The sequence below is a fragment of the Candidatus Bathyarchaeia archaeon genome, assembly GCA_035935655.1.
GTDB lineage: Archaea > Thermoproteota > Bathyarchaeia > 40CM-2-53-6 > 40CM-2-53-6 > 40CM-2-53-6.
Genome location: DASYWW010000062.1, coordinates 1 through 57,671 on the forward strand (window position 1 = coordinate 1; position 57,671 = coordinate 57,671).

Consider the following 57,671-nt stretch of genomic DNA (forward strand, 5'->3'; position numbering starts at 1 on the left):
CAAGGCGGATTTGGAGGTCGAATATCTGACTCCGAGTGCTCAGGCCTAAAAGGGACCATTAGCTCCCCAGCTACCGTGCGATTGGTATAAGGAAGATGGAGATAGTGTTTCAGAGCTGTCCAGAACATTCATTAGGAAACGTGACTGCTCAACGAACGAGAAACAGCCAATGCCCCGTAGAGTTTTCATCTCTACTGCTTACGAAGACGTCAACCAAGCTCGCGGATTCAAGCTTCTTCAATGGAACCCGAATGTTGATTTCGAGTTCGTAACCCGTGACCTGCTCAGTCCAGTAGACAGCCGGGACCCGCAGTACATCAAATCAAGTATCAGGGAACGATTGAATGGTACTTCGGTAACATCCGTTCTAATCGGGCAGACAACTCATCAAAGTACCTGGGTTCCTTGGGAAATCGAGGAGAGCGTTGTGAGGGGTAACGGAATAATAGGAATCCGACTCAAGGGTCAAGACGATGCGCCTATTCCGCAAGCATTGAAAGATGCCGGTGCAAAAGTAATCAACTGGGACCCTGATACATTCTCCGATGAGATAGAGAAGGCGGCTTTAATCGCAGGGAGGCCTGAACTTGGTCCAGCCCCCGCACGTTCGGTGAGCGCAAGTGGATGTAGGTAGTATTCAGAAAAGCCTCCTTGCCTTCCAGTAGGTATGCTCTCCGCTAATTCTACCTTCGACGTTGGAAACCAGCTTCTCAAGATTCTCCTGTGAGTCGGCTTCTCGTGCTACTGACTCGTAACCCGCGAGGTCGTGGGCTATCAAACCGTATGACTGCGAGAGTTCTCGGTAACTTTTCGCGTTCATCCAGGATATCCCGCTGGTTGCCAGAGTTGCGACAATACCTGCAGGGCTGAATGGAAACCCAGGAAACAACGTGAACAATAGCGCCATCACTCCGGACCCGCCCTGTAACACGAAAGTTGCCGCGAACCATTTGCTATAGGATTTGGAGTTTGAGACCGCCTTCTTCGAATACCAATCTTTCTGGTCCTGAATGCGGCCCATAACATAGAGGTCACGTCGCTCTCCAACAGACTTGTTGCGCTGGTCCAGCATGAATTGAGATATTTCAGTCCCTTGCACGGGCGTAGACCCAGCCACAAGCCTTGCATTCTGTTGCTCTTTGAGCATCTGCTGAACGTCCGCAACGAAATGCTCGATTACGGTGGACGTATCTGCAGAATCCTGATAGGGAGACACCTTCATCATGAATCTCCACATCTGGACCTTCACTGACTCCGCAACCGCTCTACTCACGAACCATCTTCTATCGTACCTCTGAATCTGGGCGAATAATTGAACGAAGGTCAGCACAATCAGAAAGGAAGCTGCAACAATGGAGACCGTTCTGAAGGCTGGAAACAACTGCCAATTGACTGCGCTTATCATAACGATAGAAAACAGAATAGCAACCTGAAGCTTGAGAAGACGAAAATGAGTACGTTGACTATTGGCTGATGCTTCCGACATCGCCCGATAGGTAGCCGGGTAGTTGGAACGCTCCATTTGTGTGAACTCGAAGGTCAGAGCTTACGTCTTGCCTCAACAGCCTTGATGCGGTTTAGATAGACTTCTTCCAGGTCTTGGTCGAACATGTTCGCAAACTTGAGAGCAAAGATTAGAATGTCAGGAATTCTGTCGGAAACAAGTTTGTCAATATCATATGTCTCTCCATGATGCATCTTCTCGCAGTAAGTACTGAACAAGCCGGCTATCTTGTTGAGATGAAACGCACAGTGCTCAATCTGCTTCGATTTCTCCCAGTTCATAACGTCCTTGTGGAATTTTCTATCGTGTTCCTGTTGAACTTGTTGAAGTTCACGCAGTTCCATATAGACGCAGTGACTGAAACGTAACCAAATAACCCTTCTGAGAACCATTCGTCTTGGCTCTCGTTCTTGACCCTAAGTTCGGTCAAGCCAATCGAATTTTCGGCCATTGCGATTCCAACGTCTCCCAGAACCTACGGAACTCTTCAACCTCTCTACGCGAGACGCTTGTCCCTTTCTCCCTGGTCTTTGCCCAGAATCTCGCTGACAATACCAATAAAACTCCGAGCTTGTCCATTTCTTCCAGTGAAAGCCAAAACTCGGGGTACGGGCGCACTTTTTTCCCTCTACGAAAGTAAGCCGACCTAAGATATCCCATAACGTTAGATGCTTCTGGATGGTCGAAGTCAACTCCTGCAATCAGCCTGGCTCTTCCCTTTCGATAGGGTCTCGAAACCCTGTATATCCAGACTCTTCTTGGTGCTCGTGTGAGTTTCATTTGGGCCAAGCTAATCCAGCACTGCTATTTGGGGAGAAGCTACGAATCGGCCTTACAGAGCCAAAGCTAGAAGTCCTTATCTTAACGACACTCGACCTTCGAAGTTGCTGTCAAATCTGGGAGATGGCGTAGATAATCGAGCTTGAGGAAGTCAAACCCGGCACGGTGATAAGTGGGCCAAAATGGCCTGAGCCTGTTGAAGTGAAGAAGATAGACAACGACGGCACTTACATTCACATCGTAGGCGCAACTACGACTACTGGCCAGCATATTGACCAGCTTATTCCAGTTAGCGAGCTCTCCGACATCCAAATCAGGACCATACGAACCGACTTCAGGAGCGAACCCTGGAAAGTCTTTCTGGCGCTTGAGACTAAGCGATACAGATTCGCTTCACTCTATGACCCTCTGTTGGCGATGAACGCGTCCAAGGTGGACCCACTACCGCATCAGATAGAAGCGGTCTATGGCTATGTGTTGAAGCTGCCTAGGATTCGCTTCCTAATTGCAGACGACCCTGGTGCTGGCAAGACAATCATGGCGGGCTTAATTATCAAGGAGCTGAAACTCCGGAAACTTGCAAAGAGAATCCTGATTGTTGTTCCGGGTCATCTGAAGGACCAGTGGAGGAGAGAACTAAAGGACAGATTCGAAGAGACCTTTGTTGTCATCGATAGAGGGCTGTTGGGAGCCCATTATGCCGAAAACGTGTGGGAAAGAGAGAACCAGATAATCACTTCAATGGATTTCGCCAAGAGAGACGAAATTCTGCCTTCGCTGTCTTCAGCACAGTTCGACCTCGTCGTCGTCGATGAAGCTCACAAGATGAGTGCCTATAGGTACGGGGACAAGACCGTGAAAACGAACAGGTACCGACTGGGCGAGGCACTTTCCAAGTTGTCCACCCCCCATCTCTTGTTTCTGACGGCTACTCCACACAGAGGCGACCCTGAAAACTTCCGATTGTTCATGGACTTGCTAGAGCCAGGCTTCTTTGCGACAACGGAGATGCTCCAAGAGTCGATTGAGAACGAAGACAATCCGCTGTTTATTCGGAGAATGAAGGAAGACCTCAAGGACTTTGAGGGCAAACCGCTCTTTCTTCCTCGATATGTGAAAACTGTACCCTTCAGACTTTCCGATGACGAAAAGACACTATACAATGAGTTGTCTCGGTATGTCAAGGAGCAATACAACAAAGCACTGAGGAGCGACAAGAGGAGGAATGTTGCTTTTGCACTTGTGATTCTTCAGAGACGTTTGGCCTCAAGCACATTCGCGATTCTGAAATCGCTGGAGCGGAGAAAGAAACGGTTGGAAGACCTACTCAAAGGTGCCGAGAAATCACAGCCCAAAGAGAACGTGTTCGACTTTGAAGAGGTGGAAGACCTTAGCGAGGAAGAGAGATGGCAGGAGGAGGAGCTCTGGGAAACGCTTAGTGTTGCAGAAAATAGGCAAGAACTCGAAGCAGAAATTAGAACCATCAGCGGCCTCATCGAGAAGGCTCGGTCAATCATTCAAAAGGAGTCAGAGGTCAAGGTAAATCAACTTAAACGGACGATGGAGGAGCTCAAACAGAAGTTTCCGAAGAAGAAAATTCTCATCTTTACAGAAGCAAAGGACACTCTGGAATATCTTGAGAAGAAGATACGGGCCTGGGGCTATTCTATCAACACTATACACGGGAGCATGAAACTGGAGGACAGGGTCGAAGCAGAGAAGATATTCAAGAACGAGACTCAGATAATGGTGGCAACGGAAGCTGCAGGCGAAGGAATCAATCTCCAATTCTGTCACCTGATGATAAATTACGACATTCCATGGAACCCCAATCGTCTAGAGCAAAGAATGGGCAGAATCCATCGATACGGACAGACCAAAGAGGTCTACGTCTTCAACCTTGTAGCAGAAGACACCCGAGAGGGTAAGGTGCTCGTCAGGCTGTTCGAGAAATTGAATGAAATCAGAAACGCGCTCAAGAGCGACAAAGTCTTCGATGTTATCAGCGAGGTTCTTTACGGCAAGAACTTGTCCCAACTAATGGTAGAAGCTGCCGCAAGCGCGAGAGACATCAACGAAATTCTGAAGGAAATTGACATAACAATAGACGAAGAATACATCTCCAGGGTCAAGGAGAATCTTGGAGAAAGCCTTGCAACGAGATACATTGACTACACGCGTCTAAAAGAAATGGCAGAGAAGGCCAGGGAAAACAGACTCATTCCAGAGTACACAGAATCGTTCTTCAAAAAAGCGTTTCTCAGGGCCGGCGGAAAGCTAAGGGAGCGCAAAGACGAGTATCTTGCAATAGAGTCATCACCGTATGAAATTAGGACAATCGCAGGCGAGGACAACTTCAAGAAACGATATGGGCCGCTGCTCAAAGCCTATCCTAAGATAACCTTCGACAAAGACATCGGATTCAGAAACCCGGACGTAGAGTTCGTTTCCTTCGGCCACCCACTGTTCGAGGCGGTTCTAGAGTGGGTTGACAGGGAGCTTTCTACCGAACTGAAGAAGGGTGCGGTCTTTACCGACCCTGAAGGGAACCTCGATGGTTACGTTCTGTTCTATGAAGGCGAGGTAAAAGATGGAACAGGTTCAATTGCGGGAAAGTCGCTCTTCGCCTACTACTTCGATTCGAGAACCGCAGAAATCAGAACGATATCTCCGACAATTATGTGGGACCTATCTGAGGGAAAAGACGGAGGGGTGCAAGGCGATGTCGATGACCTCAAGAAAAGAGTTCTCCAACAAGTCATTTCTGGTCTGAAGACCTACATGAGCAAATTGCAGACCGACCGAAACCGCCAGGCTCAAATCAAAGAGAAATATGGCGTCAAGTCTCTCGACCAGCTCGTTATCGGGCTCGACGGTGACCTAATTGGCCTTTACAACAGAAAGGACACAGGGGCCAACGTAGACCTGGCCATCAGGAACAAGGAAGAGCAGAAGAGAAAATACGAGAAGGGTAGAGAGGAGCTACAGGACATAATCAGTAAAGAAAGAAACCTCACCATGAGCATGCCCGTGTTTCTAGGAACTGTGAGAGTTAAGCCAGCGCTCCAGGTTGGTGAGGCCATGCAGCGGGACGAAGAGATAGAACGGTTAGGAATGGAGATTGCAATGAGGTACGAGAGAGAAGCTCATCGAGAGCCTGAGGACGTGTCGAAGGAAAACCTCGGATTCGACATCCGCTCAAAAGAACCAGAAGGAAAGACCCGCTACGTTGAGGTCAAGGCCAGAGCCGGTATAGGACCTGTCGCTCTGACGCAAAACGAGTGGTTCAAGGCACAACGCTTAGGCAACGACTATTATCTTTACGCTGTCTGGAATGCAGCCAAGGACCCTAACGCCAAGCCCAGAGTCGTACAAGACCCGGCCCGAAATCTCAAGGTGGAAGAGAAGATAGAAGTGGTGCGCTACATTATCCCAGCTTCAGAAATCGAACAGAAATCACGATAGAGCTCAAGACCGACGGTTTATCGAGGAAACGTTCCCGATAAAAGAAATTGGTGACGAGTCGGCCAGGGAAAAGAGTATTCGACACGGCCACATATCGACCCTTCATACATGGTGGGCTAGGCGTCCGCTAGCGGCATCGAGAGCAACGAATTTTGCGTCGCTAATCTCTGCGTCCGGAAATCCAGAAAGAAGGCAAAAAACAAAGGACTTGATAGTCGAACTCGGCAAGTGGGAAAACTCTCTCAACCAAACTCTCCTTGCTGAGGCCAGAAAGGCAATTTCTGAGGCTAACGGTGGCATGGTTCCAAAGGTTCTGGACCCATTTGCAGGAGGAGGCTCAATTCCACTGGAAGCCCTTCGTCTGGGGTGCGAAACATACGCCAGCGACTACAACCCTGTCGCTGCGCTGATTCTAAGATGCACACTTGAGTATCCGCAGAAATTCGGACATAGAGTATCGAAGACTGCCAAGGGTCTGATATCCGAACAGAAGGCGAACAGTCTTCTGAGCGACGTCAACAAATGGGGAAGTTGGATTCTAGAAGATACTAGGAAAGAACTCGAAAGATTCTATCCTAGGGAGAGAGATGGTTCAATCCCCGTCGGTTACGTCTGGGTCAGAACTATTCCTTGTCAGAACCCTTCATGTCACGCCCAGATTCCCCTGTTGCGGCAGTTCTGGCTAGCGAATAATTCGAGAAGGAAAATTTCTCTCTATCCTCACGTTTCTGGGAAGTTGGTCGAGTTTCGAATTATCGGAACTGGTTACTCCAATAAACCTGCGAATTTTGACCCTGAACATGGGACTGTTTCCAAGGCGGTCGTTACATGTCTGATTTGCAACTCCCGCATTGATGGTGACACTACCAGAAAGCTCTTCGAGAAACGCGAATCCGATGAGAGGATGGTTGCCGTAATACTCGCCAGCGAGGGTGCAGGAAGGAAGTTCCGAATAGCAAGCGATGAAGACAACCGGGTCTTTGAGAAAGCACACGGCTTTCTGAGTGAAAAATGCAAGCTGCTTGAAAAGGAGTGGGGAGTAGACCCGATTCCAGACGAGGCAACTCCCGAAGGGAAAGGAAGAGGTGCAGAGCGAGCATTCTCGATAAGAAACTACAACATGAACACTTGGGGCGACTTGTTCAATTATAGGCAGAAACTTGCACTGATATGCTTCGCAGAACGGGTCCGCCGCGCGCACTCGCATATGCTGGAACAAAGATACGACGCTGAATACGCCCTCGCAATAGCGACCTATCTAGCAGTCATTTTGGACAGGCTTGCTGACAAGAACTCAACCCTCGTTCTTTACAACTCAATTCGTGAAACTGTCGAACACGTGTTCGGGCGACAGACCCTCGGGATGATTTGGGATTATGTCGAAGTGAATCCGTTTACAGACGTTGGGTGGCTGAATATGCAGAAGTGGGTTGGAGAGGTAATCGACCATTGTTCGAACATTTTTCCACCCGAACTACAGCCTATTGTTCCACGGGTCAACCAAGCGTCCGCAACTTCCTTGTCATTCCCAGACGAATTCTTTGACGCAGTGTTCACGGACCCTCCCTATTATGACAATGTGCCGTACTCCTACCTTTCGGATTTCTTCTATGTCTGGCTGAAGCGAACCATAGGGCACCTCTATCCAGATTATTTCGCGACTCCCTTGGCACCTAAGAGACAAGAGATTGTTGTCTACTCAAACATCGAGGGAGGTTTCGAAGAGGGGAAGAAGTTCTTCGACCAGATGCTGGGAATATCATTCGCGGAGATAAACCGAGTTCTGAAACCGAAAGGTATCTCGGTTATCGTCTATGCTCACAAGTCCACTGCAGGGTGGGAGACCCTCGTCAATTCCCTCCTACGTTCTGGACTCGTCGTCACAGGAGCTTGGCCCATACATACTGAGCGACCGGGAAGATTGCGTTCTATGAAGAGCGCAGCTTTGGCATCATCTATCTACATGGTCGCTCGAAAACTGAGTAAGGAGCAAGTCGGATTTTACAAAGAAGTGAAGGATGCCCTACAGCGGCATCTTAACGAGAAACTTGACAGGCTTTGGAATGAAGGCATCTCGGGAGCAGACTTCTTTATCGCAGCCATAGGCTCAGCCATCGAGGTATTCGGTAAGTACGAAAGGATTATCGACGATGCCGGCAACGCCATCGAAGTGACTAGGCTTCTTGAAGATGTTCGCAGGATAGTAACTGACTATGCTGTAAAACAGGTTCTTCATGACGGAATCGTTGGAGAAATAAGCCCTCTCACGAGATTCTACGTTCTGTGGAGATGGGCATACGGAGAAGCCTCAATGGAGTACGATGACGCTGGGAAGTTGGCCCAAGGCATTGGAATAGACCTTGCAAGGGAATGGAACAAAGGCTTCATTCTGAAGGACAAAGAGTTCGTTTGTGTCTTAGGTCCGGAAGATAGAGAGACGGAAGAGCTCGGGCAATCCAAGGAACTAATTGACGTTTTGCACAGGGTTCTCATCCTCTGGAAAAATGGGAAAAACGAGGATGTCCTCAGTGTGCTGAAAGAGGCAGGGTTTGGTAGGGGAGACCATTTCTACAAAGTCGCAGACGCAATCTTGCACTCGCTCCCGGATAGCAGCAAAGAGAAGAAACTGTTGGAAGGATTTCTACAAGGCAGAAACAGAATTTCAGAAGACCTTAGAAGGCAAGCCGAACAGACGAAGCTGTTTGAATGAAGCCATTTCACACCATTGCAGTACCTCACCGAGACATTCTCGATGGCAAACTCACTATGGAGGTTTTCGCCGCAGACCTCTGGGAGACATACCAGGGTAGGGCACCAGAAGAATATCGTGACTCGACGACTTTCTTCAAAAAGACATACCTTACCCAGGGTTTGAAGAATCTGCTCGATGTGGTTGGAAAGCGACTACAAGGAGAGCGTGGAGACCCTGTCATTCAAATTCAGACACCGTTCGGAGGCGGCAAGACTCACGCGCTAATTGCAATGTTCCACCGAGCCAAGGAATGGAAGGCCAAGCCCGTCGTAATCGTCGGGACCGCCCTCAGTCCTCAAGAGACGATTTGGGGAACTATCGAGAAGCAACTTACCGGTAGTGTCAGAAAACTGTCGGGGAATGTGTCTCCAGGGCGCGAGGCTTTGAGAGAGGTACTTCAGAAAAACCAACCTGTGTTGATTCTAATGGACGAGGTCCTAGAATACACCACGAAGGCTGCTGGGGTTGCTGTCAAAGACACTACGTTGGGAGCTCAAACTATTGCGTTCATGCAAGAATTAACCGAGGTCGCGGGCACTCTTGACAAGGTCTGTGTGGTCATAACGCTGCCTTCCAGTCTGCTGGAACACTATGACGAAAAGGCCGAGCGACTCTTCCAGCAACTTCAGAAGGTCGCGGGTCGAGTTGAGAAAATATACACACCGGTTCAAGAGAACGAGATAAACAAGGTTATTCGAAGAAGATTATTTTCCGAGGTTAACGAGGCAAAAGCCAGGACAACTGTCTCAGAATTTGTGGATTATGCGGAGAAAGAAAGCGTACTCCCGGCTGGCAAAGAGCCGTCCGAGTATAGGGAAAGCTTCCTTGAATCCTTCCCATTCATGCCGGAGGTAGTGGAGGTGTTGTATCATCGCTGGGGAAGCTATCCAACATTTCAGAGGACTAGGGGCGTCCTCAGACTCCTCTCGCTCGTAATCTACTCGTTGAAGATGAGTGGGAGGCCCTACATTTCATTGGCAGATTTCGACCTCAATAATGAGGAGACCAAGCGAGAACTGATAAAACACATAGGTGCAGAGTTCGACAGCGTAATCGCCAAAGACATAACGAACAAGGACTCAGGCTCCAAAGTCATCGACAGAACCATCGGAACGTCCTTCCAGGGTCTAACACTCGGAACAAGAGCAGCAACAACGACTTTCCTCTACTCATTCTCTGGGGGCCCGGAGAAAGGAGCACACATTGGCGAAATCAAACGGGAAGCGACTACCACCGAGAATCCATCCAGCGTGGTGACTGAAGCCCTTGAGCAGCTAAAGGGTAAGCTCTTCTTTCTTCAGAGCCTGAATGACAAATACTTCTTCTCCAACCAACCCAACCTGAATCGCATACTGCTCACCAAGATGGAGAACATCAAGCCTGCAGAAGCCATTGATGCAGAAAGACATCTGATTGGGGAGCAGATTGACGGAAGAAAGCTCAAGGTCTGGCCATGGCCCGACAAACCGAAGGACATTCCGGACACAGAAGAGCTGAAGTTGGTAATAGCTCGTGACAAGGACCTTGCTTTCATGCAGAGAATCCTTGAAACTAAGGGAGACTCTCCAAGAATTCACAAGAACACAGTTTTCTTTCTCTGTCCTTCTGAAGCCGAGAAAGCATCGTTCCAAGAGTTGGTTAAACGAAAAATTGCGTACGACCAAATCTCAGCAGACACGACTCTTAGACTCACTGATGACCAGAGAAAAGAGATTAGGAAAAACCTGGAAAGGCTGAACGAAAACCTGAAGGATGCTGTGGGGCGAACCTACCGTCTAGTTTACGCACCGGCTAAGGACGGAGTGAAGGAAATTGACATTGGAATCCCTACTTATGGTGAGAACAAGAAAATCGATGAGGAAGTCTACGAGCAGCTGCTGGCAGAGGGAGAGTTACTTGAGAAAATCGCCCCGGTTATCATCAAGGAAAAATACCTGAAGGAACGAGACTTCGTAAATCTGCGTCAGTTGAGGGATGCCATGTCTAAGACGCCTGGAGAAAGGCGGGTGGTCAACTCTGGGGTCCTTGAAGATAGTATTCGGCAAGGCGTGAACCAGGGACTCTTTGGATTAGGAGAAGTAAAAGAGAGTGGGAATCTGGTCTGCCAGTTCTTCAAAGAAGACCCGGTCATATCTTTTGGGGAAACCGAGTCACTAATCAGAGACATCGTTTGCACTGCGCAAAGAGATGGCGCAGGCATAGAGCCCTCAGCTCCCACGGTCGAAGGGACTATTGACACTCTTGGAGGCACTGACCAGACTGGCGTTTCTTCGCCTGCAATCGGACGTATCATGAAGGATGTTGATTTAAGATTCAGAATACCACGAGGGAAGGTTTCTCAAGTCATGGGTGTAATGAACTACCTTCAAAGCAAGTTCCAAACTCTGGACTTGGAACTCAGAGCAAAAGATGGTTCACTTTCGGAGGAGGAATATTCTAGCAAGATAAGAGAAGCACTTCGGCAGTTGGGAATTCGTTTGGAAGCTAATCAAAAGGAATAGGAAGATAGCTTTGCTTGACCATCTTGGCGCTTTGAAACAGTGGGCCTCAGGTAAATTCCGGAATCTCTGGAAGCTTTGGAGTTGTCGACAGCCATCTCATAGCGGTTGAAAAGACAAAATCCAACACTTCAATGGCATCCTCCTTTGAGGGATTCCAGTTTTCTCTTCCATGAACGTTGTAGGTGCCACCTGCTGTGATAACAATCGTCGGTGTTTTCTCTTTGAATCTCAGATATCTCCTGTAATCCGCTCCGATGGAGAATACCAAGACTTGGTCCTCAAGGTTTTCGATTCGTCTTACCAACCTGTCCAATTCATCCACGTTAAATCTTGACGGGAACTTGTCGTAGCCGCCTCCCTTCTCAAATTCAATTCTCTCCTCTAGGAGGATTAAAGTCCGAAAGGCCTTTGCTGACGCGATGCAACTTTCCTCGTATTTGCCGGATGCAAGGCTCTGCTCAGCCTCTCGGATGAAAGCCTTCATTTCCTTATGAGGAATCATATCGCTTAGGAGAATTTCGTCCAAATCCTTAGCAAAAACGTCCCCAATTACGGCTCTCACGAAGCTTTCAGCTTGAATTGTCATCTTGCTCACGTCTTCGGCCGAAGGTGTAGTTCCTTGATGCTGCACGTCGTTCCTTAGGTCGTGAAGGTTCTGCACCTCTGTTCGTAACGGTGGGCCGTCCTTCGAGATGCCCTTGTCGGGGTCTCTGTATAGAGCAACTACCTCATCGAAAAGTCGCGGAAAGTCCATCCTTTGGTCGTATTTCTGGGCGTCGAGTTGGGGAATTTTGTAGGTGTATCCTCTTTGCGGGCTTGGATAGCGAGTTGCGGGTCCTAATGCAGATACAACTATTTCAGAAGAGTTTCGACGCTGAAGTCCAACTGAAGGATGGCTAGTATTCGGCTGATGTCAGTGACATCCCTCGATAATGAGACCGCGTTGTAGAAGACTTGTTTCGTCAAAACAAGCCTACGGCCTATTGCCTCATCCACAGGTCCTGGAACCTTTGTCATGCTCAATACTGGTTCACTCAATCGAGGCGCGACCAGGATAAATCCTCAACAGGTAATCCTTTTTCTAGGGACTGTTGCTTCTCTGGACAAGTCGCAAGGGGAAAATCTGAATAGGGACACGAAGGCACGCACTCTATCATGCCTCGTCTCGAAAGTAAACTGGATTCTTTAGCCGAGGGCGAAAAAAGAGAACTAATCCGAAGACTGCACACGAGGCAAGGCCAAAAATGCTACATCTGCGGTAGAGAAATCAACCTGACGATAGACAAGGTCGATATCGACCACATCAAGAAGCTCGGAGTGGGTCCCGACGAGGAACAAAACTGGGGCCTAACTCATGAATCTTGCAACAGGTCGAAGGGAGCCCGGGACCTCCAGTTAATGCAATACATCTACGATTTCAGGTTGCTAAAAGACGCCTACGTTAACGTTAACAAGGATTTCACCGTCGGCGATGCTTTGGAAAAGCTGCAACCCCAGAGACAAGAGGTTGTGGCAAGGATAGATGATAGTGCCATCAAACTATCCTATCGAGGCAAGGACGGCATCTCAGTAACCGAGAGCTTCAAGCTTTACACCGAAAACGGCGACCATGGGTTCACTTTTTTCACCGGCTTGATACCTTTTCAACTTCTGTATCATGATTCCTCCATCAATCCCAGGTCTCTGGTAGACTTGGAGCCAATGATTGAGGAGTTCTACGATGGATACCCTCAGTTACAGCCAAGTTTAGGTCATATGGAATTTAACTTCCCGGAAGGGAGAGGACGTGTTCTGCTATTCGACGGGCAACACAAAGCAGCGGCCCAACTATTCAACCGGAAGGAACGCCTCTTTGTCCGCGTTTTTGTTAACGCCGCACTTGACAAGCTGAAAGCGGCGAATTTCAGGGCGCACACAATTGTGGCACAGATTCATTTTCCAGACATGATAAGAGATAAGGTTGGTCATGATATCTTCAAACTTGGCTTCGACGCCTTCAAGTCATCTGCCACCCCAACGGACAGCGAAGAAAGATTCCTGTTCAGAACAGAAACGGGAGAAGATTACAGGGACTACCTCAAGAATTTCGTTAAGTACGCGGCCCTCTTCAGCGGAGGGCAGAGACACAAGATTCTAAATTACGTCGAGACAATCAGCGCCCGGTCGCGCAAGTTCCCGATTTCGTACGATACCCTTGAGAAAACGTTCCTTCGATTTCTCTACCTTCAATCAGCGGAAGAGCCCCTCAGCGTAAGCTCCGATTACCGGGAGCTCGAACGAAGAAATCTTTCGACTCTTATGGACATATTCGTTGAGGAGATTCTTGAAAACCGATACAAGTTTGAGAAAGGCGTCTATCGAATCGAAGAGCAACTGTCAAGCGACCCGAACCTTATTGAAAATAACCATTTAGCCGCATATCGGATATGCCGCCAGGCTGCGATGATAGTGTGGCTAACTCAGTTCAAGATGGCGGTCATACGACTGCTCAAGACGCGTAACAGGTACCTTACTAGGGAATGGGGTGACGAGAGACCTCTCTGGGCAGAGTTCAAGGAAGAGGATTGGAAGGCAGTTCGCAGAATGTTTGGGGTGGTCCGCGACCACCAAATTTGGATTGAGAAACACGACAAGAACATCATTCAAGCGATTGAGTCTACGAAGCAGAAGGATTGGAAGCAGATTCTTCTTGAGGGTCGTTTGCCCGACAGACCGGAGAAGTTGTTTCCACCTTTAGATGATAACACGATTTTCAATACAATATTCGAGTCGAGGTTCCGCTAAACAAGAGTTCCAGGTTAGATGGCAGCAAAGTGTAGGTTCTGTGGTCAGCGCGCCGCCATAGAGATACGAACGAGTGGTCCGCACAAAGGGGAATACTGCTCCAGCTGCGGACACTGGCTGAGATGGATTCCTAAGAAAGTAGCGAAGAAACGAGTGGGTAGCTAATTCAAACGACCGGAAGCCTTAGAAAAAAAGGTAGAGGATAAAACGACCCACAATTGAGCATAGTTCAGAAGACTTGTCAAGTCGCTTCTTGCGATAGAAAAGCAACACCACATCATATGCTTTACACTGATTATTTGAAAGCAGGTGAGAAGGACACCGTTCTATATCTCTGCGAGTGGCATCACAAACTGATTACCAAGACATCCTTCTTGAAAACAATGGAAATGATGTTTGAAGACACTTGGCATAACTATCGAAGATACTTGGACGAGAGAAGCAGAGAAAGGGAGAAGAGATGATTTAACTCTCGGCGCTCAAGCCTCGACTGCTCTCTGCTTGAACTGTTCAATATTACCATTTGCGATTCCGACTCTCAAACACAACCGACAAACGAGTATCGGCAATTCGTCTTCGGTCCACGAGTCAACCTGAACTAAGTAACCGACAGCCTTGCAGTAGAAACAGTGCGGTGGAATCTGGGGCATTACGTTTCACCGTGACTCAGTTTCTTGTGCAGTTTCAGGCTGTAAGCCAACTTCTTCTCTGAGAGAGCGGTTAGCTCCTTTCCGCACTGAGGACACTTTGTGGAGAACTGTGTTACCGTGATTTCCTTCTGTCCGACTTTCAAAGGATTCGCCAAATCGACTGTCGATTATCGAAGATAAAAGGTTCATGTTCCATCGAGCCTCAAGCCTTCAACGTTGTAAGTCAGAAGGTTTGACCAGTTCTGTTTCGACACGTCCCAGATTTTGTCTCGACCATAATTGCTCTGAAGATGTTTCAACGAGTTGTATCCCCACTCTGCAAACTCAGGCATTGAATAGAGTCTCGCGTAACAGAAGATTTCGTCACCGTTCGATTCACTAATAAAATACAAGTCACCGTTGAAGGTTTCTAGGACACGGATAATCTCTGTCTCTTTGATGAAAAGCTTCATGTCTCAATTCACTTCCTCCACTTGTCCAACTCAGAGAAGTCGGGTAGTGACTCCGAATGACTGAGAAAGAATCCGTGTGACGCAAAGAAGCGAGCAATCCTTTCTCGAAGAAGGAACAAAACAACGTCTACACTCAGAACCGCAATAAGAATCTGCCAGAATAGACCAATCATTTCTTGAACATCTTCTTGACTACTGAAGCGACCGCTCCAATTCCAACGATTACAAACGTCAAGACGTAGCGAATGTCGAATCCGAAAACAAACGGGAATATTGCGAACCGTTCGTCAAGTAGAAGCATGAATGCATTCAGAGCTAAGACTGAACTCGCTCCAATTGCAACAAGCTTCTCGGTTGACGACATTCTACATGTCCGCTTCTTGTTCGAGCCACTTCAGTCCGTCATCGAACGCTCTGAAGCTTGCAACGATTCCGCTTCCGACGAAGACAAGTCCATGCGCTACTTTGGTTAGCTTCGAAGGCTTGACCTGTCTACGAAGGTCTTTGACCTGTCTCTCAAGCTTCTGTCGTTCGAGTTCTTCCTGCAGTTCCTTCAGTTCTGCCTGAAGTTGAGCTTTAGACTTCAATCTTCCATCCTCGATAATAGAGTGTCCAGACTCGAATATAGGCATGCCGGAAACCTACGGTTGTAGGTCCAAGTTACAGCTTCGAGGGTCGACGCTCGATTATCGAGGCTTGTCCTTAATCAGCCTGTCTTCGAGTTGTGCCTGCCAGTATTCCTCTGTGATGAAGATTTTCCAACCCCTCTCTGAAGGTAGGACCGCTCGAAGGACTTGACGACTTGGAAACAGTGATGTCCTATCTCGTTGCACCGTTGTCCGGTCGCGTTCCAATGTGGGTGTTGCCCTTCGTTCTTGAAGTAGCGTAGCAACACTGCCAAGTCAGAATTTGGCTTGACGGGTATCTCCTCGGTGAACCACTTGCTCCGAACTTTGACATCTATCTTCCTGCCGTCTTCTGGGTCTTCAGCGTCGAACAGTAAGACGTGAGGTCGATTACGCTTCCACTTGTTGACTCTGCTCAAAACTAACTCTCCCAAGAATCCTTTGAATTTTCGTTCGATTTGCTGTCTCTCAGTGCTTCTTTCGACTGAAGTGTCATCAGTATCGAGTTGGTGAATTTCCTCTGCCTCTCTCCGAGCCTGCCTGACTTCCTCTTCGGTAGCACAATAGACATAGGTCGCCAACCGAAAATTACACCGATTCCGAGCACTCTGTAACTCGGTATCCTTTTCGACTTGTTGAACTACTGAGAATCAAAGTCTTACCGTGTGTGTGTTGGGGGAGTGTTCTATGTGTTGTAGTAGTGATTGTTACGAGCGCTCCTATGGAGTAGGACAAGTGCAAACGTACAACCTACCTAATCATTCCTCTACACGAACCCGATTATCGACACACACACACACGAAATTCTCAGTAATTCGTTCAATTGTGCGACCGACGTTCTGGATTTGTCGATTTTCCATTCTCGGAGTAGCCAATTAGTCAGGTAGACGTGGTAAGCTCTCCGTATGCAGTAGTACTTGCAGTGACACACGCGAAAATGATACCGCATTCTATGGTCCATGAGAGTAGGGGTCTTTTTCGAATTATTCCTTCACAATGGGTGTCTATTCGTCGATTGGTCGCCAGATTGAAGGATAAATGTCTCCGACTGCCCTACAAATTGAGAGTAGTTCACGCTCGCAAGAATCACCGTTCACGCTCGCGATTTCACTTTTTGTAGCGAGGTTTCGTGAGAGTCGGAGTCTCGAACGGAAAGAAGGTTCGACTTAGTCCTCAGGGAACGATTAGTGAACAATAGCGGATTAGAGGTCAATCTGCTATAATTCGCTCACGCTCTGATTATTGGGTTGTAGAGCAATGACAATGGAAGACACTGTGGACGAATACAATCTGAAGGCTACGAAGAACGGTTACAGAACTTACTCCGTTGAAGAGATTCAGCAACTCCTCGACTCAAGAAAGGCTATCATGTGTAATTTCTGTGGCATTCTGATTCTTAGGGGCAATTCTTCACTTCAGAACAATCTTTCACGTCACCAATTGGACAACATCAAGTGTCTCCGTTCACAATTGCAACTCTACGGAGTTGATTCGAGAGAACGGGAAGTTGTTGCGAAAATCTTGGCACAATCTCCCGAAGAAGGAGTAGTTAGCTGATGCCGCTAAGAGATAATCGACCGAACTGGTCAGAGCGACCGTTGTCGGGTTACAAGAAGTTCTACCAACCATTGACGTTTGAAGAGGTCAAACGTTTGCTCGGAATAATTATTGGTTCGAGATTGCTAACTGCAATTACTTACGTTGACAGTCGTGGACAAATTCACGTCTTGAAACGTGCGTCACTTAACGGCATTCTAACTTCACCGATTCACAACTTCAAATCGTCAATGCTGAAGGCAGTCGAAGATGCAATCAATTCTTCTAACTGTGCTCGTGTAGAAGACTTGACGTTTGCGGGAGCGATTGGAGCAGTTCAAAAGGAAACGAAGACCGCTACGACTCCGTTCTTCTGGGAAGCGAATCGACGTGTTGCTTTGATTGACGAATACCAACCCGACGAACACGGACAACTATCTCAAGGCTTTCTCAAAGTGATGGAGTGGGAGCCTTTCTCTCGACAAACCGCTTACGAAGTTCTACAGAAGAAGAATTCACATGGTCAACTTGGGACTTACTTCCGTGTCAAGAAGGGAAAGATTGAGATTCTGTCGAAGAGCGTCTTCATTATCGCAACAATGGACTCTCCGCAATTTATTACTCGCTCGAAGCGTGGTCAAGCACTCGGTGACCGTTGTCTAATCATGCGTTACGAGGTCACTAACGAAGAATCTGATTCGATTCTTGGATTCGCTGAGAAAGAATCCGACGTTACTATTCCAATTGTGACTCCGAAGGAGTCTGAAGTGCACATTTCGAAGGAAGAGAGTCAGCGAATCTTTGACATCTACAAGACTCTCTACGGAGAGATTCAGAATCCGAGAATGTTCGAGGACATGGTTCGTGCTTACGCTGTTCTCGGTTATCTCGACACGAATGTATGTGGCTTGATTGCTAAGGCGAAGAAACCACTTTGGAGAAGACCGAAAGAGAACGAGAGCGTAGAAAAGAAGTCTACCGTTCTCGAATCAGCCGACGAAGTTGAAGAGGATTCTACTTCTGACTTGCAGATTGTTGAGATGAAAGGCAGAGATGATGCGGGAGTGGGAGTAGGGCAATGACATTTGGAGATACTATTGGACTTCCCAACGAAACTCCCGAGGAAAAAGCACTGAGGAAGAAGTATCATTTCAAGAAAGGGCGTTACGTTTCTTTCAAGTGTCCAATTTGCAAGCGTTACAACTTTACGAAGAATTGTGCTCGAATCACGGAGATTCCATTGGGTTTCAAGTGTCCACGCTGTGATTCTGACTTCTATCTGCAATTTGTCGGCGAAGACATTGTTCTTGGTTACGTCAGTTCGGTAATGACTAAGACCAAGATTGTCTCAGAGAAGCACGAAGATATTCTGACTCTTGAGGAAAGAATCAGAGAAGCGGAGAAGGGGTTCGAGGAATGACGGGTGTTGTAGGTGGCTCAAAGTTTTCGAGAATCTATCATACACGGGAATCGAGACAGCGAGAACTTGACGGTTGGTCACTTGAAGAAGCGCACGAGTATTTCAGACCATCCGCGGGTCCATACGAGGATTCTTCTGTTGACTCCGTTTTCGATAAGATTCACGATTGGGGTCGTGAGCACGGTGGTTGGACAAGTCATAAAGCGTTGAAAGAGCTTCGGGAGCATACTGTATACACTCTGTCTGACGAGCAGAGGGATGAAATCGTCAGAGATGTCAACCTGACGCTTGAGCGAGAACTTGCCGTTAAGAAAACAACTCTCAAGAAGACGGGACAAGTTGTGTATCGTGACTCTCGCTCGGGTAGGTTTAGACGACTTTTTCCTATGACTCGGAAAGAGCAAGACACTATTGATAGGTTGGAGAGAGAATCGGAATCGGCTCGTGTAGCCCAAAGTTCAACACGAGGTTCTCCGAAAAAGTAGATTTTGAGAGACGTAACTTCTTGGAAACGCATTTACAAACCATTTCGGTTTAATCTGATAACGATTGTTCCTCTAAGCAAAGAAGACTATCGGGACGCTCCCGTGTGGGAGTCTTTTGCCGACGGAAGCAACATTGCGGCTAACTATGACGGTATGCGTCACATCTTCGCGGATATTGATACTCTTCGACCTAACCGTCGAATGCGTAGAATTCTGAAGCGAACTTTGTCATGGAGAACTCCCAAAGGGTTCTGTGCCGTTTTCTCGGGACCACTTGAGAAACGATTCTATGACGCAATCTACGCCGTGCGCTGTGCGGACTTAGTGAAGGATAAGAAGGGAAAATGGCTCTGGGGCGAAATTGACCGAGACGATTTGCGCTTCGGTCTTCGACTTCGGAAGAAATTGATTGCGCTCGGTCTTACTGACCAGTTGGCTTTGCATGGAATTTTCAAAGACCTCGACAACTTGACCTACGTTCTCATTCCACCTTCTATTACTTGTAAATTCAATGGTTGGAAAGGTCAACATGTCAGAAAGCACACGTCACAAATTTCTTACTGTAATCAGTCACCGAATTCTGACCATAGACACGTCTTAGTCGCTCGACGCTTCTACAACTACACAGCGGACTTGATGTCGGTAAATGAATTTCTGAGATTAGTGTTGCGCTAATGTCAACTTCAGAGCTTCCTTTGGGTTGGTTCGAAAAGGTTATGCAGATTGCTCGGGAGAAAGGCACGCCGCTTAGTTCTCGCTCGCAAATCGGCAAAGTTGTTGCTCAAACACTGCCCGCGAGTCGTTGTGTTCGCAAGATTCTGATTGACAAAGTGCTTGAAACTTTAGGGCGAGAGCGAGTGTAGGATATGGCTCCAAGACTCCCAACTAACAACGGTTCTTACACCGACAACAATCTGAACTTCATCTATGGTTGTCGAAAAGTTGACGCTGAAGGTGGTTGTAAGCACTGCTACATCTCTCGATTTTGGGAGCACTACAAAGACCAAATGCATGAAGTCGGAGCCACCACAGCTTTCGACGGGAAATTCATAGAGTTCAATGAAGAGTTGCGACTAAGTGATTGTGATTCTCAGCCCGACAACTCGGTTCACTTTGTCAATGGACTAAGCGATACTTTTGCAGAATTCGTTTCTGATGAACAGCGAAATCGTTGGTTCGGATATTTGAAGGATAGACCATTTTTCCAGTTTATGCTTTGCACGAAGCGCACTGGAATGATGTGGCTCTATTTTTCAAAGCACAAAGTTCCAGGGAACGTTTGGGTTGGAACATCAATATGCAGAAAGAAAGACTTGTTCCGTCTTCCAATACTCAAGAAGATAGATGCTAAGGTTCGTTGGATTTCTTTCGAACCACTACTCGAAGATTTAGGTGAAGTAGACTTGAGTGGTATCTCTTTCATTTGTCTTGGTGGTGAAACAGAACCGAGACACAATTATCGACCGTTTGATGTCGAATGGGGAAAATCTATGCTTCTGAATGCTCGACGCTCTGGCACGAAGTTTTGGTATGATGGTGGCAACGGAACCAACGATTCGAGAAATGGAGCGTTATATTCTGAGCACTATCCAGATAGCGGAGTGCTACCGCAGGAGCGTTTCGAAGACTATCCCCGATATGTCGGTGATTCTGTGGCTCTTCGAAGAACACTTCACAAAGCGTTCAGTTTCCTACGAGACAATCCAACACAGCAAACTCTCGTAGGTTTGAGTGATTGAGTCTTTCTATCTTTCCTGAAAAAGACGAAAATGAAGAAGAAGTCTCGATACGGGAACAGTTCAATCCAGATTATCGCATTGCTAAAGCAATCGACCGGTCGAATCTTGTCAAACGTGCGAAAGAAAATCTTGAGAACATGATTGAGCACTACTATCGACAGATAGAGAAAGCCAAAGAAAATTCTTCGCTCGGTTTCAGTCAGACAACTTACGAAATGGACCAATCACGAGTTGCAATCTGGTTCTACAGAAACGTTGAGGATTGGATTCGATTGATGGTTGGTTGGGACGCGGCAGCTTTTTGGAGTCACATGATTTTTCGTGGTGTCTTCGAAGAGATGCAAAGTCTTGGTTTTCGACCAATGCGACCTTCTGACTGGTGGACACCGAAACAGAAAAGGCAATTCAGAAAGAAAAAGTTGGGTCTCTTGAGTGATATTGCGAATGCGAATCCTGATTGGTTGAAACCTGAAGAGAAATTGGAAATGATGTCACTCGTTCTCGCTCAAAAAAGGGACAAAAGGTCTGACTGGACCTATTTCTTCTACGGTTTTCGGGATTACTTCGGTCGTCGGGAATGGACCATCCGATACTCGCACAATTGGGCTTTTCAGTGGCTCTATGCGGGCGACGAGGAGTGGAGACAGGCATTCGGTGAAGTTCTTGCAGAATACACGGAACTTGCATGCATGGTAATCATTTCTGACTTGGAGACAGGCGTCTTCGAGCAGAACATGGAAGGTCTTGACATGGAAAACGAGATTCGTGCTTCGTTAATTTACAATCGTGTGAAGACAGAGATGAGGAACATTGACGCAAGAAGAATCATGGCGGGGGAGGAAACTCTGTTCAATCTACCGATTTTCGGAATCTGATGTCAGAACTCGAACCTGAAATCGAACTCGAAGTCGAGATGGACGAACCACTTGACCTTACCAAGAACGTTGACCTGCAAATCAGGTTCGGTCGCTTTTTCGGTCCGAGTGGTCGAGGAAAAACTCTGTTCATGGTTGGAGAAATCTATGCGGCTTGCATCGCATACGGAGCAAACCTCATCATAACAAATCTCAAACTCTTCAATCCACCCAAAGGTGTCGAAGTGTTTCAGAGCGGTGACATTCGAGTAATCATGGAGCGAATGGAACTTGCTTTCGAACGTGGTGAAGTCTTCGTTGTAGGAATTGACGAACTCGACAAGTCGGTGAACTCTCGTGCAAGCAAATCAAACTTCAACTTGTGGGTTGTGCGTCTTGCAGGAGATGCGAGAAAATCTGGTTGTCGAGCACTTTACTACTCCGCACAACCGAGAAAAGGCGTCGATTCGCTAATCAGAGCCAACGATTCGTTCGTAATTCTGCCTCGACATCTTTGTGACATTAACGATTGTCCTATGGCTTACTTGTGGCGTGACCCTGAAGCGTTCGAGAACGACTTCTTGCGGGGTGAAGAAAACTATCGTGACGCAATCACCTACGCTTCAATGTTCAAACTCGACTTCTTGCGGACTGGCTACGATACGAAACAGAAAATTATCTTGGCTCTCGACCCTACAATTCCTGAATCTGATGCTCCAGGACTAACGAAGAAGTTCTTGGACTGGTGTGCGGAGAAGAAAGTCGAACTTCCTGGTGAATCTTCTACTAACGTCATGAAGTTCATGTCACGCTGGAACTCTGCAACGTTTCTAATTCCTTACAGCAAGAAAGGACTCGACGTTATCTATACTGAACTGCTCCGTCTCGGAGCATTGAAGTTCGAAGCACCTGAAACTCCCGAGCCTAAAGCGGTTTCTAATCCACAGAAAACTCTTCTGAAATGTGTGAAGTGTGGTAACGAATGGCGTTCTCGCGTTGCAACTCCGAAGAAGTGTCCTCAGTGCCAATCAGCGAAGTGGAATGACTCTTTGGGAGAGCAGAAATGAGCAGTCCATTCAAGAAAGAAACTACTTGGCGAACTAATCGTCGAACTAAGAAACCCTTTCCAAATCCACTCGGGAGTGATTTAGACCGTGGTGCTTCGAGACAGGAAAAAGTTGATGCTCCTACAGAAAGTTCTGCTTCTTCCTACTCCGATTTTTTCTTCTGTGAAGTGTGCGAGCAAAATAAATCTGGTTCACACTACACTGTTTCGGGACATCTTTGCTGTCGAGAATGTATGTCCGACTACAAATCGGGCAGAATGCAAGCCGAAGCAGATTACGCACGAGCGCAAGAACTAATGACGTATTCAACTTCTTCGACGGGAGATTCAGAGCACACCCACATGGGAATTTGTTCTGTTTGCAATGCTCCACACCAACGAAATCTTTGCAGTGACGGACATAATGCCTGCTATAGTTGTCGTCCACCTGGTTGTAGGTTCAGAAGATGAACACGTGGGAATGTCCTCGTTGTTCCGTTGTGATTGAATTCCTTGGTAAGGACTACTCGAAGATTCAACAACACGTGTCTTCGCACTCTTCAGAAGCAGAACTTGAAGCACGAAAGCAAGAGTTCGACCTGAAATATTTCGGCAAAACGCTTAGTTAAGATGAATCCAACTGACTGCAATCTCGTTGAGTGGCTTAATGCTGAAGTGCGAGACTATCTTGCTTCAAAGTCCGAAGACTTGGACCACTTAGGGATTTACACACTTCCTGTCTTTTGGTGTGAAGACGAACGTGGTTACTTTGAACACTTTTCTACGCTTCCACGAATCGACTATCAACGACTCAAACGGTTGGAGCGTCGGCAACGAATGTTTCAGTTTGCTGTCTCAGTCTACTTTGTTGCGCTTGCAATCATCATTTGCGTTACAGGAAAAATCTAAAGTTTGCAACGAGATTCTCAACCAAAACACTATCAACAATGTGACCGTTCAAGCTGTTATCACTGCTCTGTTTGTGATGAGCCTCTTCTTCACTGCTCTAACAAGGGTATCGAGATAGCAAGCACTTGTGTCAACTTGTCTTGTAAAAACTTTGGAATCCGTGAAGACTTCGGACTTTGTTTCTTTAGAGATTTCTGGGAAGAGACAATGAAGGTTTGACAGCTAAAGATTTGACTGACTTTACTACGATTGGTTCTCCCTCGCACTGACTCTTATTTCTCGGTCTGAACTTACTCTTCGTCTGACTCCTCGACATCTTCGCCTTCTCTGTAACGTCTTGCACGGTCAGAGAGGTCGTGCGTCTTCTCGTGACGCTCCAGGACTTCTTTGTTCTTAGTTGTGAAATCGCAACCAAGATACTCGAACTTACAGTAAAGTGTCGGATTCCCGCGTCGAAAGCGTGAATCAGATTCGAGACACTCTTCGCAAAGTTTCAAAGGCGTTCCTGTGTAATAATTGTAACCGTTCTTCAACTCCGCAAACTTCTTACAGTTAGCGCATTGCTCTTCGATTTGCGGAACTTCTATCTCTCTATCTTTGTCTTGGTAGCGTCTCTCTCCGCTCTCTCCCGCATACGGATTCCGAATTCTTGGATAACTGTCTCTCGAACCTTTCGTTCTACCTGGACCACGAGGTCTTCCGTTCTCAATCAGAAACCAGAAGTTACCGAACCATGATACTGTTACGATTTTCTTGTGGTGTCTATGATATCGTTTCTTCCACTGCTCTCGTCGGTAAGCTTTCCACTTCTCGTATTCTTGTTTCGCAACGACTTGAAGTTTCCAAAATACAGGGTCAGCGAGACGTTTCTTCCCAACTTCTTCGAAGAACAACTTCGGATTGCTGACACCATTCCAACCTTCGACTTCGAAGAGTTCATTCCAATACTTGAAGCGATTCCAAAAGCGATTGTGTTTGTCCCACTTTCCCTGCAGAGGGTTGAAGCTTTTGAATGGGTCACGGGTGAAGTCCTTCGGACTAACGTCATGGGTTCCTTCTCTTCCGAGATACAAACCAGAAACCCATGCGCTCTGTTTCTCGACGTTGCGAAAGAGATAGGCTAACTCTTCGAGTTGAACGAACTCCCAGAACTCAAGTGCTGGAACAATTGTCTTGGGAGAAGTTCGAAATGCCACAAGTTTCTTCTGGAGTTCTCGGTATCTTGTGATGAGAGCCAGAATCTTTGCTTTCTCTGTCTCGTAATCGACCGCTCCTTTTCGAAGTTTCTTCTTGAGTTCTGCTAAGATAGCCTGAGTTCGAAGGTCGAGAACTTCTTCTATCGGCTGAACAGCTTGAAGGTCTTCCTGAGTTGCAACTTTAGCAATCTGTGCTGTCATTGTTCCTCGCTTTCCGAATTGTCGGACTTGTCTTCGAGTAGTTTGTCGATTTCTTGCCTCGTTAGTTCAGCAATCTTCCCTTTCATTCCTGTGCGAGCCAAACTTTTCAGTAGTTCAGGTGTCAGCAGTCCGTTCGCTTCAAGAATCGTAAGCAGTAACTCGTTCTGTTTTCTTGCGATAGGGTCTACAACTTCTTTCACAACTTCGACTTTCGGTTCACCACGCTTCGTAATCAGATTCAGTCTCGGTCGAAGTTTTCGGAATAGTTCTCGGATACCGTTCTCTCCGTCGGCAGTCCACGGAGACTTGTCATACTTGAGAGGGTCTACAGTGTGACCGAGACAGAACTCTCCATAGTTTCTTTCTCTCTCTTTCAGTTCGAGATTTCCGAGCAACGTTTGAAGTGTGTCTCTTCCCATTTCGTGAATCCGTAATCTCTCAGGATTCTCGATTCCTGACTCTTTCCGCAAGTCACGAATCTGTTCCTGTGCTCTGTGGTCACTCATGGGCTTGCCTCGTGTAGTGACAAAGAGCGAATCGTCTTTCGTAAGCGGTCTTCCGAGTTGGCTCTCTCGCTCTTCTAACAGGTCAGCGAGAGCGTCGATTTGGTCGTCCACAAGCATAGTGTAGAATTTGACATTGCGCTTCTTTCGAATCAGGTAACTGTTCTTGTCTCCTTTCGGAATTCTGACAGGCTCGATTTCCTCTTTCCAACGAATCTCAGGTGTCCGAGACTTGAGAACTTCGTAGATACTGAACCACTTCCGATTTAGGTCGAGGAATTCACCTGCTCCAAGTCCTGACAGAATTGTCAGAACGAGTGCTTTGTCTCGTTTGCTCTTGGTAGAGTTCACGAGTTGCCGAATTTCGTCGTAATCTACCGTGGTAGTGTCGGATTCGGCAGGCTCTCCGTTCTCTTTCTCTTCGACAGTCTCGTAAGTGAACTTGTAGTTGCGAGCGTTCTGTCTTCCTATCTTTAGTTCGAGAAACGATTGAACAGCCGCAACGTAACCCCGACGTGTGCGAGAATCCCATTCAGAATGAGAAAGAACCCACTCTTCAACTTCCTTAGCCCAGGCGGTTTGAGTCTCGAAGTCTCGTTCACCCTGAGCCTTCTTGACCGAATCAACCCAATCCGAGAATGCTCCGAACTTCCTGCTCAGGACATCAGCCCAATATGTGCGGAGTGCTCCGAGATACTTCCGAGCGGTCCCTGTCTTCTTCTTGGTAAGTAGAACTTGGAGAACGGGATTGTCCTTAGTCCACTGTTGCACGTCTACTTTGACGTTCCCGTGTCCCGACGGGAATCTGTGTGCGGTCACTTTGGAACACTCCAAAGCGTCTCTCGCTTCGCTCTCCGTCTCAGTAACTCGTGGACAATCTTTTCGTGTCGGTGCTGCGGACTCGCTCCGACGTAGATTACTTTCTCGACTTTCGCTCGAAGACTCTTTGCAACTTCACTCGATGCGGTATCAAGGTAGCAATACCAACAGATTCCTTCGTAAGGCAGTAAGTCAACTGAACTCGTGACTTCTGCGCAAAGAGCGCAACGTTCACGAGGCATTAGGCAACACTCCCTAAGACCTGACCGACGAAGAACCCTGTAACCGCTCTGAGTCCGAGTGGTGAGAAGACTCGGAACACTACGTTTAGAAATCTCGTTGATTCCATAGGAAAAATGCTACAAGAACCCTTAATTCCACTGGAAGCCGGCTCGCAGAAAACCGGACCGATTCAGGACTTGTCACAGCAAGGATTAGATCTCATCTTCGAAAGGGTCCTTTCAGGAGGAGAAGTCTTTCGCGACAGAAATCTCCTCAGGCACGACTACATGCCCGCGACCCTTCCCCACAGGGAAGAACAGATCAAACGGCTAGGATCTGTACTCGCTCCCGCCCTAACAAAGGATCACGTGTCGAACCTGTTCGCCTACGGCAAGACTGGAACAGGAAAAACAATAGTCACTAGATTTGTCCTCGACCGGTTGCAACGCAAGGCTCGCGAACATGGGCGAGCTCTCGACACGTGCTACGTCAATTGCCGACTTGCCGGGACAAACTATAGGGTAATCGCTGATCTCTGCAGGTCTCTCGGCCGCGAGGTTCCATTTACCGGACTCGCCGTAGGCGAGCTCTTGGACCGGTTCAGAAGCGCGCTCCAGTCACGTGGCTCCGCCTTCCTTGTCGTCCTCGACGAGATAGACGCGCTCGTGAAGAGGAGCGAAGACGACAGCCTGCTCTATGAGCTGACAAGGATAAACGAGAAGCTGACAGATGGCTGGATCGGGCTCATAGGAATCTCCAACGATCTCCACTTCAAAGACTTCCTCGACCCGAGAGTCCTGAGCTCGCTTGGAGAGGAAGAGGTCGTCTTCAAACCATACTCATCAGACGAACTATTCGACATTCTAAAAGAGCGAGCCGAGCTCGCCTTCCGCTCCGGAATCCTAGATCAAGGAGCCCTGCGCCTGTGTGCAGCCCTGGCCGCAGGAGAACATGGTGACGCTCGTCGCGCGCTTGACCTGCTGAGGGTGGCCGCTGAGATTGCTGAGAGATCACGCGAGCTACGCGTCCTAGAGAATCATGTCCGTGAAGCACAACAGAAGGTCGAGCATGACCGCGTCACAGAAGCCCTGTCATCCCTCCCCCTCCACTCTAGAATCCTTCTAATCTCGGTCATGCAACTGGAGAATGCTAGGAAAGAGAGTTCTGTTACAGGTGACGTGTACGAGGTATATCGAGAAATATGCGCTGCCGGCTCCGTCGAACCTCTCACCCAGAGAAGAGTCAGTGGATTGCTCAACGAGCTGGATATTATGGGCGTCCTAAACGCGCGCGTAGTAAGCTTTGGCAGGTATGGTCGTACAAAGAAGATCCGGCTAGGCGTCGAAGCCCGGTCAGTAACTGCGTCCTTCAACCAAGACGAGATGGTTCGAGGACTCCTCAATTATGCTCCGCGAAGCGTCCTCAAACACCAAACCAGCCTCTAGATGCATTGGCATAGATGATGGCCCGTTTCCACCGGAAACGGATGACACGATCAGGTATGCTCCTCTCCTAGCCGTCTGGTTGAAAGGACCTCATCTACACCAATTCAGAGCCGGCTGGATTACAGTGGACGGACTGGATGCAACCAGAAAGGCTGAGCATCTCCTCAAAGGGTCCACGCATACTCCTGTCTTACTGTCCGGCGTAACATTCGGAGGGTTCAATCTCATCGACCCATGGAAGATCCAGAAACTATGCAAAGCACCAGTAATCGTGGTTGTCGGTTCTCGGCCTGATAACAGGGCTGTGAAGCGCGCCCTGACTCGACACTTTCCCGATTGGAAGCGGAGATGGGACTTGATCAGGTCACTCGGCCCAATACAAAGGGTCAGGGCGATGATCGGCGAGGGTCCATTGTTCTTTGAACGGTTCGGATGTTCAACTCGAGAGGCTAGATTGATCCTGAAGACCTCGGCGTTCGTTTCGCGAGTCCCTGAACCGTTGCGGGTTGCGGGAGTTCTTGCTAGAGGTCTGTTCTTTTCCGAACCCTCTGGCTAGCTACTAGGTTACAGGAGGCTTTAGTCGTCCCGTTGAGGTTGCTGTGGACAGTCAACGGAATAATTCATGGATTTTGGATTGGGAGAGTTTTGCATGACTGGAAAAAAGGCCGCCAGAGAGAACCAGTTGAATGATTATTTCCGCAGACGTTGTTGCAATTACGAGAACTTCACTTGTGACCGTGTCTGGGAATGCGCGTTGTGTGCACGTCAGTCCGTGAAAGTTGAGCCGCTAATGGACGAGATGGAGTCGACTACAGTGGCTTCTCGGAGGAGGTGAGTTGACTGGAGACTTTGAGACAGGAAGAGGTTGTACGGCTTGAAGAGGCTCTTCTGAAGAAGATGGAAGAGAGGCTCACTCCTCTGATGGAGCAGGCTGCACGAGACGCGGCGCGAACGGCAATGCAAAGACTGCGGCTGGACATGATGGCTCACATCAGTAGACATGAGGAAACTATACAGAGGCTAGCGAAAGAGGCACTAGCCGCAAATCACGTTCCAAGATAGCTGCCTGTTTCCTACCCTCATACCGGATGGATGCAAGTCTGCCTAGTCGTTACTAGGTGCGCCTCAGCGGTTCTATGCCATTCGGTGGGAGAAGATCTGGTTCTTTCTAGGCGTTCTTGCATGTTGGGCAAAGCGGAATCTTGTTGACAATTCCCTTTGTCACAACGCAGTCTGTGCAAAGGTGCTTGCGGCAGGAACTGCAAGTTCTCTCATGCGCAGAGCAAACTGTCCCACCACAGACTTCGCATATCGCCTTGGACTTGAGGTCGCAAAGTGAACACTTCTGAGTATCATCCCAGATCATCTTTCCAGTAGCAGCCTGGATGATCTTGCGATAGGACTTACCCGCGGCAAGCATCTCCACGGTCACAATCGGAACATGCAGCAGTTGAACTCCGGTTACGGTTGCTTCGTCATGACCGCTGACCGCCTCCTTTGCCTTAGCTCGAATCATCTCCTCAGTTACCCCGGCAGGCGCAACTGTCACAGTGTTCTTCATTTCGAGTTCCGGAGGCAGTTTCGGCATGGATCCTGTTGATGGCTCTATCTCGAGGCAGTCGACAAAGAACCCTGTCGACGGGAGGTTTTCTACATGTCCCTCGAAGAGCAATGCGTCGCAGGCGCGACCATCAACCCCGTCAAACACGAGAACTCCAACGGCGAGTTTTTTCCGTCCATCATCAATCTGGAAGCTGGCAAAAAAATACGGTCGAAACTCAAGCCTCGGCATGGAAGAGAGCTTTAGGAACGTACCGTTTACCAGACCATGAGCCAAGATACGGGATGCGACAGCCCTCGCGACAGGTAGTGTCCCAGGGACCTTATGCCTCTCCGGTGCCTTGATGCTCTCAACTCTTTCCTTGAGTTTGGCTAGATCCCAAAGCTCGACGCCAAGCTTGCGAGCCATGAACTCCGCGTTCCCCGCGAACCCTTTTGGGGAAACGTAGATTCCGCTCTGAATGCCTAGACTCTTCAGGCGGGCCGCGAACTTCTCAACCTCTCGGCCATCGACCTGACTAGTGCCTTCCCAGCACTCAAATGCGACTTTCTGGATTTTCTTGCCTTTTTTTCTGGATGCGAGAATGTCTACAAAATAGCTTCGCGAATCCCCAGTCTGCGCATTCTTTTCAACCTCAAAACCCTCGACCCGACAGACGTCACAGACCATGTCCACTACAAAGTTGCCTGACTCGGCTCTTGCGTTCGTGGTCATGTGGGACCCGCGTGTATTCAATTTGAAGGTGCCAAAATTGTGGAATAAGCATGGTGTAACTATCACGGTCGTTGAGCGTGGGCAAGCAAGACTCAATAGCAATGGATACAAAACCGTATCCATGGGTAATCTGTACCCTCCAATGGATTGGCACGAAGGAACCCGCTCGGTTATCGACGAAACCCTTCGAGATCGAATACTACTCGCGCTGTTGCAACGCAGCAACCTCACTAAAGCGCAGTTCGAAACGCTTCTCGTAGACCAGTTGGGTCATGATATGGCGAATAAACGCCTAACAAGGAATGATATGGCTCAATTACGCCGAGATCAGAAGGGAATAAGCCGCGGATCCTTCAATAGAACCCTAAAGCAAGCGAGGGAAAATGTTGTGGAAGCAATTCACACTGTTCTTCTGCTCGGCTACTGCGGGATGACGGAGTCGCCAAGTATCGCTCCATTCTTGGAGGCCTCAGAACGTCTTAAGGGGCAGACCTCTCAGCTCCGAGAATCCGCCCAGAACGAACCAGAAGTCTATCAAAGAACCGTGGACTCCATAATTGAGGACCTCGAGCAAGCCTTCAAAGCACTTTTCGGAAGAAATCGTGACATGTGACGTCACGTGAGTGATTAGATTATCACACCTATCACATCTATCACTTACGAAGCGGGTGGGGCAGAATTTGTTCGAGGGGCAAGAGTAAGTGTAACCGGCCTCGTCATGTGCTTGACGTCATAATGCAACGGGGGAGTCACGTCTCCATCACTTGTGATAGAGCTATGGAGGTGTCCCACCTCACAATCGTTAGTGTTAAATGGGTTCGCTGAGCATACCGTGACGTCACACGTTCGACAGGTGTGATGTCACAAAGATGTTTGGCGTCGGGAAACGAGAGGAGAAAAGAACGGCCAAGAACTCGATTGAGAACCAGGATATTGCAAAGCTCTTCTTCGACACTTTTTCAGACAAACTCAGCTCTTTTGAATCACGCTTGAAGAACCTGGTCTTTGAAGTTGAAAGGCTCAGGGCTTCGGGCGATCAGTCCAAGCTATCCGATCTTGTATTGCTGGAGCGTCTGCAGAGAACGGAAGAGCGTCTCGGCGAATCACTAAGTTGGATCAAACAGCTCGCAGATGCAGTCCCTCGTCCTCCAACGCTGGATCCGGCGAAGAACGAAATGGTTGAAGATGAGCCTGAGCTGGTAAGATCCGACCAACAGGTGCCCGTGAATCAACCTGCGGCTCTCACTGACCCTTCAATGGTACAGCCCGGCTCTTTGAACTCGATAACAACGCCAACCGAGCTTCAAGTGCTTACCCTTCTCGCCAACGAGGGCCCTAAGTCCGCACCAGAGATAGGGAGGTTTGTAGGGCGTTCCAGGGAGCATACTGCTCGTTTGATGAAGAAACTCTTTGATGAGGGATACGTTCGGCGGGACCAGACTCGAATCCCGTTTCGATACTCCACCGTAGAACGTGTCAAGCAGAGTTTCACGAGGTCTGAAGGGAAGAATCAGGGGCAAGAGATTGTTTCTGCAAATCAAGCTTGACACGGTACGCCAAACCTAACTTTTCCTGTTCTCTCTCAAGAACTCCCCTATCTGCTAGTCTCATTAGATACGTGGATACTGTGCTCAATGGGATCTTTTCCCTGAAAGTGGCTTCAAACGCCTTTCTCGCTTCACGTGAGCTGAAGCTTCTGCCTTTCAGCTGGGATACTATCGCGCTGGTTAATCGGTCGAATTTTCGCGGGGAGAGCCCCAGGGTTGTCGCAGATGATTGCGGGGTTCCGGACATCAACTCGACGAGATCCAATATTCTGCCCACTTTCTCCCTCGTTACGGGACCGTCAATGGCGATCGAGTGTCGGGCCCCGTCAGTGTCGTAGAATTCTACCTTCAATCGCCGTGGTCTCATGCTTGTTTCCTCAGCAAACCGTTGAGTTCACAGTTCGCTGTTCACATGTAGAAAAGGCTCACGCATCATCCTCCATGTTAGGAGTAGACTTGGCGTCCAATCGATCCTGACATGTTCCATAGGTTCCAGTGGAAATGAAGGGGTCCTAGAACGAATTCACAGGTAGTGAAGCGATTATGGGGGCAAGAGCGGGAAACAATCGCAGTATGAGCCTTTGTTTTGGCCGAGAATTGCCCCCATCTAGGGGATGTGAAGGAGGCTCAAGAACTTGAGGTACTTGGAGTGCCGGCAGGTTTGTCGGGTTCCGTTTGCGCGCTTGCGGGTGGCAGAGTGTTTTGCGGCTCTGCTGGCGTGTTAACCCAGGGCTCCGTTCTCTTCTTTCGATGTCTCGTGACTAGTTTCATTGTTTCAATGATTGGGGTGAGGAGAAGAGGGAGAAGCAAGAGATACGAGTAGGGTTGAAGATCATTGAACGTTCTTGTGAACTGCGTCCAGGGACCACTTGATGATGAGATCAAGGGTTTGTCTGTGACAACTGTGTATCGGATTTGTGTTCCGTTTGGTGCTTGCCAAACAAATTCTGCGGATGCCGGTGATAGAACATACGTTCCACTGCTTTCCGTTGTTGCTGTATAGCTGAGAGATTGTGTTTGGCCTGGAGTGAGGCTGGCGAACCGGCTGGTTTGCAAGCCACTAGGCGAGAGCTGGAGCGTCTTCTGATACGCAGATGGTGCTTGATCATCGGTCACATTGAGATTTGTGACGGTGACATTGTCGAAGTTCTGGATCATAGCGACGACGTTATGGCTAGTCCCCAGAGGTCCACTAGATGGATTCGCGGTTTTCTGTAGGGTTATGTTCGGGGCGAACGGATACGTGAAGTTCGCCACAAAGTCTGCCCTCGCTGTAGCGGTGGCGTTGTACATGTATGTCGAAGTGAAATTATTGTAGATTGGATTGGAAGGCGGTATCTGGCCGAGCGGGCTGTAGAGAACCGTTCCTCGCTGAAATGAAATGGAGACGATGGAGGCGTTTGAATTGGTATCGCCAGCGATTCCGGTCTGGAATCCAAGGAGTGATTTCAAGCTCAGATAGTGTTGTCCGGCTTTGTAGAATACTCTTGGAAACTGGGAGTTTAGGAGGAAGCTGAAGGCTCGGGTTGGTGTCTTGTTGAGAGCTGTTGGGAGGCTTATCGTCGCGAGGCCTAACGCTGCGAGGTAATGTAGGTTTTGGAAGGTCGCTGGGTTGATGAGTGTAGAGAAGCTTGAGCTGGGTAGAATTCCGAGGACTCGTGTTAACGCGTCGTTGTTTGTGAGTTCGGGGGTTGGTGCGTAGATTGTGACGGTGCCTTGGCCCGAAGGTATAGCAAGGGCTTTGGTGAAGGAGACGCTCAGGGCGCGGAAGAACTGGGCTGCGACATTATCTGACTCTCCGCGAGGGTCTCCCGTGTAATAGGTGATCAGTGCAGGCTGAGAGAATAGTCCAAGGATGAAGCTTGGAATTCCCAGGCTGGAGCCTGTGTCGAGGGATTGTGAGTAGTTGTTGTCGATTATGAAGATTGAGAAGTTGTTCCCTGCGTAATTGTTGTCGAGAACGAGGCCTTTGCTTGAAAGATCGAGGTTTATCATTCGTAGGCTGGCGCTGGGGGCGCCTAACATGTCCATTCCGATCGCCAGGTTCTGTTGGTATGGTCCGCCTGGTGGAGCTTGTATGATTGTTGAGGGCCGCGTTGTGTCTGGAATTGGGATGAAGAGGAGGATTGTGAGTATGAGTAGGAGGATTCCCTTCTTTGGGATGTTGGGATTGCCTGTGCCCGGTTGCAGGACGGTTTTCTTTGTCTTTATCATTCTCCAGAATGTCTTGAGGATGAACGCATCTCCTTGCCAGAAGAGGGATGCTGCGCGACCTGATATCGTGGCTGTGGCGAAGACGAGGCCTGCGTTTCTCATCATTGTCAGTACGATGTCTTGAATGACCATCGGGCTTGTTGGGGATGAGCCTTGTAGGAGGATGGGGATGATGTCACCTGCTACGGGTCCTGTGGTGGCACTCATGATCGAGAAGCCCGGAGGTGGAGGAGGAATATTCGGGAGAGATGACAAGCTGACGTTTTGGTAGATTGCGAGAGCTGCGAGTCCTAGTGCTCCGAGGGTTGACAGGAACACTGTCATGCCCACTAGGAAGCCGCGTCTGATTTTTCCGCCGGCGATTAGCCCGCCTAGGAATCCTGCGAATGTCCAGAGGTAGAGTACTGGTGGATAGGTTAGCGGGTTGGTGAAGATGAGGAAGAGGGCTACGATCATAGTGTTGAAGTGAACACCGAAAACTGGGGAGAGCCAGTCGCTTACTTCTCTAAGGCCTGGTGATAGTTGCGTGTAGCCGATGTAGAGGACGAGGAGGTATGCCGCGATCCATCCGAGGTATCGGCCGAGAAACATTCCCTCGCTCGGATGTGGAAGGAGGTAGACTGTTTTCGGATCGTCGGGGGTTCGTTTGACCAAGACGTCGCCGATCCGGGTGTAGAGGTAGATGTAGAAGATTCCCGGGAGGAGTCCACCGATTATGAATCCTAGGATGGCGGTGGTGAATGTGGAGCTGCGGGCTTTTTCGAACTGTCTCTCCGCGATCTCTTCTCTTATCAGGCTGCCTTTGCGTGAGACGATGACGGAACCGATTGCAAGGACGATTAGGGCGACTGGAATTGTCTGGTGGGCTTGTATTCCTGGGACCCACGTGGGCAGGGTAGCTATGATTAGGGTGGTGAACAGTATTCCGAGGGCGCGGGCAATGCTGATGGAGACTTGGGCTATGGTGGCGGCCCGCCGAATCTCCTTCGGAGCGTCCTTCAAGGCCATGTAGGGCATAGGCTGGGCCACGCGTCCCTCATCTCGGAAAAACAGTTCTTGGAACTGGCGAAGAAAGGGGTTCTGATACCCTAGTTAGTCGTTCAGAAGCGCTGGCCAAGCAGGTTTTGGCACGGTTTCACGAAGGGCTGGGCACGGGAAAAATCGACCCCCCGGGGGCCTATGAAAAAGAATGCTTGGACAATAGTTAGCCGAAAAGAAAAGTTGGAGGAAAAAATCGTTAGCGGGAATGAAAATGCGCTATTTTGAGCTTGATGCTTCCTTCCATGTCGATCCGCAGTAGCGGCAGTCATGGTATCTGAAAGCAGCATTGGACTCGGGTCCGGTAAAGATGCATGGGCTTATGCTTCCGCATATTGGACAAGTATGGCTCAGGTCTACCGCCTCAATGTCGGCGTACTTGTTTCCAAGCGTCTGGTGCTCAGTGCATGGTCGATGCGTTGCTTGTAAATGGATGCCGGGTATGCGCCTATGAGACTGTCCTTGACGGTTCCGTTCTCGAAAAGCATGCTCGTCGGGATACTCATGATGTCATATTTCATGGACAGTTGCTGATTCTCGTCCACGTTGATCTTGACGAACTTGACTTTGCCTTCGTACTCTTGTGATAGTGCTTCAATTGTGGGGGCGATCATGTTGCAGGGCCCGCACCAGTCAGCATAGAAATCGACAAACACCGGAGTATCTGATTGGAGAACCGTGGAATCGAAATCGGTCTCGTTTACCTGAATGACCTTTCCCTTACCGGCTTCTTGTGTGTTCATACCCTTTGGATCCAGCTGTTGTAATATAAACGTATTGATGAATGTCTATATGTGTTTCATAGACAGGATCGGCGATTGAGAATCGCAATCGAACTCATAGATACATATCGACATGTTAATACGCACGCTCGCCCCTCAAATAGAGTAATGAAGCTCGCAACAGAGGAATTTGACAGGATCAGCAAAGCGCTGGCGGACCCCCAGCGACGCGAGATACTTCAGAAACTTGTCGCAAGACGGATGAATTGTTCAGATGTTCATGCGATGTTCAATGTTTCTCAGCCGACTGTGTCCCATCATCTCAAGGAGCTGGCCGTCGCGGGCATATTGGATAAGGAGAAGCAAGGTCAATTCTGCTTCTACCAGGTTAAGGCGGAGGTCTTGTCAGCTTACGTGACGGAGTTACAGAGACGGTTGGGCCTGGGAGCGATCGCGGTTGCTCCAAGGCTGAAGTAAGAGCGTACATAGACGTTCATCAATACGTTTATATGATTACTCCACACATAGCGGGGCATGTCGGAACATTCAGAGCATCACGAATCTTTACACCTGACAGTCGTGCAGGAATCAGGCAAGAATTACAATTCATTCCTCCGGAAGAGGAAGATCACAGATGAGAAGCGGTCGTTCTTTTCCTCATTGAGGAAATTTTTCACTGAAGAGTTAGAACCGAACAGGCAGCAGCATCCACACACTGCGGACGCTGCAGGGTTCAACTAAGAATCCAGACTCTATTGAGTGAACCGAGATGGAACAGGTAACAATTCAGAGGAGCGAAGACCCTCAACCTGGAGTCTCCAATCTCACTAGGTCTAGATCCCGACTAATTCTTGTATTGATTATAGCCGCAGGATTCCTAGACGTTATCGACTTCTCTATTGTCCAAGTGGCACTGCCCACGATACGGACGGAACTGATGATTTCTCTCGCAGAAAGCCAGTGGATCATAGGAGCGTACGGACTCACATTGGCCGGCTTCCTCTTGCTCAGCGGTAGAGCAGGCGACATCTACGGACAAAAGAAACTCTTCGTCTTTGGCGTCGGACTGTTTACAATTGCATCGTTTACTGGAGGATTAGCCCCATCCCTTCTCTCGCTGATCATATCTAGGGCTGTTCAAGGCGTAGGCGCTGCCATCTCCACCGCTACAGCCTTCGCGATTCTAGTAACAACCTTCTCTGAGGGAAGAGAAAGAAATCGCGCACTAGGCATTTTCGTCGCAGTATTATCTGCAGGCTTCGCCGCAGGATCTATCTCCGGAGGAGTCCTCACCGCCGCGTTCGGCTGGAGGTCCGTCCTTTTCGTCAACGTCCCTATTGGCATTGTCGCGGCTGTTCTCTCCCAGAAATTTCTAGTAAATCACCCCGGACGCGCAAAAGATAGGCATCTGGATCTTCCTGGCGCTCTGTCAGTAACGAGTGGGCTTGTCTTGCTTGTGTACGCGCTGACAAACGCTGCGACCGATGGCTTCGTGTCAGTTCAGACGATTCTGCCCCTCGGACTCTCTGCCCTAATACTGGCAGGGTTTCTAGCCATAGAGCATCGTTCCGAGTCGCCGCTCATGCCACTGGTTTTCCTCCGACGCGGCACCGTATTTACCGCGAACGTCCTAGCCCTGTTACTGACAGCAACTGCCGGAGGAGTAGTCTTCATACTGACCACCTTTCTTCAGCAAGTATCAGGCTACTCTGCACTAGATGCTGGCCTTGAATTTGTTCCTGCAGCAATGATCTTCTTCTTTGTGGGAGGCTGGGGCTCATCACGACTCGTAAACCGTTTCGGGTTGAAACCCGTCTTGGTAACTTCGATGGTTCTGATCACTTTGGGTTCTGCCCTGCTAACCCAGATCACGGTCAACAGTGGCTATGTCGGCATACTACCGGGCATGCTTATCTGGTCGCTTGGGGCCGCCATTGGATTTCCCGCACTGAACATCGCTGCGCTCGCAGGAACGAGGCCGGGAGAAGAAGGCCTTGCTTCCGGAATAATCGGTACTTCTCAACGCATAGGCTTTCCACTCGGACTCGCGATTCTGCTTACCATTGCAACTGTTACGGACCCCCCGCCGGTTGGACCCGCGAGCCAGCTAGGCATGTTGACAGGGGTCGTGACGGGATTCCAATACGCCTTCTTCGCCTCCACAATAATTAGCGGGATCGGACTCTTGATTGCCCTGCGCGTCAAGAACGTTAGGGTGAGAACTAATCTACCGATCGCGATCAGCTAACCAGAGTCAATTTGCATCGAACTGAGGTGCGCCAGTTCTAGCTTTGGTATAGAATATTGGAGACATAATCCACGAAGGAATTATCGCACAATCCTTCCGAGCTTTGATGAACGCCCATAAACAAAAACGAAAACTGGGTTTCAGCACGAATATGAGCCGGAGAAGCCGGCCATGTCAGATCTTTTCATCTTACTAGGAATAACAATATTGTGGGAAAGACTATGAACGAGCACGAGAGACGTTAGAATGAGCTTCGTTGTCCTCGCCCACGCGCTCTCTGAGCTTCATTGTAACAGCCGCGGGCTTGACCTATTTCATTCTGTTCGCATCGGTTCAGATAGTTACCGACTGGATTAGTGGCAACGTACCATTCTACGACTACATTCACATACCGTTCATGATTCTCTTCGCTCTCTCTATCTTGGCGACTTGGGCCAAGCCAAAGGTCGGCTACATCATGGGAGTGATATCTGGCGTTGTGGGTATTGCTGTGCTTTCTCCTTTTACCTTCGTTAAGGGTGTTTCAAGCCCAGCAGACTTTGGTCTCTTTTTCTATGCGATTACGATTTTTCCGATTATGCTGGCCGCAGCGTTGTATTCGCTGATGGCCTTCATGGATCTGAGAAAGTCGAGTAGGCCGATTTCTTTGAATCGTATGTACTTGCGACGACTCATCATCATCTTGATCCTCGGTTTCATGATTGGTGGCGTGACTGTTGGCTCATTGGCCGCGGGGACGGAAAACCCGCTTCTCGCGTCAGCAAGCAGTAATGCTGACATCACGATTCCTCGCGGAGCAGCGGTCCAGGGCAACACTGCCTACAGTCCAGGTAACTTCACTGTCTCAGCAGGAAAGACTGTAATCTGGGTGAACAAGGACACAACTGTGCATACCGTAACTAGCGTGAGTGGATCATTTGATTCCTTGAACCTCAACCCGGGACAAACATATGGCCACGCGTTCGCTCAAAGTGGCGTTTACAAGTACTATTGCACGCTTCATCCGTGGATGAAGGGAAATGTCACGGTCACTCCCTAACCTCGGGCTGGGACGAAGTAAGTACTCGATCATCCAGGCAAGAGTGGCAAGTTCCTGAAATCAGGCTGAACTCCTTTCTAGGGTTCTATGCAGTTCCCGATATACTCCGCATTCCGAGGCCTGAAGATCGGAGCCATCGGTGGCGTAGTAGGTGCTCTTGTTCTAGGCGTCCTAGCAGGTCTGAGCGCGTTCGTTCTTGACCAGGAAGTGTTCTACGTGACTATTGCAAGAAAACTAGGCCTAGCTTCTCCTCTCTTGAGCGGCTGGGTCTTGCACCTCCTTGTCGGCCTCGTTGCCGGCGGAGTTTTCATTGCGACAACTGCTTTGTTCAAACGGTTCGCTCTTGATACAACACGAAAGAGCTTCTGGGTAGGGCTATTGGGAGGAATAGCCGTCTGGACACTGGTCTATGTTCCAATTACGGATCTTCTCGCCCCAGCAAATCTTTCGAACTTGATGTTTGACGGAGGAAGCTTCGTTTTCCATCTCGTCTATGGGGTTGTGACGGCTCTCGTCTCCCTTTCGCTGATACGTCGGAGCATCAGGACAAGACCAGCGTCGCTAACTCGCTAGTCGTGCAGGCTAAGTCACTTTGATAGTGACTACTTCGAGTGAGTCTACTTTGTTTCCTTCAGCGTCGAAAAGTGTTGCCGTATCCCCTTCATTGTTCCAGACAAAACTATGTCTTCCCCAGTGAAGTGTCCATTTTGACGGATTTCCCCGATCGAACGAGTCCTTGCCCGGTCCTGTGTGAACGTAGGCTTTCTCCCGTGAAGAGAGGGAGATTGCTTGGGGAAATTTGTACACGTGCTTTCTCGCGCCGGTCGCGGTCTCGTCCGTCAAAGTCCAGCCTGCGAGGGTGACTTCTTCGGTTCCTTCGTTTTGAAGGACGACAAACTCCTCGTTTAGTTTGTCAAAAGTGTCTTTTCCGGGTGGATTGTGATTAATGTGCTCTATGATAACTCGGCTTGTTGTCTTCACGTCGTGAATATTGGAGAAAACCGATATAAGAGTTGAACGGGCGAGCGCTTGCTCAACTAGATATTATGATCGAGTTATGTTTCAGGTCCCTTGATCCAACCCGAGATTCCGAGTCCAGTCTTCTTCCGAGGCTTATCATCCACAGTTGAGACAAGCTCCTTCTTTCCGAGAAAGCTTCTCACTTCGGACACGAACTTGTGCCAGGCAGGGTCGCTTCCCAACAGGAGATGGTTTCTGGTTTCGAGTGCAACCAAACGGGAGTTCGGGATACCCGCTGCTACAAGCCGCCCCTCTTCAAATGGGACAGATGCGTCTCCTCGAGAATGGATTACTAGCGTCGGAGCCTTGACCTTGGGAAGGTCCATGGACACATCAACCGTGCCGAACACTTCTTGGAATCGGACCGCGTTCTCAGGAGAGCAAGAGGCTCGCTGGAGGTCGTTGAACCATCGCATCTGTTCCATCGTGCCGTCGGGAATGAACTTGGAGGTGAAATACTGACGAATAGCGGGATCGTCACGGCCCCAGCCATGTTTGATCAGGGTGATCGTCGCACGGCGCTCTGCGATTGTCTCGCTCGATCCCCGATAGCCCCATCCTCTCGCATATCCTCCATACACTACGAGCTGGGTCACTCTCTCTGGATGGCGGACTGCGTATTCGATAGCAACTGCTCCACCTTGCGAAATTCCTAGCAGTGGAAATTGTTCTATGCCGGTTGCGTCGACGACTGTTTCTAGATCTCGGACCCACGCGTCGAATGAGAAGTCATGAGGGTCCCAGTCGGATAGGCCGCATCCTCTCTCATCATATCTGATAAGCGTGCTATCTGTTGATAGAGCATCGAGAAAGTGGCGCCACACAGGGCTTTGCCAGTCGAACTCCAAGTGGCTGAGATAGTTGGCAGCCTTGACTAGTGGCGGTCCTTTGCCAGTTATGGCGTAAGCGATGCGTACATTATCGGGTGTTGTACAGAACCGGGTCTCCTGTTTCACATCGCTTCAACTCATGCGTGTCATGATGAAAAGAGCCAATGATTGAGGCGATTGAGGGTAGGTCCTAGATATAAGTGGGTAGGTCTGAAAACGCGCTTATCTTGGTCGGTGGTCCTTTCCTTGCTCTGCTATGTCACCGGGTTGGTTCGCGAGAAGGCGATCTGCCTTGCAGAACTGCTGCGTCAGGCGAAGCTGGGTCCGCTAGTATAGGCCCGCGGTTCTACGTTGCTTAAGTAGCTCACACCAGAAAAACGAGATGGTCCGTACTAGATCGGGGTTTATCGCGTTTTGTCCAAGGGCTTCAGCAAATGGGTCTATCGATTAACACTGGCTCGATGGTACTACAATTATGCGTGGGGCTGGGTCATTGGATATTTTCTCAGCACCTTCACGATGATTGTCACGATCTATTATCTGATACCTGGCTTGCGTGACCTGGTCTCGTTTCCATTATTTCTCGGAGGCGCAGGAATCTTTCTGGTCGGGGGCGGTTGGATATTGGGGAAAGTGTTGGTGAAACGGTTCAAGATCCAGCCGATCGAGAACTATATCTCAAGCGAGATTAACCCGTTTACGAATGCGGCGTTGACAGCAAAGGAGCGCGTGTACTGGAATGCCATGGTGGTCTTGCTGAAGAAGGAAATGGCACGAACACCCGACGCTGAGGTGCAAAAATGTGTAGAACAGATGAAGATGTACATCAACGGTCAAGTCCCCTTCAACTTTGACGAACTCGACAACTTCCAACTTGGCGAGCAACTGGACCTTGATGCTCCTCTGTCGAAGAACGTGACGAAATTGTCTGTTTCCGCAGAGCTTGACGAAGCTTCAGGGACTGCGGTCTCAAACTGAAGATGACAGTTGTCAGCCGCTGAACAGTGGAATGAGAGGCGTTGCCAACATGCTGAAGAGTAGAATCGCTAATACAGTTGCTGTCAAGTAGACAAACATCCGGTCCTTCTCAGCCGCGAAAAGGAACAGGGAAAGCGCGACTCTAGCGACAGGTGTCGCCAGCAATACGAGGAAACCGAATTGAATTATTGACGAGGGATCGAGAGATAGGAGTCCTGAGGCTATACTGGTAAGGCTGACCGGGAAGTTGCCGTGAGGAATCACGCCTGGATTGTAGACAAGATACGCTGACGTGACATCGAGGGAATGGTTCGCGATGAATAGTGCCGTTCCGATTGCGATTATGGTGCCGGAGAGAACGACACCGGATCTCAAGACTATTCCGAGGATGCTGTTCATCGAATTAGGATCTCTCAGATTCAACCTCATTCTCTCCAGGTGGTTTGTTCTCGCATCGAGATCAGAATCCTAGTGCTCGGATGATCATTTCGATGGCTGAGGCTGCGAGGACGATTGCGAAGATCTTTCTGACCGCCGTGTTCTTGGCCTTCACCAGAAGATGTGTTCCAGCGGATGCTCCGACGAGTATGCCTAGGGCGACTGGCGCCGTTATCAGCGGGTTCACGTCTCCCCGCGCGAAGTAAATTCCCGCACTAGCGGCTGCGGTGACACCGATCATGAAGTTGGAGGTTGTCGTAGAGACCTTCATCGGAAGCCTCATCGTGAGATCCATGGAGAGAACCTTGAAAGTCCCGCTTCCTATTCCGAGGAGTCCTGAGATGAGTCCGGCTACGATCATGCCCGCGAGACCTTTTCCAGGGTTTGCAGCGTTGTACTCGATCTTCGTACCATCACGCTCGATGTAGTCGCCTCGAAGATTTAGTTTCTTTGCAAGTCCTTCGAATTGCTGTTTCGGGGGATATTCCTGGCCGATCTTGCGTACGAGGGGAACGAGTGAGATGATGAGGATGGTTCCGAATACGGCTTCGAGTATCGTGGCGCTGAGGTATGCGGCTATTGCCGCGCCGATTATGGCCCCTGTGGTCGTGGCTGTTTCAAGGAACATGCCGATTCTCAAGTTTGTAATCCGGTCCTTAACGTACGTGGCTGCGGCGCCGCTGGAGGTTGCGATTATAGATACGATGCTGGCGCCGATGGCGTAGTGGATGTCAACACCTAGGAAGAGGGTGAGGATCGGTATGACGATCAGGCCTCCACCGATTCCAACAATGGAACCCAGAGCGCCGGCTGCTATTGAGACGACGAGGAGGATCAGGAAGAATTCGAGCACGATCATTGGAGAAGAGCCGGGTCCACGGTTTCTTAATTAAGCCAAGGCAAGCAAACCAGGTTACTTTCCTTGACCAGTCCGGACTTGCCTCTCATACGGCGCGAGAGGTACTCGCTAGTACCCCCCTTTTCGTCGAGACGATCTGCTGTCTGGCTAGGATATTGGGCGAGACAGGCTGATCAGGGCTTAGTCTGGGCTCGGATGGAAATCTATTTGCTAGGGTTCTCTAGCTGATTCCCGAACGATTCTCAGGCGAAATCTAGGGGATGCGCTAGATTCGATATCAGGCTTGATAATGGGCGATTTCTCGAATCGAGCACCCGACAGGTAAACCGTCTTTCTCGGCGATGAACGATCCTCCCTTGTTGAGATACGGTCGGGTTACCTCAGCCTTTACGCGGGGAAGATATTCCAATGATGCGAAAGAATTTTTCAAGAGTTCGAGGAATATGTTCTCATCTCCAGGTTGGAAACCTCTAACGGTTATCCCTGGAATTTCCCGAGCTTCCATCACTGTCATGGCCTAATCAGATCGGTCCCCATGATAATAATAGAACCGCGACGTATCATCGTTGAGGGCAGATGTTCGTGATCGAGGCAGCAGGTGGAAGCAAGCGAAAGACCCAGCTTCCAGACTTTGACAACCTCTGGGATTATGATCATCCCGGTGGGACCGAGAGAAAGTTTCGTGAACTTCTTCCCGCGGCCTTAGACTCACTAGACCTCACATATCTTTCACAACTTCTCACCCAGATAGCAAGAACAGAGGGCCTACAGCGAAAATTCCAAGATGCTCACAAGACGCTGGATCGCGTCCAAAAGGCCCTAGACAAGACAGATGACAAGACGAGGGTCCGGTATCTACTTGAACGTGGAAGAGTATTGAATTCGTCGAGGAAGCATGATGAAGCGCGGCCGCTATTTCTCGAAGCGCTGGATCTCGCTCAAAAGTCCAAAGACGACTTCAACACCGTTGACGCGGCTCACATGATGGCGATAGTCGAGCCAACGGAGAAACAGTTGCAATGGAACCTGAAGGCCCTAGGCATTGCTGAGAACTCAGCGGAAGAAAAGGCGAGAAAATGGAGGGGCAGTCTCTACAACAACATAGGCTGGACCTACTTCGAGCAACAACAGTACGAAGAGGCATTGCTCATGTTCGAGAAAGCATTGGAGTTCCGAAAACAAGAGGGCGACCCAAGCAAAGTCATGATCGCAAACTGGTGTGTTGCCAAGGTTCTCCGGATGATGGATCATACAGAGGAGGCATTGGAAATGCAGCGAAACCTGTTTGAACAAAATCAGGCCGCTGGAAAGAAGAGCGGATACGTCTACGAGGAGATCGCCGAATGCTTGCTGATCTTGGGTCAAGAACAAGAGGCTCGGGGATGGTTCGCGGCCGCGTATGAGGAGCTTTCACAGGATCCCAGGCTCGCAAACGAACAAGAAAGGCTGAATCGACTCAAGGAGTTAGGAAAAGTTGGCAGGCCGGAACCACATGGAACCTTCAATGGATAAGTTACAGTAGACTCACAAACTCCCAATTGCAATGCGAGGTCTTCGCCAATGGTGATTCTTGGAATACTGACTGTTGAAGAGATAGGCTTGGCAGCCCTCTTCGCGCTAGCTTTCGCCAATGGGGGCGAACGACGCGGGAAAGAGCGTGGCATCGTTGATTATGCCGAGCTTATCGGGGGCGCCTCCAGAGCGAAGGGCTTTGCTGTGGGGAGGCTTCTTCACAGGAGTCGGAAGTGTCACAGCGATTCTGATCTCAGGCAGGCTCTTTTCGGTCTTCACTCCGCAGAGTCTTTTGCGGAGCACGCCTGAATCCACTTTTGTCTTGGCTGCGCTTGCCGGCGCAACGTTGTGGATTCTTGCAGCTACTCTTCTTCGGCTTCCTGTCTCCTCGACGCATGCAATTGTCGGCGCCATTGTTCTGCTTGCCGTCTATGTCTTTGGAGTATCAGGGGTACAGTGGGGGTTCTTGCTGTACAGGGTCGTCTTGCCCTTGGCAGCGGGACCTATTGGAGCGATGATAGCAGTCTACATTCTAGATCGGCTGACTCGCCGACCGACAACTCCGGGTAAGGTGAGACCCCGGCTGACGCGAATTGAACACTGGACCTCTGGGGCAGCAACTGCTTATGCTCGAGGGATTAATGATGCTCCGAAGATGGCGGCGCTGGGAGCGTTCTTTCTCCTCGCGAACCCTTCCGAGGCGGTCTGGCTTCCTTACTCAGTAGTCGCGGTAGCAGTGTTCTTCGGTTCACTTGTACTAGGGCATCGAGTGGCAGTGACTGTCATGGGAAAGCATACCTCCCTTGACCAGCATCAGAGGTCTAAAGCTGGAGCAGCAACCGCGCTGGTGGTGTCTGCGGGAGCCTTTTTCGGAGCGCCCTTGTCTACGACTCAGGTTCACGAGGGCTCGAGCGCGGGAATAGGAGGGCGAGTAAGCGTTGTCAGGTCAACGTTGAAGGGAATGCTCTTGGCTTGGCTCGTGACCTTGCCAGGCGCAGGCATCCTCGCGATCGCAATGTCATATCTCGCAGCAATGATCTAAGCACGGAATTGGCCCCAGTTTTTGATTATCAATCAGAAGTCTTGAGAAATGTTCCAAGTCTAGCCGGGATCTCAATTGGCGTCTTCGAGTGAGATGGTAATCGGATACTTTCTGGCTGGAGGCTTGGTCAAAGGGTCAACGGTGTACGTGACGACCGAACGAATTATTGTAAACAAGGGCAGAGGACAGCTGAGCCTCAGGGCACACTTCCTAGTGGCGATATTGGTATTGTTCGCACCTGCGCTTCCAGCGATCGTTGCAGTAGCAATTCTTCTCGCCATTGCTGGTGTAATCGCATTTCTCTTGGTGAGAAGGAAGAGTTTTCGTCGGAAACTGTTTACGATAGAAAACGCTGAGAAAGGACATAGGCAGTTCGAGGTCAAGAGAGGGCAGGTTCTCAGCATTGAGCTAAGGCCGCCGGGAAGATTTCGGAGTGGACACACGGTAATCACGTCTCTGTCGAGTGACCAGATCGACCTGAAGATTCTAGGAGGAAAGGTCTTCAAAACCGCTCGAAGCCTGATGGTGCGATTCGAAGCAACCAAGGTGAAATTGACCAAGGGTCAATCGGGAAGAGTTCTGTGATTCTAGCGGCGGTGACGAATTGCTGAAATCTGATAAGGTCGAGTCCAAGAGAGTTACGCAATAATCCGGCCACATCTTAAGCGAGATCATGAGTGATCGTGCTTGGTATTCGGTGCTCTCATCGATGTTCCGCTGATCGTAGGAGGATTCCTTCTCATGTTTCGCTACAGGAAACAACTTGCGCGGGCCATACTCAAAGTGAAGCTGCCGCCTCTAGCACTCTATCTGATACTGTCTGTTCCGTTGATCATTTTTGAGGAGCAGATCGATTGTATGCCCGCTTGGTGCGGTATGGTGGCGATACCGCCTACACTTCCGTTTCTCTTTGTAGAATTGTTGGTTCTTGGAGGGATAGTGTTGTGGCGGCACGCGAAAGATGTCTTACGTATTACACTTGTCTACAGCGTCTTTGGGGTATTGTGGGAGACATTCCTGGGCGGCCTCGCCGGAGCTCCCCTCATCATAATAGCGATCTTTGCTCCCTATGTTGCGATAGGCTACGCGTTCGTATCGATGCTTCCACTCGAAGTTCTGGTCGAAGGAAAAGCAACCCTTGAGGCTTGAAAGCCGAGTCTGCCAGCACCCGTCAGTAGTGCCCCAGGCGCATTGTCACTGAACTCTTCTTGCCTTTGATTCGCCGTACAATCGGAAAAGCCCGCCTTGTTTGGAGACTTCTAGGCCTGTCCCGATCTCGTTCTCCGAGTATCTGTGGATGAAGCTTCGCCATTTGAGTCCCTTGAAGTAGTCTGGCTCTCCGTCCATTGAGACTACGTCGAAGGTTAGCCTGTCGTTGTGGAAGTCGCCTACTTCGTTGTTGATCCAACCGTACGAGAACATCGATTTCCGTACGTACTTGTTGATGTTCGCGTCCCATGTGAGATAGGACGCGCCCTTGTTTACCGGTTTTCCATTACTCCGAGATTCACCAATCGTGGCGATGAACATCTCGCTGGGTTCGTGTGAGCATTCAAAGATACTGTCGATGATGCCTTTTTCGCCGAACTGGCCCTCGGCCCTTCCTTTCCACTTTCCAATCAGAAATTCTAGACGCTTCAGAGCCTCACTCATAGCGACTTCTATAACTTCCCCTAGGAGCCAAGAATAAAAGTAGAAAGGGGCAGAAATTGATAGTTGATCAGAGCCATGTGTGACTATACTGAGTTTCTGCGCTACCCCATCGATGACTCGTTCAAACTGTTTGGCAAAGAGCGGGCGGGACCCGTACTAATGGAGCTCTTCAGAGGGACAGACCGTTTCAACACTTTGCTGAAGACTCTTCCAGGAATTAGCCCTAGAACGCTTTCAATGAGACTCGACGATCTCGAAAGAGCGGGCCTTGCACAGCGAGTGGCGAAGGATTCCAGTTCTCGGCGGATTCGTTATCGGTTGACTTCCAAGGGCGAGGACATGCGCCGTCTTGTTCGGGAAATAGCCAGTTTCTCTCTAAGATGGTTTGGGGAGAACGCACAAGAAATGAACCAATTCAAACGTAATCTTTAGCGGTAGAGACTTCTAGAGTGTTTCTGTTACTTCTACAGGCCTAAGAGCGGCCTTCGCGCCCGCGGCGTCCAGGTTTTCTATCTTGACTGGTTCTACTTGGTCGGCGAGATTGAACTGGAATATTCTCGAATAGAAGTACAGCTCAGCCTCATAGGATCGTTTGATGTTCTCAGCTCGACGGAAGCCATGTTGCTCCCACTCATATGCGATGTACGCGACAGGGAGGCCTTTCGCTCTTACTGCCTCAAAGATCTTCTTCGATTGGTCAGGAGGGACGACCTTGTCCTCTAGGCCCTGGAACAGGATTAGTGCGGAGGATATTCCGTCAATGTGGTATATCGGTGATCTCGCGCGATAAAGGTCGCGGCGTTCAGGGTAGGGCCCGACTAGCTTGTCCAGGTATCGTGACTCGAACTTGTGTGTGTCCTTTGCCAATAGTTCTAGGTCGCTGACGCCGTAGTAGCTTGCTCCAGCCTTGAATGTGTTTGTGAAGGCGAGGGCGCAGAGAGTAGTGTAGCCTCCAGCGCTTCCTCCACGGATGCCGAGTCTCTCTCCATCGGCTTGCCCCTGACTGGCGAGGTGTCGGGTGGCGTTGACGCAGTCTTGGACGTCAACTATTCCCCATTGATCGTTGAGTCTCTTTCGATATTCTCGACCGTATCCGGTGCTTCCGCCGTAGTTGACGTCTACGACTCCGATTCCACGGCTTGTCCAGTATTGTATTTCATATCGTAAAATGGATGGGCTGGCGCTGCTGGGACCACCGTGACTGACGACTAGGAGAGGCGGCTTCTCGCTTTCAGGCGCGTCGAAATCAGGGTTCTTGGGGGGATAATATAATGCGAAGGCGGTTCGTTCATTCGCTGTTTGAAACTCGATCGTGCTCGGGATCGAGACGTATTTTTTGTCGACGGTGATTTCTCGGGACCGGTGAAGGATCTTCGTCTCATTCGCTGAGAGGTCTATCTGTGCGATGGAAGAGGGTTCGGTGGGTGATCCTCCTATGAGGAAGATCTTTCCATTTCTTGCGGCTAGATTTCCCCAGAGGAGATGGCTGATTGGTGTCTCGATGGTTTTGAGGGTCCGACTCGTAAGATCAAGTCTGGCTAGCTTCCACAAGCCGTTCTTCGTGTAAGCGCAGATGATTTGGTCTGGGGACTCGAAAACGAAGGTGCGAGTTCCGAATTCCCATTGGGGGAGGCCGAACTCAGCCTCCATTGGGTGAAGGGATTCTATATGGTTGTAGCGCCAGCGGTAGAGGTTCCACCAGCCTGTCCGGTCGCTGCTGAAGTATAGGATGCCGTCTGGTGACCATTCTGGTTGGTAGATTGACTCGTCCGGTCCGCCGGCTAACTTTTCTGAATGTCCCACTGAGCCGTCAGCATGGATATGGCCGACCCAGAGCTCTGTCCCGTCCCACGGCATATTGGGATGGTTCCAGGTGAGCCAGGCAAGCCTGGACCCGTCAGGGTTGAGACGTGGGGTCGAATAGAAGTCGTTCCCGGAAACGAGGATCCTACCTTCGCTCTCTTTCTCTAGATCAAGGCTGACGATAGTGTTGACAGCTTGCCCGGTCTTGACAGTATGGTCTTCGCGTACAGCGATGATTCTGTTTCCATGATGGTCGATGATGCCGTCGGCATATCGCATGTCCACCGGCGGTGTTAGGGGCCTTGGAGCTGAGCCAGGGTCTTGCCGGTAGAGACGCTGGTCGGTATAGTTGGAAAAATAGGCTACTCCACTCTCGACGAGATAGCATCCGCCGCCGTACTCGTGGACTGTTGTTCGGGCGCTGAAGCCTGGCGGGGTGATGTTGTTCAGCGTACCGTCCAGTTTTCTCTTGACGATGACGTTGCGGCCTTTGTCTGCTGCTCGGAGTTCGTTCCAGTAAACATCGTCGCCATCAAGTCTAAGCTCGTCAAGAGTGACATAGGTGGAAGCGAGGATGTCAGCGGTAATGGGTGACTTCCAGGCACCGTAGGGCGCTACACGTTTAGGCATTTGGAACACTGTCTGGTCTTCGTGTCTCGGAAATAAGAGTGTACCTGAGAACGCACCGACGTAGTCTAATCTAGCCGGGACTCCTTGGGTACAATCCGCTTAACTGGCTGAAACCGATCGCGTTCTATGGTGGACGGCCGTTGGAGCCGACTGGGATCAAGGTCCTCGATGATCTTCTAGGAGGCGGGTTTCCTAGGCCTTCGGCTGTGGGAATAACGGGTCCTGTGGGTAGCGGCAAGTCGACGCTTGTGAAGCAGATAGCTGCCGCGGCGCTAGAACGTGATTTTCGCGTTCAATATTACGCTGTTGATGAGTCAGCTGAGGATGTAAAGGCGAGCATCGCCAACTATGGAGCGGACGTAGACAAGTACGAGGCAGAGGGCCGCCTCTCTTTTGTGGACATGTTTGCCCTGGGAGTTGAGAGGCTTGCAGAATCGTTTCCCATGGACCAGCCTGAACAGATTGTTGACGCTACAATGAGGTTCTCCGACCTTATCGCTCAGGGCCGAAGCTTCACACTCAAACATCTAGGCAAGAAGACAATGGGAATAATGGACTCTCTGACCCCCTTCTTTCTCATGGTCGAGGCGAAGAAGGTCTTCCAGTACGGACAGGTTCTGAAATACGCTACACGATTCGCCAAGTCCATTGGTATAGCGACTCTTCACACCCACGTCCTAGAAGAAACGATTGAGAATGCCATGGTCAACTTTGCCGATATCGTCTTAGACATGGAGAAATGGAAGGGTGAAGGGTCCAGCCGTGGCGGGACCTTGCGGCTTGTCAAGATGGGCAAAACATTCGTTCCCTCCAGAGGCTACTACTACGACATGACCCAGAACGGAATCAACATCAGCACCGCACCAATGATATAGTAATCTGTCTCGACAGGGAACAGGGAACGACCATTTCGTAGGGGAGCTAGTTGAGATGCGCTCTCTCAAATCTAGTCGTAAGCCGTTCATATTCTGCTAGAGCATCGATTTCGATATCATACTGAGAAAAGTAACGGGCCACGTTTTCCAGGTCCCGAAGCAGTAACGGTTTGGCCTCTTCGAATCGTCGGTACCGGTTGGGCCGCGACGAGAGATCGACTGCCTGAGGGAAATCAATGACGAAGACGCGATCTCGGTAAAGTAACAAGTTGTACTCTGACAGGTCGCCGTGAACGATGAAAGCGTCAAGAAGCTTCTCCACTATCTCGAGTGTTTGTTTTGCGTACTGTTCAGGTTCGTCAAGATCCATGTCCTTGAGTGGACGAGCGCTGGTCTCGTCGCCGAGGAACCTCATCGTAAACACGTTGTCAACTCTTCTTGCAGGAGTCGGCACAGGCACGCCAGCGCGATAGGCCTTTTCGAGTATTGTAAACTCGTTCGCCGCGATCTGGCCCATGAGGTCTACCGAGTACCCGATCTTGGTCTTCTTCTTGTGAGGGGTCCTGTGCAACCGGTATACTTTCAGCGCTAGTGGAACGTTCTTCCATAAACCGACGTACAAGTCAGCCTCTTTGCCAGTTGCTATGACCGATACGACTTCGTCGACTAGTCCGGCTTCTACAGCGTCCGCTCGCAAACTGTTGAGGGAGACCTCCTCCACCTCGATATACCGGCTTCTGCGTCCATCCCGGAGATTCTTGCGTTTCCAGAAGCTCCGAGCAGACGCGAGTTCTTTTGCTGACATGGTCTGGATTTTCTAATCAAGTCTGGTAACCACATGCAAAGAATCCAGGAATTCAACCAATACTCCAATGGCTCGAAAGGGATGCTCTCGTTGCCTTAGGCAGACTGGAGATTGTGGACATACACTGAGAATTCGATCAGGCTCATAACGCACAACCTCACCGGGACCTTTCTGAGCAGCGAATATTAGACCTTTCGATCTGGGACGCGTTGGCTAGGGAACAATCTTCCCAATTATTTGACCTCACTGAAGATGATGCATGGAAAAAGGGGTAGGATGTTGGGCGCAGTGGTCAAGTAATGAAAGAGTCGCTGCAGTAATCCTCGTCTCAGTGCTTGCAACATCCATTATTCTCTTGGGCCTGGTACTCTATGAGCCGCCCACCGGCCCCGGGCTCTGCGGAGCGTTTGAAGCGAGCCCTTGCCCTGGAAGAGAAGCTCTCAACGTAACTTCCGCAACAGTGAACTCGCCGACAAACATGAGTATCCAGATCGTAAACACAGGATCCGTCGCAATCTTTCTGACGTCTTACTACGTCAGGAATCCATACAGTCAACCTTACGCGAACAGCAACTGGTCAAGCCCAACGGCACCGCCTGGTCGAGTCATCACTACTAATTTAGTGATAGACGGGAACGCTTTCACATTCAGTTCCGGTACCTACTACACGATAACACTGATCTCATCGCGCAATACTCAATTCACTTTCTCAATCCAGGCCTCGTAACTCTATCACGACAACTCAAAGAGTTCTTTCCAGTCACCCTTTTATCGAGCCACGATGATTTCTCCTCAACATGCAATCTGTTACTAGCAAAGTGAAACCTATCCCTGAGGGATATCATTCGATCACTCCAATTGTGAGTGTTGAAGGAGCATCGAGTCTGATAGAATTCCTCAGAAACGTGTTTGACGCCGAGGAGGATGAGAGATTCGTCGGTTCCGATGGTCGAATACGTCACGCCGAGGTGAGGATTGGCGACTCAATCATAATGATAAGTGACGCAACTCCGGAATTCCCGGCATTTCCTGCCATGATCAATGTCTACATCGAGGATGTCGATGAAGCCTACAAACGAGCGCTCGCGGAAGGCGGGACCTCGCTGAGGGAACCGTCGAACCAGTTCTATGGAGACCGGACAGGAGGCGTCAAGGACCAGTTCGGAAACCAATGGTGGATAGCTACACACGTAGAAGACGTGCCCCAGGAAGAGCTGGAAAAGCGAATGAAGGCTCGCGAATCCCAAGAGACAAGGCCGGCCTGAAGGTCTCGTTGGTGAAGCTTTCCGGAAAAGCCCGCTAAGTGGTAGGGCTCATTGTAATCTTACGCTGGCACATTCCCTAATGGGGCTGTCTTAGTTTGGATGTGTGCGGTAGTGGAGGCCTTGTCGGCGCTGTCTGCGAAACTGATTAGATAGGTGATGATGACGGCAAGAGCGAAAGCGTTGGTAAGATGGATGACAACTGCGATGCTCGATCCCAGGGCGATCAGTCCCAGTACTATTTGGATGGCGAAGTCGGCGATTGCAGCGATCGCTACCTTGAACAAGGTGGAGGAGGTTCCGAAATCTCGACGGGCCAGAACGGTTGCGGCTATGAGCACTATCAATGTTAGAGCGCCCCAGACGATGTGATAGATGATGTTCGGGTAGCCTAGTACTGTTGCGCTTCCTCCGAGAATGACCTGGATGAATATCATCATTCCGACAAGATTCGCGGTTATCCGGGTCTGCCGAGTATGCTGCAAGGCTAAGCTGAGCCTGCCTTGGTTAGGATTTCAGTTTTTCCCTTTTGCGAGGTTGGCGACTGAGAGTGTAGCCTTTACCTTGGGATACGGCAGCGGGTGGACGATGCTTGGAGTCCACTTCTCTCCCCATCTCCGGTAAGCGGACAGGATATCAGCGAGGTCTTGTCCTTTCTCTGTGAGACTGTAGACGACTGAGAAGGGTTCTGTGCCGGTCACTCTCCTCTCAACGATTCCCATATTCTGCAAATACTTCAGAGTTCGAGAAAGAGTTCGCGCGTTAAGATCGTCGGGCTTGCCCTTCCGGAGTAGATCGTTGAATCGGAGGGGATTGTCGAGAAGATAATACGAGATCAAGATTCTCCATTCCGAGCCGAGCTTCCTTACCGCTTTGATGACCGCGCAGATGTCTCTCCTGCAAAGCTCGCTCTTGCCCGAAATAATGCTTGAGATATCGGGTAGGCAGCTGGACGCCAGCTTACTCAATGTTACCTGATGAAAGCAAGGTAAGCCGGGGATATAAGTAGCGAGGGGACATTGACGTTACTTGACGACGCTCTCCTACCAGTGTCACTTTCGAAAAAATGGGGACCAGGTGCTGGTGCCTAATTCGCAGGTGTAGCGTAGTATTGAGCCATTTGGACTCCGTTGTCGAAAACCCGGATTAGGTACTGGGTTCCAGCCGTTAGAGCGGGACTCCACGTGCTAGTTATTGTTCCGCCGTTAATTGTGACGCCGCCTGTGATTGTGGTCCCGAGGTTACCGTCAGCGTTGATGACGGAGGCCGTAGCCGTGATCATGTGTCCGGGTGGTGTGACTGGAAGACCTGTCGAAGTTGAGGTTGCACAGTTCACCAGTAATAGCGTGCTGGCGCCGGTCGTGGTTGTTTGGTAGTAGACGCAGGCGTTGCTTCCGGCGAGCTGCATGGAGTAGGGGTCGATTTGCGGGTCGAGTGCGTTAAGCTGGCTAGATGGATTGGCGTTATTTCCTCCGAACGGAGCGGTCAATCCCTGGTCGAAGCTAACGAGGAGTGCTGAGATATCACAGATGTCGACAACGCTTGCTGTCGGACTGCAGGAGTACTGTGGATGGGCCCAGTAGTTGTTAGTCTTATCGAAGAAGAAGGCAGCATTGCTAGCATCGAGAATATTGACCATACCATCATCGTTGACGTCAGCCCAGCTCTCCTTTTGCAGACTATTGCCCTGACCACTTCTGAGACCTCTCATATAGTTCGCGTAACCCGTGAGAAACACTCGACTACCTGTGCTCATCGCTCCCCCACCGATGAGCCCGCCCCCGGGGGGACCAGTAACGCAGGAACCTCCTGGCTTACCAAAGGCCTGACTCGTACTCGGACCGGCATTATAACAGGCCCGGGGTCCGCTACCAGTGAATATCCCTTGGAAGCTACCGTCGGGGAACGATGTTCCGCAACCCGCGACCAAACCCGCCGTTCCTGTACACGTTAACGGGTCAAAGTTCGGGTCAGCACAAGCTGATGCTGGTCCGTTCAACACAGCGTTCTCCGGTCCTGCTGGCGTGGTGACGCTAGATATGCTACCGCAGATCGAACCGCTAGGACCCTGCCACAAGTGTTGTGGAATGATAGGTATGCTGCCGATGTTCTGTTCATAATACGCACTGTTCAATTGAAGCTTCACTTGGACGGTTCTAGAATCCAAGGCGACGGCGTTCGTCACAAAGGCAGTATTGCTGAACAACAACGCCGCTGGATCATCTCTGCTTGTGAGAATCGAATACACAACATCCTGAGCTGTAACCGGGATGCCATCCTGGAATAGCAGATCGTTGCGAAGGTGCCAGGTTTGCGTCGTGATGCCCCTTGCGCAACTGGTGGCTGCTACGCTTGGGGGAGTTAGGCAGCCCAGCTCGTCAGGGTTGAAGCTTGAAGCGTGGCTGGTCGTCATCCAGTCAATGACCTGTTGGTTAGCGCCCGCAGTCTGCGGATTGACCTGGAGCAACGTGTCGAACACCTGACCGATAATCGCAAAGTCCCAGATGGTAGTTGCTTGGTACGGGTTTACTGTGTCAGGGTCTTGGGAGAAGCCCTGCCTGATAAGATTGGGGTTTCCACCTCCCCCTGCGAGCATCGGGCTTGTCGGTACGTAGCCTGGTAATTGCCGCATGTTCAGGAGTGCCCAGAACGGGTTCTGGAAACCGTGGCCCTTTTGGGAAACGAGACTGGAGCCCTGGCCGGTGCGGGCTTGTTGCCAGTTCCAGGCGTTCAATGCGGCGAACTGCTGGATGCGAGTGTATATTGCGACGTTGATAGGAGTATCGTAAGTTCTCAAGGCTGCTTCAGTGAAGATCTGAGCCGAAGCGCTCAGTGTTGGGTTGGAGATTGCCTGGAACTCGCCAGCATTAGTGAGAGCGTCGAACTGCGGATCACAGTGCTGAACGTAGTTGGATGGAAAGTCGTTGAACGGTCCACCGCAGAATGTCGAAGCGAACTGGCTGTGGAAGGTGGCGAAGAGAGAGTCCGGTGTTGAACTGAGCAGGGTGCCACCCGTGTAGAGGTTCCATAATGTGCCACCTTGGAAGATGAAGGGAGGGCAGAAGAAAGTAGGGAAAGAGGTAGTAGAAGTTGGCTGAAGAAATCCACAATTGCGTACGTATAGGACAGTGGCTGTTCCGCTGGAGTTCTGAGTGCAAGGCGAAGGGCAGGTCCCGGAGTCGTTGGGGGATCCGAAGAGCATGTTGAGACTGTCTGCAACTATTTGGCCGAAGTGGTCTCTGGGAGGGTCAGTGCGGAGGCTTATGACAACGTGGGTGCCTGATGGTGCGATGAGATGTGGGTAGGTTGCAGGTTGAGTGGTTCCAATGCTTGCCTGAGCTAATTGGGCGCAGTTCGATCCGCTCGGCGTCAGGCTAAAGCCCGCATTTAGAAAGTATTGACAGGCAGCGTCAATATCGGCTGGACCAGAGTAGCCTACTGCTACGCTACCTCTCGCGGTTCTTCCTGGTACACCCCACCATACTGCGCTACTGCCGATGTTATCATCCACAAGATTGTACGCCGAAACAGGACTGCACGATGCGATAACCGTGTCCAGAGAGAGATTTGCACATTCTCTCGTCAGCACGGAGGTTGGAAACGGTGATCCAGGTTGGCCAGGAAGAGGAGCCACGCACGGTGAGCCCGGAATGAGGAGGGCTGGAGCTAGCATGATGTCGTCGCAGGTCGCGTGTCCGTTGAGGAACGCATCATGTTGGACAAACTCTCGTTTGTCAACCAGATGTGCAAGTGCTTTCATGATGTTTGGAGATGCAGCGGCTGGTGTGATGGTGCTGGGACTGCTCCAGACAACATTCCATGTAGCCGAGATCGTTGCTCCGAGCCCGCTGCTCCCGGGAGGAATTGTAAGGGTGCAGCCTGTTTCGCTACCGCAGCCGAGGTGTGTTCCTGTGGTGGCGTTGCCCGTGACGATGGTGCTGGTCAGCAGGTAAGTGCCTGCGAGGATGCATGGGAACTTGTAAATTCCCGTGGGACTTGAGCCGCCGCTGTCGCTAACGGTTACGCTGGGGGTGCGACTAGGCTGGTTAGAGATCGTTATGAAGTTCAGCGGGTCCTTGAATGGTTGGGTATTGTTCTCAGCGTTCACGACACTCAATGTTAGCTGACCGAGACCATTAGCACAAGCATTGCTGATGGTCGATACAATGCCGCTCACTGAGCCGACAAGCGAAGGTCTAGCGACCTCCATCGACTGTCCCAGAAACGGCGCACGATTATTTACGTCAAGCTGAAAGATGTCCAAACCTGGTTCGGGGGCTGTACACCACATGTCCGGGTTGTTGCAGATACTCGGAATGTCCGGAGCTTGGACAGGCCAGTCAGTTATGTCGACCTGTCCGCTCAGGAAAGCGGTGAACATCGTGCCGAAGTCGGAATAATCAAATATGCGCAAGTTTGGCGTGGCCGGACCGAAAGGGGACCAGCTCGTTGGCCGTGTCACATCCTGGGTGAGAGCATGAACCTGAACGTTCGTCGGCATCGCCATCAGAAATGCTAATGTGATTAGAAGGGTGAACGAAAACGAGGTTCGATTTCGCAAGAAATTCCGAGATGTTCTGAGATTGCTCTAGATGAATTAAGCTTATTCCATTTTCCAAAGCGTTAGGGCGGGCATTTTGCGGCAGAAGTGCTTTCTCGAGATAACATTCTTGTCCGGTGTGGACTTGGGTTTCCGCTTAGAATTATTAGCTCTGATGCAAATTGTTGCCACTGAGAAAAAATGAACAATATTTGTGTGGGACCGTGTGCCCATAACGTAGGTTACAAGAGGGCTGGATTAGATTCATGCGGACCCGTGGCTCACGAAACAAAGCTCTTGAACAAAATACGACCGATCTCCAACGCTCCGAACTCCACGCGATCCAAGTTCTTTCAAGAAGGATCTCAGACTCACTCGTTTCGTGATTTCCATAGTTCGCGCATGATGAACAGAATGCGACTGCGAATAGAGTACTGGAAATATTCCGCTCAG

The 57,671-nt window shown here is 49.9% G+C and carries 60 protein-coding genes; 33 read left to right on the plus strand and 27 right to left on the minus strand.

The annotated features are described in order from the left end of the window. Nucleotides 1–169: 169 nt before the first annotated feature. Nucleotides 170–634 carry a TIR domain-containing protein gene (locus tag VGS11_11780; GenBank protein ID HEV2120764.1) on the plus strand — a complete coding sequence of 155 codons (465 nt, stop codon included), beginning with the start codon at nt 170–172 and terminating at the stop codon, nt 632–634. A gap of 3 nt (nt 635–637) precedes the next feature. On the opposite strand, the gene VGS11_11785 is transcribed toward VGS11_11780, so the two are convergent. The 3 genes from VGS11_11785 to VGS11_11795 form a co-directional block, all read right to left on the minus strand. Continuing rightward, nucleotides 638–1,522 carry a DUF4231 domain-containing protein gene (locus VGS11_11785; protein ID HEV2120765.1) on the minus strand — a complete coding sequence of 295 codons (885 nt, stop codon included), beginning with the start codon at nt 1,520–1,522 and terminating at the stop codon, nt 638–640. Nucleotides 1,523–1,539: 17 nt separating this feature from the next. Beyond that, a complete protein-coding gene (locus tag VGS11_11790) occupies nt 1,540–1,848 on the minus strand; it encodes a hypothetical protein (GenBank protein HEV2120766.1) in 309 nt (102 codons plus the stop codon). An 82-nt stretch (nt 1,849–1,930) separates the two neighbouring features. Continuing rightward, complete coding sequence (locus VGS11_11795) at nt 1,931–2,293, minus strand: hypothetical protein (GenBank protein ID HEV2120767.1); 363 nt, start codon at nt 2,291–2,293, stop codon at nt 1,931–1,933. Between the two features lie 156 nt (nt 2,294–2,449). Here VGS11_11795 and VGS11_11800 point away from each other — a divergent pair, with 156 nt between their 5' ends. The 3 genes from VGS11_11800 to VGS11_11810 are packed head-to-tail and all read left to right on the plus strand — an operon-like array spanning nt 2,450 to nt 11,002. After that, entirely contained in the window at nt 2,450–5,749 is a 3,300-nt protein-coding gene (locus VGS11_11800; GenBank protein ID HEV2120768.1) for a helicase-related protein, read from the plus strand. A 37-nt stretch (nt 5,750–5,786) separates the two neighbouring features. Beyond that, nucleotides 5,787–8,459, plus strand: a complete 2,673-nt coding sequence (locus tag VGS11_11805) for a DUF1156 domain-containing protein (protein ID HEV2120769.1) — start codon at nt 5,787–5,789, stop codon at nt 8,457–8,459. Beyond that, a complete protein-coding gene (locus VGS11_11810; GenBank protein ID HEV2120770.1) occupies nt 8,456–11,002 on the plus strand; it encodes a DUF499 domain-containing protein in 2,547 nt (848 codons plus the stop codon). Before VGS11_11805 ends, VGS11_11810 begins: the two co-directional genes overlap by 4 nt. 46 nt (nt 11,003–11,048) lie before the next feature. Here the strand turns inward: VGS11_11810 and VGS11_11815 are convergent, their stop codons facing one another. After that, nucleotides 11,049–11,756 (minus strand): hypothetical protein, encoded by a 708-nt coding sequence (locus VGS11_11815; protein HEV2120771.1) that lies wholly within the window; start codon nt 11,754–11,756, stop codon nt 11,049–11,051. A 98-nt stretch (nt 11,757–11,854) separates the two neighbouring features. Then, the gene (locus VGS11_11820) at nt 11,855–12,040 is read right to left on the minus strand and encodes a hypothetical protein (GenBank protein ID HEV2120772.1); all 186 of its coding nucleotides are present in this window, start codon (nt 12,038–12,040) and stop codon (nt 11,855–11,857) included. Nucleotides 12,041–12,157: 117 nt separating this feature from the next. Here VGS11_11820 and VGS11_11825 point away from each other — a divergent pair, with 117 nt between their 5' ends. Continuing rightward, nucleotides 12,158–13,786 (plus strand): HNH endonuclease, encoded by a 1,629-nt coding sequence (locus VGS11_11825; GenBank protein ID HEV2120773.1) that lies wholly within the window; start codon nt 12,158–12,160, stop codon nt 13,784–13,786. A 218-nt stretch (nt 13,787–14,004) separates the two neighbouring features. Beyond that, nucleotides 14,005–14,250 (plus strand): hypothetical protein, encoded by a 246-nt coding sequence (locus tag VGS11_11830; GenBank protein HEV2120774.1) that lies wholly within the window; start codon nt 14,005–14,007, stop codon nt 14,248–14,250. A 185-nt stretch (nt 14,251–14,435) separates the two neighbouring features. On the opposite strand, the gene VGS11_11835 is transcribed toward VGS11_11830, so the two are convergent. The 5 genes from VGS11_11835 to VGS11_11855 all read right to left on the minus strand — a co-directional run bounded on the left by VGS11_11835 (nt 14,436) and on the right by VGS11_11855 (nt 16,095). Continuing rightward, nucleotides 14,436–14,579 carry a hypothetical protein gene (locus VGS11_11835; protein HEV2120775.1) on the minus strand — a complete coding sequence of 48 codons (144 nt, stop codon included), beginning with the start codon at nt 14,577–14,579 and terminating at the stop codon, nt 14,436–14,438. A 42-nt stretch (nt 14,580–14,621) separates the two neighbouring features. Continuing rightward, nucleotides 14,622–14,888, minus strand: coding sequence for a hypothetical protein (locus tag VGS11_11840; protein ID HEV2120776.1), 267 nt, complete (start codon nt 14,886–14,888; stop codon nt 14,622–14,624). A 169-nt stretch (nt 14,889–15,057) separates the two neighbouring features. Continuing rightward, nucleotides 15,058–15,252, minus strand: a complete 195-nt coding sequence (locus VGS11_11845; GenBank protein HEV2120777.1) for a hypothetical protein — start codon at nt 15,250–15,252, stop codon at nt 15,058–15,060. A 1-nt stretch (nt 15,253) separates the two neighbouring features. Then, the gene (locus VGS11_11850) at nt 15,254–15,475 is read right to left on the minus strand and encodes a hypothetical protein (GenBank protein HEV2120778.1); all 222 of its coding nucleotides are present in this window, start codon (nt 15,473–15,475) and stop codon (nt 15,254–15,256) included. 119 nt (nt 15,476–15,594) lie between these two features. Beyond that, nucleotides 15,595–16,095, minus strand: a complete 501-nt coding sequence (locus tag VGS11_11855) for a hypothetical protein (protein HEV2120779.1) — start codon at nt 16,093–16,095, stop codon at nt 15,595–15,597. Between the two features lie 676 nt (nt 16,096–16,771). Here VGS11_11855 and VGS11_11860 point away from each other — a divergent pair. The 9 genes from VGS11_11860 to VGS11_11900 all read left to right on the plus strand — a co-directional run bounded on the left by VGS11_11860 (nt 16,772) and on the right by VGS11_11900 (nt 23,502). Further along, nucleotides 16,772–17,071, plus strand: a complete 300-nt coding sequence (locus tag VGS11_11860) for a hypothetical protein (protein HEV2120780.1) — start codon at nt 16,772–16,774, stop codon at nt 17,069–17,071. Beyond that, a complete protein-coding gene (locus VGS11_11865) occupies nt 17,071–18,132 on the plus strand; it encodes a hypothetical protein (GenBank protein ID HEV2120781.1) in 1,062 nt (353 codons plus the stop codon). The genes VGS11_11860 and VGS11_11865 overlap by 1 nt, the downstream gene beginning before the upstream one ends. Continuing rightward, nucleotides 18,129–18,470 carry a hypothetical protein gene (locus VGS11_11870; GenBank protein HEV2120782.1) on the plus strand — a complete coding sequence of 114 codons (342 nt, stop codon included), beginning with the start codon at nt 18,129–18,131 and terminating at the stop codon, nt 18,468–18,470. Before VGS11_11865 ends, VGS11_11870 begins: the two co-directional genes overlap by 4 nt. Further along, complete coding sequence (locus VGS11_11875; GenBank protein HEV2120783.1) at nt 18,467–18,955, plus strand: hypothetical protein; 489 nt, start codon at nt 18,467–18,469, stop codon at nt 18,953–18,955. Before VGS11_11870 ends, VGS11_11875 begins: the two co-directional genes overlap by 4 nt. 3 nt (nt 18,956–18,958) lie before the next feature. After that, entirely contained in the window at nt 18,959–19,630 is a 672-nt protein-coding gene (locus VGS11_11880; protein ID HEV2120784.1) for a hypothetical protein, read from the plus strand. A gap of 191 nt (nt 19,631–19,821) precedes the next feature. Beyond that, nucleotides 19,822–20,694 (plus strand): DUF5131 family protein, encoded by an 873-nt coding sequence (locus tag VGS11_11885; GenBank protein HEV2120785.1) that lies wholly within the window; start codon nt 19,822–19,824, stop codon nt 20,692–20,694. After that, nucleotides 20,691–21,569, plus strand: coding sequence for a hypothetical protein (locus VGS11_11890; GenBank protein ID HEV2120786.1), 879 nt, complete (start codon nt 20,691–20,693; stop codon nt 21,567–21,569). The genes VGS11_11885 and VGS11_11890 overlap by 4 nt, the downstream gene beginning before the upstream one ends. Next, nucleotides 21,569–22,615, plus strand: coding sequence for a zinc-ribbon domain-containing protein (locus VGS11_11895; GenBank protein HEV2120787.1), 1,047 nt, complete (start codon nt 21,569–21,571; stop codon nt 22,613–22,615). Before VGS11_11890 ends, VGS11_11895 begins: the two co-directional genes overlap by 1 nt. Nucleotides 22,616–23,223: 608 nt before the next feature. After that, nucleotides 23,224–23,502, plus strand: coding sequence for a hypothetical protein (locus VGS11_11900; GenBank protein ID HEV2120788.1), 279 nt, complete (start codon nt 23,224–23,226; stop codon nt 23,500–23,502). Nucleotides 23,503–23,792: 290 nt separating this feature from the next. Here the strand turns inward: VGS11_11900 and VGS11_11905 are convergent, their stop codons facing one another. Both VGS11_11905 and VGS11_11910 read right to left on the minus strand, forming a co-directional pair. Continuing rightward, entirely contained in the window at nt 23,793–24,899 is a 1,107-nt protein-coding gene (locus VGS11_11905) for a hypothetical protein (GenBank protein ID HEV2120789.1), read from the minus strand. Beyond that, nucleotides 24,896–26,221 (minus strand): tyrosine-type recombinase/integrase, encoded by a 1,326-nt coding sequence (locus VGS11_11910; GenBank protein ID HEV2120790.1) that lies wholly within the window; start codon nt 26,219–26,221, stop codon nt 24,896–24,898. Before VGS11_11910 ends, VGS11_11905 begins: the two co-directional genes overlap by 4 nt. 419 nt (nt 26,222–26,640) lie before the next feature. Here VGS11_11910 and VGS11_11915 point away from each other — a divergent pair, with 419 nt between their 5' ends. The 3 genes from VGS11_11915 (at nt 26,641) to VGS11_11925 (ending at nt 28,950) form a co-directional block, all read left to right on the plus strand. Next, on the plus strand, nt 26,641–27,888 hold the full coding sequence (locus tag VGS11_11915) for an orc1/cdc6 family replication initiation protein (GenBank protein HEV2120791.1): 1,248 nt from the start codon (nt 26,641–26,643) through the stop codon (nt 27,886–27,888). After that, nucleotides 27,848–28,444, plus strand: coding sequence for a DUF99 family protein (locus VGS11_11920; GenBank protein HEV2120792.1), 597 nt, complete (start codon nt 27,848–27,850; stop codon nt 28,442–28,444). The genes VGS11_11915 and VGS11_11920 overlap by 41 nt, the downstream gene beginning before the upstream one ends. 293 nt (nt 28,445–28,737) lie before the next feature. Further along, a complete protein-coding gene (locus tag VGS11_11925) occupies nt 28,738–28,950 on the plus strand; it encodes a hypothetical protein (protein ID HEV2120793.1) in 213 nt (70 codons plus the stop codon). A 106-nt stretch (nt 28,951–29,056) separates the two neighbouring features. Here VGS11_11925 and VGS11_11930 read toward each other — a convergent pair whose 3' ends face one another. Continuing rightward, the gene (locus VGS11_11930) at nt 29,057–30,184 is read right to left on the minus strand and encodes a restriction endonuclease (protein ID HEV2120794.1); all 1,128 of its coding nucleotides are present in this window, start codon (nt 30,182–30,184) and stop codon (nt 29,057–29,059) included. Between the two features lie 16 nt (nt 30,185–30,200). On the opposite strand from VGS11_11930, the gene VGS11_11935 reads away from it, so the two are divergent. Together VGS11_11935 and VGS11_11940 are read left to right on the plus strand one after the other, a co-directional pair. After that, a complete protein-coding gene (locus VGS11_11935; GenBank protein HEV2120795.1) occupies nt 30,201–30,776 on the plus strand; it encodes a hypothetical protein in 576 nt (191 codons plus the stop codon). A 256-nt stretch (nt 30,777–31,032) separates the two neighbouring features. Continuing rightward, nucleotides 31,033–31,710 carry a MarR family transcriptional regulator gene (locus VGS11_11940; protein HEV2120796.1) on the plus strand — a complete coding sequence of 226 codons (678 nt, stop codon included), beginning with the start codon at nt 31,033–31,035 and terminating at the stop codon, nt 31,708–31,710. On the opposite strand, the gene VGS11_11945 is transcribed toward VGS11_11940, so the two are convergent. The 3 genes from VGS11_11945 to trxA all read right to left on the minus strand — a co-directional run bounded on the left by VGS11_11945 (nt 31,652) and on the right by trxA (nt 35,705). After that, nucleotides 31,652–32,077, minus strand: a complete 426-nt coding sequence (locus VGS11_11945; GenBank protein HEV2120797.1) for a hypothetical protein — start codon at nt 32,075–32,077, stop codon at nt 31,652–31,654. The genes VGS11_11940 and VGS11_11945 overlap by 59 nt on opposite strands. Nucleotides 32,078–32,337: 260 nt before the next feature. Next, nucleotides 32,338–34,953, minus strand: coding sequence for a hypothetical protein (locus VGS11_11950; GenBank protein ID HEV2120798.1), 2,616 nt, complete (start codon nt 34,951–34,953; stop codon nt 32,338–32,340). Between the two features lie 365 nt (nt 34,954–35,318). Continuing rightward, complete coding sequence (gene trxA / locus VGS11_11955; protein ID HEV2120799.1) at nt 35,319–35,705, minus strand: thioredoxin; 387 nt, start codon at nt 35,703–35,705, stop codon at nt 35,319–35,321. A 147-nt stretch (nt 35,706–35,852) separates the two neighbouring features. On the opposite strand from trxA, the gene VGS11_11960 reads away from it, so the two are divergent. The 4 genes from VGS11_11960 to VGS11_11975 all read left to right on the plus strand — a co-directional run bounded on the left by VGS11_11960 (nt 35,853) and on the right by VGS11_11975 (nt 39,544). Beyond that, nucleotides 35,853–36,161, plus strand: a complete 309-nt coding sequence (locus VGS11_11960; GenBank protein ID HEV2120800.1) for a metalloregulator ArsR/SmtB family transcription factor — start codon at nt 35,853–35,855, stop codon at nt 36,159–36,161. A 292-nt stretch (nt 36,162–36,453) separates the two neighbouring features. After that, a complete protein-coding gene (locus VGS11_11965) occupies nt 36,454–37,932 on the plus strand; it encodes an MFS transporter (protein HEV2120801.1) in 1,479 nt (492 codons plus the stop codon). A 256-nt stretch (nt 37,933–38,188) separates the two neighbouring features. Next, complete coding sequence (locus VGS11_11970) at nt 38,189–38,971, plus strand: plastocyanin/azurin family copper-binding protein (GenBank protein ID HEV2120802.1); 783 nt, start codon at nt 38,189–38,191, stop codon at nt 38,969–38,971. A gap of 87 nt (nt 38,972–39,058) precedes the next feature. Next, nucleotides 39,059–39,544: a hypothetical protein gene (locus VGS11_11975; protein HEV2120803.1), complete on the plus strand. Its 486-nt coding sequence runs from the start codon at nt 39,059–39,061 to the stop codon at nt 39,542–39,544. 9 nt (nt 39,545–39,553) lie between these two features. Here the strand turns inward: VGS11_11975 and VGS11_11980 are convergent, their stop codons facing one another. Further along, on the minus strand, nt 39,554–39,952 hold the full coding sequence (locus VGS11_11980; GenBank protein ID HEV2120804.1) for a lamin tail domain-containing protein: 399 nt from the start codon (nt 39,950–39,952) through the stop codon (nt 39,554–39,556). A gap of 74 nt (nt 39,953–40,026) precedes the next feature. Further along, nucleotides 40,027–40,947 carry an alpha/beta hydrolase gene (locus VGS11_11985; protein ID HEV2120805.1) on the minus strand — a complete coding sequence of 307 codons (921 nt, stop codon included), beginning with the start codon at nt 40,945–40,947 and terminating at the stop codon, nt 40,027–40,029. 288 nt (nt 40,948–41,235) lie between these two features. Here VGS11_11985 and VGS11_11990 point away from each other — a divergent pair, with 288 nt between their 5' ends. Continuing rightward, nucleotides 41,236–41,799, plus strand: coding sequence for a hypothetical protein (locus VGS11_11990; GenBank protein HEV2120806.1), 564 nt, complete (start codon nt 41,236–41,238; stop codon nt 41,797–41,799). 12 nt (nt 41,800–41,811) lie between these two features. On the opposite strand, the gene VGS11_11995 is transcribed toward VGS11_11990, so the two are convergent. The 3 genes from VGS11_11995 to VGS11_12005 all read right to left on the minus strand — a co-directional run bounded on the left by VGS11_11995 (nt 41,812) and on the right by VGS11_12005 (nt 43,610). Continuing rightward, the gene (locus tag VGS11_11995; GenBank protein ID HEV2120807.1) at nt 41,812–42,222 is read right to left on the minus strand and encodes a DUF1634 domain-containing protein; all 411 of its coding nucleotides are present in this window, start codon (nt 42,220–42,222) and stop codon (nt 41,812–41,814) included. A gap of 37 nt (nt 42,223–42,259) precedes the next feature. After that, nucleotides 42,260–43,096 carry a sulfite exporter TauE/SafE family protein gene (locus tag VGS11_12000; GenBank protein ID HEV2120808.1) on the minus strand — a complete coding sequence of 279 codons (837 nt, stop codon included), beginning with the start codon at nt 43,094–43,096 and terminating at the stop codon, nt 42,260–42,262. Nucleotides 43,097–43,373: 277 nt separating this feature from the next. Then, nucleotides 43,374–43,610, minus strand: coding sequence for a hypothetical protein (locus tag VGS11_12005; GenBank protein ID HEV2120809.1), 237 nt, complete (start codon nt 43,608–43,610; stop codon nt 43,374–43,376). Between the two features lie 62 nt (nt 43,611–43,672). Between VGS11_12005 and VGS11_12010 the strand changes: the two genes are divergently transcribed. The 4 genes from VGS11_12010 (at nt 43,673) to VGS11_12025 (ending at nt 46,799) form a co-directional block, all read left to right on the plus strand. Continuing rightward, nucleotides 43,673–44,608: a tetratricopeptide repeat protein gene (locus VGS11_12010; protein HEV2120810.1), complete on the plus strand. Its 936-nt coding sequence runs from the start codon at nt 43,673–43,675 to the stop codon at nt 44,606–44,608. A 118-nt stretch (nt 44,609–44,726) separates the two neighbouring features. Continuing rightward, nucleotides 44,727–45,650, plus strand: coding sequence for an anion permease (locus VGS11_12015; protein HEV2120811.1), 924 nt, complete (start codon nt 44,727–44,729; stop codon nt 45,648–45,650). Nucleotides 45,651–45,725: 75 nt separating this feature from the next. Continuing rightward, a complete protein-coding gene (locus VGS11_12020; GenBank protein ID HEV2120812.1) occupies nt 45,726–46,235 on the plus strand; it encodes a hypothetical protein in 510 nt (169 codons plus the stop codon). 102 nt (nt 46,236–46,337) lie between these two features. After that, nucleotides 46,338–46,799 carry a hypothetical protein gene (locus tag VGS11_12025; GenBank protein HEV2120813.1) on the plus strand — a complete coding sequence of 154 codons (462 nt, stop codon included), beginning with the start codon at nt 46,338–46,340 and terminating at the stop codon, nt 46,797–46,799. Between the two features lie 45 nt (nt 46,800–46,844). Here the strand turns inward: VGS11_12025 and VGS11_12030 are convergent, their stop codons facing one another. Further along, a complete protein-coding gene (locus VGS11_12030) occupies nt 46,845–47,303 on the minus strand; it encodes a hypothetical protein (protein ID HEV2120814.1) in 459 nt (152 codons plus the stop codon). 75 nt (nt 47,304–47,378) lie between these two features. On the opposite strand from VGS11_12030, the gene VGS11_12035 reads away from it, so the two are divergent. Further along, nucleotides 47,379–47,735, plus strand: coding sequence for a helix-turn-helix domain-containing protein (locus VGS11_12035; GenBank protein ID HEV2120815.1), 357 nt, complete (start codon nt 47,379–47,381; stop codon nt 47,733–47,735). Between the two features lie 12 nt (nt 47,736–47,747). On the opposite strand, the gene VGS11_12040 is transcribed toward VGS11_12035, so the two are convergent. Further along, complete coding sequence (locus tag VGS11_12040) at nt 47,748–49,736, minus strand: prolyl oligopeptidase family serine peptidase (GenBank protein ID HEV2120816.1); 1,989 nt, start codon at nt 49,734–49,736, stop codon at nt 47,748–47,750. 140 nt (nt 49,737–49,876) lie between these two features. On the opposite strand from VGS11_12040, the gene VGS11_12045 reads away from it, so the two are divergent. Beyond that, nucleotides 49,877–50,611, plus strand: a complete 735-nt coding sequence (locus VGS11_12045) for an ATPase domain-containing protein (protein HEV2120817.1) — start codon at nt 49,877–49,879, stop codon at nt 50,609–50,611. Between the two features lie 46 nt (nt 50,612–50,657). Here VGS11_12045 and VGS11_12050 read toward each other — a convergent pair whose 3' ends face one another. Beyond that, nucleotides 50,658–51,416 carry an RIO1 family regulatory kinase/ATPase gene (locus VGS11_12050; GenBank protein HEV2120818.1) on the minus strand — a complete coding sequence of 253 codons (759 nt, stop codon included), beginning with the start codon at nt 51,414–51,416 and terminating at the stop codon, nt 50,658–50,660. 259 nt (nt 51,417–51,675) lie between these two features. Here VGS11_12050 and VGS11_12055 point away from each other — a divergent pair, with 259 nt between their 5' ends. Together VGS11_12055 and VGS11_12060 are read left to right on the plus strand one after the other, a co-directional pair. Continuing rightward, entirely contained in the window at nt 51,676–52,143 is a 468-nt protein-coding gene (locus VGS11_12055) for a hypothetical protein (protein HEV2120819.1), read from the plus strand. A 70-nt stretch (nt 52,144–52,213) separates the two neighbouring features. Next, the gene (locus VGS11_12060; GenBank protein ID HEV2120820.1) at nt 52,214–52,681 is read left to right on the plus strand and encodes a VOC family protein; all 468 of its coding nucleotides are present in this window, start codon (nt 52,214–52,216) and stop codon (nt 52,679–52,681) included. Nucleotides 52,682–52,740: 59 nt separating this feature from the next. On the opposite strand, the gene VGS11_12065 is transcribed toward VGS11_12060, so the two are convergent. The 3 genes from VGS11_12065 to VGS11_12075 all read right to left on the minus strand — a co-directional run bounded on the left by VGS11_12065 (nt 52,741) and on the right by VGS11_12075 (nt 57,239). Beyond that, the gene (locus tag VGS11_12065) at nt 52,741–53,163 is read right to left on the minus strand and encodes a hypothetical protein (GenBank protein HEV2120821.1); all 423 of its coding nucleotides are present in this window, start codon (nt 53,161–53,163) and stop codon (nt 52,741–52,743) included. A 30-nt stretch (nt 53,164–53,193) separates the two neighbouring features. Then, entirely contained in the window at nt 53,194–53,646 is a 453-nt protein-coding gene (locus tag VGS11_12070; GenBank protein ID HEV2120822.1) for a helix-turn-helix domain-containing protein, read from the minus strand. Nucleotides 53,647–53,765: 119 nt separating this feature from the next. After that, on the minus strand, nt 53,766–57,239 hold the full coding sequence (locus VGS11_12075; protein HEV2120823.1) for an ABC transporter substrate-binding protein: 3,474 nt from the start codon (nt 57,237–57,239) through the stop codon (nt 53,766–53,768). Between the last annotated feature and the right edge of the window lie 432 nt (nt 57,240–57,671).

Coding starts and splice junctions, on each gene's coding strand:
- VGS11_11815 (HEV2120771.1), bottom strand. CDS start 11,756: ATGGACTTTCCGCGACTTTTCGATGAGGTAGTTGCTCTATACAGAGAC.
- VGS11_11960 (HEV2120800.1), top strand. CDS start 35,853: ATGAAGCTCGCAACAGAGGAATTTGACAGGATCAGCAAAGCGCTGGCG.
- VGS11_11975 (HEV2120803.1), top strand. CDS start 39,059: ATGCAGTTCCCGATATACTCCGCATTCCGAGGCCTGAAGATCGGAGCC.
- VGS11_12000 (HEV2120808.1), bottom strand. CDS start 43,096: ATGATCGTGCTCGAATTCTTCCTGATCCTCCTCGTCGTCTCAATAGCA.
- VGS11_11865 (HEV2120781.1), top strand. CDS start 17,071: ATGCCGCTAAGAGATAATCGACCGAACTGGTCAGAGCGACCGTTGTCG.
- VGS11_12005 (HEV2120809.1), bottom strand. CDS start 43,610: ATGACAGTGATGGAAGCTCGGGAAATTCCAGGGATAACCGTTAGAGGT.
- VGS11_11895 (HEV2120787.1), top strand. CDS start 21,569: ATGTCAGAACTCGAACCTGAAATCGAACTCGAAGTCGAGATGGACGAA.
- VGS11_12035 (HEV2120815.1), top strand. CDS start 47,379: ATGTGTGACTATACTGAGTTTCTGCGCTACCCCATCGATGACTCGTTC.
- VGS11_12050 (HEV2120818.1), bottom strand. CDS start 51,416: ATGTCAGCAAAAGAACTCGCGTCTGCTCGGAGCTTCTGGAAACGCAAG.
- VGS11_12010 (HEV2120810.1), top strand. CDS start 43,673: ATGTTCGTGATCGAGGCAGCAGGTGGAAGCAAGCGAAAGACCCAGCTT.
- VGS11_12055 (HEV2120819.1), top strand. CDS start 51,676: ATGGAAAAAGGGGTAGGATGTTGGGCGCAGTGGTCAAGTAATGAAAGA.
- VGS11_11780 (HEV2120764.1), top strand. CDS start 170: ATGCCCCGTAGAGTTTTCATCTCTACTGCTTACGAAGACGTCAACCAA.
- VGS11_11940 (HEV2120796.1), top strand. CDS start 31,033: ATGTTTGGCGTCGGGAAACGAGAGGAGAAAAGAACGGCCAAGAACTCG.
- VGS11_11860 (HEV2120780.1), top strand. CDS start 16,772: ATGACAATGGAAGACACTGTGGACGAATACAATCTGAAGGCTACGAAG.
- VGS11_11900 (HEV2120788.1), top strand. CDS start 23,224: ATGAATCCAACTGACTGCAATCTCGTTGAGTGGCTTAATGCTGAAGTG.
- VGS11_11825 (HEV2120773.1), top strand. CDS start 12,158: ATGCCTCGTCTCGAAAGTAAACTGGATTCTTTAGCCGAGGGCGAAAAA.
- VGS11_11875 (HEV2120783.1), top strand. CDS start 18,467: ATGACGGGTGTTGTAGGTGGCTCAAAGTTTTCGAGAATCTATCATACA.
- VGS11_11810 (HEV2120770.1), top strand. CDS start 8,456: ATGAAGCCATTTCACACCATTGCAGTACCTCACCGAGACATTCTCGAT.
- VGS11_11920 (HEV2120792.1), top strand. CDS start 27,848: ATGCTCCGCGAAGCGTCCTCAAACACCAAACCAGCCTCTAGATGCATT.
- VGS11_12015 (HEV2120811.1), top strand. CDS start 44,727: ATGGGGGCGAACGACGCGGGAAAGAGCGTGGCATCGTTGATTATGCCG.
- VGS11_11905 (HEV2120789.1), bottom strand. CDS start 24,899: ATGACAGCACAGATTGCTAAAGTTGCAACTCAGGAAGACCTTCAAGCT.
- trxA (HEV2120799.1), bottom strand. CDS start 35,705: ATGAACACACAAGAAGCCGGTAAGGGAAAGGTCATTCAGGTAAACGAG.
- VGS11_12030 (HEV2120814.1), bottom strand. CDS start 47,303: ATGAGTGAGGCTCTGAAGCGTCTAGAATTTCTGATTGGAAAGTGGAAA.
- VGS11_11840 (HEV2120776.1), bottom strand. CDS start 14,888: ATGAAGCTTTTCATCAAAGAGACAGAGATTATCCGTGTCCTAGAAACC.
- VGS11_11870 (HEV2120782.1), top strand. CDS start 18,129: ATGACATTTGGAGATACTATTGGACTTCCCAACGAAACTCCCGAGGAA.
- VGS11_11945 (HEV2120797.1), bottom strand. CDS start 32,077: ATGAGACCACGGCGATTGAAGGTAGAATTCTACGACACTGACGGGGCC.
- VGS11_11790 (HEV2120766.1), bottom strand. CDS start 1,848: ATGGAACTGCGTGAACTTCAACAAGTTCAACAGGAACACGATAGAAAA.
- VGS11_11845 (HEV2120777.1), bottom strand. CDS start 15,252: ATGTCGTCAACCGAGAAGCTTGTTGCAATTGGAGCGAGTTCAGTCTTA.
- VGS11_11785 (HEV2120765.1), bottom strand. CDS start 1,522: ATGGAGCGTTCCAACTACCCGGCTACCTATCGGGCGATGTCGGAAGCA.
- VGS11_12040 (HEV2120816.1), bottom strand. CDS start 49,736: ATGCCTAAACGTGTAGCGCCCTACGGTGCCTGGAAGTCACCCATTACC.
- VGS11_11885 (HEV2120785.1), top strand. CDS start 19,822: ATGGCTCCAAGACTCCCAACTAACAACGGTTCTTACACCGACAACAAT.
- VGS11_11965 (HEV2120801.1), top strand. CDS start 36,454: ATGGAACAGGTAACAATTCAGAGGAGCGAAGACCCTCAACCTGGAGTC.
- VGS11_12060 (HEV2120820.1), top strand. CDS start 52,214: ATGCAATCTGTTACTAGCAAAGTGAAACCTATCCCTGAGGGATATCAT.